Source organism: Agromyces sp. Marseille-P2726 (assembly GCF_902809835.1).
GTDB lineage: Bacteria > Actinomycetota > Actinomycetes > Actinomycetales > Microbacteriaceae > Agromyces.
In genome coordinates, this window is record NZ_CADDWM010000015.1 from 511,600 (window position 1) to 568,686 (window position 57,087).

The following is a 57,087-nucleotide window of genomic DNA, read 5'->3' on the forward strand; positions in this document are numbered from 1 at the left end:
GCCGTCGAATACCGTACGGAGGCACTCCGATGAGCACCATGACCCGGACCACCACACATTCCCACCGGCTCGGGCCCCAGCAGACCCGACTCGGCTTCGCCGGCGTGCTCCGCTCGGAGTGGATCAAGCTGCGAACGCTGCGCTCGACCGTCTGGTCGTACCTCTTCGTGATCGTGCTCACGCTCGGCATGGCCCTCGTCATGTCGCTCACCATCGCGAACGGCATGGGCGGCGAAATGGACGCCAGGGGAATGCCGGATGCCGCGCAGACCGAGCTGTTCGTGCAATCCTCGGTGTTCGGGGTCTACCTCGCCCAACTGGTCGTCGCCGTGCTCGGTGTCCTCGTCGTCACCGGCGAGTACAGCACGGGAATGATCCGCTCGACGCTGGCCGCCGTTCCGACCAGGTTGCCGGCCCTCGCGGCGAAGGCGGCGGTGCTGTTCGTCGCCACGTTCGTCGTGGGCGTCGTGTCCACCGTGGGCGCGTACTTCGTCTCGACGGCGGTCTACTCGGGGTACGGCCTCTCGGCGAGCATCACGGACTCCGACGTCTTCATGCCGCTGCTGGGCGCAGCTCTCTACCTCGCGCTCCTGGCGGTGTTCGCACTCGGCGTCGGCACCATGGTGCGCTCCAGTGCGGGCGGCATCGGCATCGTGCTCGCGCTCATCCTGGTCGTCCCGGTCGTGCTCCAGATGATCCCCGCGGACTGGGCGCAGTCCGTGGTCCCGTACCTGCTGTCGGACGCCGGTACGAGCATGTTCGCGCCCGAGAGCATGACGGGTGGCGACTCGATGGGCGCGTGGCAGAGCCTGCTCGTCGTGCTCGGCTGGGTCGCAGCCTCGGCCACCGGGGCGGCGGTGCTCCTCACGAAACGCGACGCGTAGAGTCCTGTCCATGACCCAGTCGCGGCTCGCCCCCGACCACCCGGACAGGGTGGCCGGGGGCGAACTGCGCCTGCCGAAGGCGCCCGGGGTCATCCGCCAGTTCTGGTCGCGCCACCCGCGGCTCACCGACGCGCTCATCGCCGCGATCTACGCGGTGCCGACCGTGATCGGCACGGTCGCGACGACCATCCAGCTCGGGCTCCCGGTGTGGCTGGCGGTGGCCAACGCGGCCGTGGCCCTCGGGGCGGGACTCGGACTGGCACTGTTCCGGCGAACGCACCCCTGGCTGGTGCTCGGGTTGGCGTGGCTCGCGTGCATCGTCTCGGCGCCCACCGGATCGATCGACACGCTGGCCATCCTCTTCAGCCTCTATGCGCTCGCGGTGTACTCGTCATCGCGGGCGGCATGGATCGGCTACGGCGTCTCCGTCGCTGTCGGGGCGGCGGCGAGTTTCCTCTCCGTGCGGCTGCGCAGCGCCGTCGTCGTCGAGCCGTTCGACTTCGATGCGACGGGGTCGTCGGTCACGTTCGCCGTGTTCATGCTCATCGCGACCCTCATCGGCGTGACTGTGGGCAACCGCCGCCGCTATCTCGATGCGCTCATCGCACGGGCACACGACCTGGCCCGAGAGCGCGACCAGCAGGCGGAGTTGGCCGCGGCGATGGAGCGGGCGCGCATCGCCCGCGAGATGCACGACATCGTCTCGCACGGGTTGACGGTGATGATCACCCTCGCCGAGGGCTCCGCCGCGACCGCCACGAGCGACCCGGAACGGGCCGCGGACGCGATGCGCAACGTCGCCGACGCGGGGCGCGACGCACTCGGCGAGATGCGACGAATGCTCGGGGTGCTGACCGCACCGGGGGATGCCGCAGCCGAACGTTCGCCGCAGCCCGATGTCGCGGCGATCCCGGCACTCGTCGACGGCTTCCGCGACGCGGGGCTGCCGGTGCGTCTCTCGACGACGGGTCCTCCGATCACCGAACCGACGCTGCAGCTCGCCGTCTATCGAGTGGTCCAGGAGGGCCTGACGAACGCGCTGCGTCATGCCGCAGGAGCGCAGCATGTCGACGTCCGCATCGAGCACGTCGACGAGGTCGTGACCATCGTGATCGAGGACGACGCGGTGCACCCCGCGACTCGGATGACGGGCGCAGGCCGAGGTCTCGCCGGGCTCCGCGAGCGCGTGGCACTGTACGGCGGAACGCTCGAAGCCGGGCCCCGGCCCGCCGGTGGCTGGCGGCTCGCCGCCGCCCTGAAGGGCACCCCCGATCGCAGGAGAGGAGACGCATGAACGACCGCGAACGCGGCATCCGAATCGCGATCGTCGACGACCAGGCGCTCGTCCGGACCGGCTTCCGCATGGTCCTGGAGGCGGAACCCGACTTCGAGGTGGTCGGGGAGGCCGGGGATGGCGCGTTCGCGATCGAGCTCGCGCGCGCCACCGCGATCGACGTGATGCTCATGGACGTGCGCATGCCCGGCGTCGACGGGATCGCCGCGACCGAGGCCGTCACGGCGGTGGAACGCGGTCCGCGCGTCATCGTGCTGACGACGTTCGACCTCGACGAGTACGCGTTCGCCGCCATCCGCTCTGGAGCCAGCGGCTTCCTCCTGAAGGACGTTCGCCCGCAGGAGCTCACCGCGGCCATCCGAACGGTGCACGCTGGTGAGGCGACCCTCGCGCCGCGCATCACCCGACGCATGATCGAACTCTTCGCCGACGACCTGCCGGCCCAGGAGGGCGCACCTTCGGCGCGGTCGACCCGCCTCAGCGTGCTGACCCCTCGCGAACGCGAGATCCTCGTCGCGATCGCCGAGGGATTGAACAACGCCGAGCTCGCAGCGCGCTTCCACCTCTCGGAGTCGACGGTGAAGACCCACGTCGGCCGCATCCTGCAGAAGCTCGACGCCCGCGACAGGGTGCACCTCGTCATCCTGGCGTACGAGCACGGGCTCCTCTCACCCGAGCGGCCCGCGCGGTGACGATCCGACACGAGCCGGCGGGCGACCGTCGTAGGCTTGCTGGGCACACCGACACGAAGGACCATGGATGCCAGCAGCGAACCTCACCCGACTCGAGGCCGAGGAACGCGCCGCCACGATCAGCGCACCCGAGTACGAGGTGAGGCTCGACCTCACCGGCGACGACGAGCGGTTCCGCAGCGACACGACCGTGCGGTTCCGCGCGACGCCGGGCGCCTCGACGTTCATCGAGGCCTGCAGTGAGCAGATCCACGAGCTGACCCTCAACGGGCGGTCGCTCGATCCCGCGGTGGTCGCCGACGGCACCCGCATCCGGCTCGACGGCCTCGAGGCTGAGAACGTGCTGCACGTGGTCGCCGATGCTCGCTACACCAACACCGGCGAGGGCCTGCACCGTTTCGTCGATCCCGTCGACGAGGCGGTGTACCTCTACACCGAGTTCGCCGTGGCGGAGGCCAATCGCGTGTATGCGGTGTTCGACCAGCCCGATCTCAAGGCCGCCGTGCGGTTCACCGTCACCGCCCCGGCGCACTGGCAGGTTCTCAGCAACGCCCCGACGCCCGATCCGATGCCCGTCGCGGCCGCGTCGACGACACGCACGCCGGTTGCGGCCACCTGGGCGTTCGAGACCGGACCGGTCATCTCCAGCTACATCGTCGCGCTCATCGCCGGGCCGTATGCGGCGTGGCACGGAACGGCGCGCAGCATCGACGGTCGCGATGTGCCACTCGGCCTGTTCACCCGGGCCTCGCTCGCGCAGTACGCCGAGCCCGAGGTGATGTTCGAGACCGTGCAGGCCGGACTCGCGTTCTACGAGCAGGCGTTCGGCGTGCCGTACCCGTATGGCAAGTACGACCAGATCTTCGTGCCCGAGTACAACTGGGGCGCGATGGAGAACGTCGGCGCGGTGACCTTCAACGAGTCGTACCTGTTCCGCTCGCGAGTCTCGGACGCCCGGCGCGAGCAACGGGCCATCGTCGTGCTGCACGAGCTCTCGCACATGTGGTTCGGCAACTCGGTCACCATGAAGTGGTGGAACGACCTGTGGCTCAACGAGTCGTTCGCCACGTGGGCGTCGACGCTCGCGACCTCCCGGGTGACCGAGTTCACGGGCGTCTGGGCGACCTTCGCGAGCGATGAGAAGACGCACGCCGCCGAACAGGACCAGCTGCCCTCGACGCATCCGATCGTCGCCGACATCGACGACCTCGCCGGCGTCGAGGTGAACTTCGACGCCATCACCTACGACAAGGGCGCCTCGGTGCTGAAGCAACTCGTCGCCTGGGTCGGTCTCGAGGCGTTCCAGCGCGGGGTGGGCGCCTACCTGACCGCCCATGCGGGTGGCAACGCCACCCTGCGCGACCTGCTCGACGAGCTCGAACGGGCGAGCGGGCGCGAGCTCACGCACTGGTCCGAACAGTGGCTCGAGACCGCCGGGGTCAACACGCTGCGCGCCGTCGTCGACACGGACGCCGCGGGCATGATCACCGCAGCCCGCGTCGAACAGACGGCGAGCCCGACGCATCCGACGCTGCGACCCCATCGCCTCGCCATCGGCTGCTATTCGACGGATCCGACCGGCGCGCTCGTGCGCACCCATCGGGTCGAGCTCGACGTCGACGGGCCCGTCACCGACGTTTCGGGTCTCATCGGCGTTCCGAGGCCCGACCTCCTGCTGGTGAACGACGACGACCTCACCTACGCCAAGGTGCGCCTCGACGACGAGTCGTTCGCCACTGCGGTGGCCCACATCGGCATGCTCCGCGATTCCGTGGCGCGTGCCGTCGTGCTCGGTTCGGCGTGGGATGCCGTGCGCGACGCCGAGCTTGCGGCAACCGACTACGTGCGGCTCGTGCTCGGCAGCATCGGCCACGAGACCAGTTCGGCGGCCCGAGGACTCGCGCTCGGCCGGCTCGAGCTCGCGATCAGTCGTTACCTCGCCGACGACCACCGCGAGCGGCTCGCCGTCGAGACGGGCGACGCAGTATGGGCGCTCACCGAGCTGGCGGAGCCCGGTTCCGACGCGCAGTTGCAGTTCATGAAGGCGTTCACGAGGATCGCCGCGTCGCAGGCGCACGCCGACGTGCTCGGCAGCATCCTCGACGGCTCGATCGGGCTCGACGGGCTCGAGGTCGATCTCGACCTCCGCTGGGAGATCGTCATCGCGAGAGCGACCCTCGGCGCGGCATCCGACGAGGAGATCGATGCGGCACTCGCCCTCGACGACACCGCGAAGGGTCGGCAGCTTGCCGAGACCGCGCGAGCGGCACGACCCGACCAGGCGGTGAAGGATGCCGCGTGGCGGCGCGTCGTCACCGAGGCGAGCCTCTCGAACGACATGGCCCGCGCGATCGCCGAGGGCTGGCGACGCACGACGGCACCCGAGCTGCTGGCCTCGACCGTCGCCGACTACTTCGAACGACTGCAATCGGTGTGGGAGGAGCGCAGCTTCACCATGGCCTCGCTGGTGGTCTCGCGACTCTTCCCGTCACCGCTCGTCTCCGAGGAGCTCGCCGCGGTGGCACGTGCGTGGCTGGCAGCGAATCCCGAGCCGGCACCGCTGCACCGGCTCGTGTCGGAGCAGGTCGACGAGCTCGAGCGCGCGCTCGCGGCGCGCGCCCGCGATGCCAGCGAGCTCTCGGCTGCGGCTCAGTAGACTCTCACAACATGTTCCCCGCAGAGGTACCCCCCGAGGCGCCGCTCGACCCCGACTTCTGGGCGCAGATCGCCCAGTTCTGGGCAGACAACTGGGGCATCATCGTCGGCAAGCTCGTCGCGATCGCCGTGATCATCGCGATCGCGTTCCTCATCCGCTGGATCCTGCACTTCGTCATCGAGCGCGTGGTCAACCGCGTCGTGACCGGAGTGAAGCGCAAGCAGGATGTGACCGACACGCAGGCGCTGCAGGCGTCGCCGCTGGCAGCGGTGCGCGTCGTGCAACGCACCCGCACGCTGGGCACCGTGCTGCGGAACGTGGTGAACGTCACCCTCTTCATCATCGTGACGCTCATGATCGTGAACGTCATCGATCCGACGATCCTCGGCTCGTTCGCGCTCCTCTCTGCGGCGATCGGCGCCGGCCTCGGCTTCGGTGCGCAGAACATCGTGAAGGACGTGCTGAACGGCCTCTTCATGGTGGTCGAAGACCAGCTCGGCGTGGGTGATGTCGTCGACCTCGGTCCGGCCACGGGGATTGTCGAGGAGGTGCAGATCCGCATCACCAAGGTGCGCGACGTGAACGGCACCCTCTGGTTCGTGCGCAACGGCGAGATCCTGCGCGTCGGCAACATGTCGCAGGGGTGGGCGCGCGTCATCCTCGACCTCGCGGTTCCGTACGAGGCCGATGTCGAGGCCGTCGAGGCCGAGATGCTGCGGACCGCCGTCGAGATGGCCCAGTCGGGCAAGTGGCGCTCGCGGGTGCTGGAGAAGCCCGAGGTCTGGGGCCTCGAGTCGATCGCCGATGGAGCCATGGTGGTCCGCATCGTCATGAAGGTGCGCACCTCCTCGAAGGACGACGTCGCCCGCGAGCTTCGTACCCGTCTCAAGCGGTCGCTGGACGCGATGGGCCTCAAGCTGCCGAGCCTGTCGAGTGTCATCCTGACGGGCTTCGACGGCGCCACCCGGGTGAAGGGCGCGAAACCGCCGAAGACCGCGCCCAGCGAGGTCGTCGACGATCACGGACGGGCACCCGGCCAGACGGCGAAGCCCGTGCGTCGCCTGCAACGGGCACCCAAGCCGCCGGCCGGTGGGGGCACCGCATGATCGAACCGTCGTTCTACGAGACCGTCGGCGGCCGTCCGACGTTCGAGCGGCTCGTGGCCGAGTTCTATCGCGGCGTGGCCGACGACCCCGTGCTGAAGCCCATGTATCCCGAGCAGGATCTGGGGCCGGCCGCCGAACGGCTCACGATGTTCCTCGAGCAGTACTGGGGCGGACCGACCACGTACAGCGAGCAGCGCGGCCACCCTCGGCTCCGGTTGCGCCACCAGCCGTTCAAGGTCAATCCCGACGCTCGCGATCGCTGGCTGGCGCACATGCGCGCGGCCCTCGATTCCCTGGACCTGCCGCCGCTCGCCGAGCAGACGCTGTGGGACTACCTGCAACGGGCGGCCTTCGCGATGGTCAACACGTTCGAAGACTGAGCAGACGGAACACCACCCCGAGACAAAGGAGTCCACGTGGCCGCCACCCCCGCATCCCGTCCTGTGCCCGACGCCATCGTCGTTGGCGCCGGCCTGTCCGGCCTCGTGGCTGCCGCAGAGCTCGTCGAGGCGGGCAAGCGGATCCTCATCGTCGAGCAGGAGCCCGAGGCCAGCCTCGGCGGACAGGCGCACTGGTCGTTCGGCGGCCTGTTCCTCATCGACTCGCCCGAGCAGCGACGCATGGGTGTGAAGGACTCCCTCGATCTCGCCCGCCAGGACTGGGCGGGAACCGCCGGGTTCGATCGCGACGAGGACGAATGGGGTCGTCGCTGGGCCGAGGCGTACCTCGCGTTCGCCGCCGGCGAGAAGCGCGCATGGCTCCGGGAGAAGGGGGTGCGGTTCTTCCCCATCGTGGGGTGGGCCGAGCGTGGCGGCTACAACGCCATCGGGCACGGCAACTCCGTCCCGCGCTTCCACATCACCTGGGGAACAGGGCCAGGCGTGCTCGCTCCCTTCATCGCGAAGGTCGAGGCAGGCGCCGCCGCTGGGCTGGTTGAGATCCTGCACCGCCACCGCGTCGATGAACTCGTGGTCGAATCGGGTGCGGTCGTCGGGGTGCGAGGCGCAGTCCTGGCCTCGGATACCGCACAGCGGGGCGAGCCGAGCAATCGCGACCCGGTCGGCGAGTTCGACCTGCGCGCGCCGGCGGTGGTCGTGGCATCCGGTGGCATCGGGGGAAACCACGAGCTGGTGCGTGAGTTCTGGCCGGTCCGCATGGGGGCGGCGCCCGAAGAGCTGCTCTCGGGCGTGCCCGCCCACGTCGACGGAAGGATGCTGCCCATCACCGAGCGCGCCGGCGCGCGGCTCGTCAACGGCGACCGGATGTGGCACTACACCGAGGGGATCACGAACTGGGATCCGGTCTGGCCGTCGCACGGCATCCGCATCCTACCCGGCCCCTCTTCGCTCTGGTTCGACGCCGAGGGTCGCCGGTTGCCCGTCCCCCTCTTCCCCGGGTTCGACACTCTCGGCACCCTGGAGCACATCGTGGCCACCGGTCACGCCCACTCGTGGTTCGTGTTGACGCAGCGGATCATCGAGAAGGAGTTCGCGCTCTCGGGCAGTGAGCAGAACCCCGACCTCACCGGCAAGGACCTGAAGCTCCTCGCCGACCGGCTCGGATCCGGCGCGCCCTCGCCGGTCGAGGCGTTCAAGCAGCACGGGGTCGACTTCGTCGTCGCGGACACGCTCCCCGAGCTCTTCGACGGCATGCGCGCGCTCTCCGCCGACGTGCCGATCGACACCGACAACATCGAGCGCGAGATCGTCGCTCGCGACCGGGAGCTCGACAACGAGTTCTCGAAGGACCTGCAGCTCACCGCCGTTCGCGGAGCCCGGAGGTACCGCGGCGACCGGCTCATCCGCGTCGCGACGCCGCACCGCATCCTGGACCCGAAGGCAGGGCCCCTCATCGCGGTGAAGCTGCACCTGCTCACGCGCAAGACCCTCGGCGGCATCCAGACCGACCTCGACTCGCGCGCTCTGGGCGCCGACGGATCGCCCGTGCCCGGGCTCTATGCGGTCGGTGAGGCGGCGGGGTTCGGCGGCGGGGGCATGCACGGCTACCGAGCGCTCGAGGGCACCTTCCTCGGTGGATGCCTCTTCACCGGCCGCGCGGCGGGTCGGGCGATCGCGCGCGGCTGACCGCGGCGGCTACGCCTTGAGCGTCCACGCCTTCCGGCGCACGAGGATGTGGCCCCGCCGAGACGAGAGCCGTGTCCACGGCCCGGTCTCGAAGATGCGCACCGGATCGTCGCCGAGGAAGCCGAGGCTGAATGCGCCGAAGGCCGCACCCGCCGGCACGTACTCGATGCCGTCGACGCCGCGTCCCCACACCTCTGATCGCACGCGCTGCACGAGTTGCTCGCCGGTGCCCTCGGGGATCGCCCGCGCGACCTCCTCGATGCCGGCACGGGCCGCCGACTCCAGGGTCGCGGCATCCGTCTCGCCGAGCGGTCGCCACCCGCTCCGTGGCGGGGAGATGCCGGCCCAGGTGACGGTGTTGACCTCGGGAGGCCGCGACATCGTCACCGGGCGTGACTCGTCGACCCCGAGCTCGTCGCGCGCCCGGACGATGCGCTCGACCAGCGACCGCATCGGCACGACCGCATCGAAGTCGTCGGTCTGGAAGAGTGCGAAGGTGCGGAGGCCGAGCACCGTCGGGCTCTCGTCGAGGATGCCGCGTGGATACAGGATGGCCGTGTAGACCGCGAGGATCCCGGAGCTCGCGACAAGGCGCACCGAACCGTCTTCGACGCGGCCGGCACGCTGGAGGTAGGTGTGGAGGTCGCCGAGCGAGAGGCTGTCCGCGAGCGTGAGTTGTCGAACCATCTGCTGTCTAAACTACCAAGGGAGCGCAGCCGCTCCGGCGGCCCGCGATTCCGCCGGTGTCCGGGCGATCGACGACCCAGCGACCTGCCGCCCGATCGACACGGAGGAACGATGAACGGTCCCATCGACGGCCTGCTGAGCACTCTCGACCTCACCGACACCGGCGCTCGCACGACGGAGGACATCTACACCGGGCCGTCGCAGTGGATGCCGCTCGGCCGTGTCTTCGGGGGTCAGGTGCTCGCGCAATCGCTCATCGCCGCGATGCACACCGTGCCCGACGAGCGGGTCATCCATTCGATGCACGGCTACTTCCTTCGGCCGGGCGATGTGCAGCATCCGATCACGTTCTCCGTCGACCGCCTGTACGACGGCCGCTCCTTCTCGACGCGCCGTACCCACGCGTACCAGAACGGCGAGCCGATCCTGTCGCTGATCGCCTCCTTCCAGAAGGGCGACGACGGCCTCGAGCACCAGGTCGCCATGCCGAGCGATCTGCCCGACCCCGAGAGCCTGCCGACGACGGCCGACATATTGGGCGAACTCGACCACGACGTGGCGAGGTACTGGTCGACCGAGCGCGCGTTCGACGTGCGCCACATCGACTCGCCCATCTACCTCGGCGTCGATGGTGCCCGGGTGCCCCATCAGGCCGTCTGGATGAAGGCATTCGGGCGGCTGCCCGACGCCCCCAAGCAGCACCGCGCAGCGCTCGCCTACGCGAGCGACTACTCCATCCTCGAGCCGGTGCTTCGTGCGCACGGCGTCGCCTGGTCCACGCCCGGCCTGAAGATCGCGAGCCTCGATCACGCCATGTGGTGGCATCGCGACGCGCGCGTCGACGACTGGTTGCTCTACGTGCAGGAGTCTCCGTCGGCGAGCGGCGGGCGCGGACTCTCGCTCGGCCGGATCTTCACCCGCGAGGGCGTGCTCGTGGCGAGCGTCGCCCAAGAGGGCATGGTGCGAGTTCCGCGTGCCGACGCATTCGACTGAATGAATCATGTGGGTTCCGTCGCGGAGGTCTGGCGTACGCCAGAATGACCCAACGGGCGCGTGCTCGCGTGCCCGGGAGCGAGAGTGAGGGACGCGATGACGGATGCCACGGAGCTGAGCCGGCGCACGGTGCTGACGCTCGGGTCGACAGGAGCCATCGGAAGTGCGCTCGTCCTGGCGGGATGCTCGCCGTCGTCGCCGTCGGAGTCGCCCACGGGCAATCCGCCCTCCTCTCCTCCCGTGGCGGAGTCGGACCCGCCATCGCCCGGGAGCGCCGCACCAGATGCGCCCGCCGTCGGTGAGGACGTCGCGGCCCTGGCCGACGTGGCGGTGGGCGGCAGCATCGACGCCAAGATCAACGGAGAGCCGGCGCTCATCGCACAGCCGACCGCTGGTCAGGTCGTGGCCTTCAGTGCGATCTGCACGCACCAGCAGTGCGTGGTGGCCGCCGCCGGAGACGAGTTCCACTGCCCGTGCCACGGCTCGGCGTTCGACGCTACCACGGGCGACGTGCTGAACGGGCCCGCGCTCGAGCCGTTGAGGCCCATCCGAGTCGCCGTCTCCGGCGACCGGATCGTCGCGGCGTCGTGACGTGAACCTCGACTACGAGTTCGCCGGGCTGCCGCTGCACGTGCTGCTGGTGCACGTCATCGTCGTGGCGGTTCCGGCGCTCGGCCTCGCCCTGATCGTGGCGGCAGCGTGGCCGGCGGCGCGCCGGGTGCTCTGGATTCCGCTGCTGATCGCCGCCGCGGCCTTGGTGCCTCTCGGCCTCGCGACGATCGAGGCCGGGAAGTGGCTGGAAGTCCGCGTTCCGCCGGCCCCGCTCATCCAGGAGCACACGGCCCAGGGCGAGGACATCGTGCCGTGGCTCTGGGGCCTGCTCGCCATCGCCGTGCTCATCGCCGTGTGGGCGGTCGGGGAGCGGGTGTTCCGCCGGCGGGCGACGTCGTCATCGGGCGACGGGGCCGCGGGCCGCCGGCTCGGGCGCGGGGCGGTGGTCTCGACGAGCATCGTGCTGAGCATCGTGGCGATCGGCGTCACCGCCGGCTCCACGGCAACGCTGGTGCGCGTCGCCGAGGCGGGCAGTCGTGCCGTCTGGGAGGGCTCGTTCAGCGACGAACCGCTGGAGAACTGAGGTCGGACCTCGGCGCGAGGGTCGCGTCAGCGGCGGCGGAAGGCGACCGGGTCGCCGACGTAGGGTTCCCAAGCTGCACGCTCCCGGTCGTCGATGCGTCGGGGTCGCTGGGTCGTGGTGTCGACGAGCACGATCGAGGTGACCGCGCGGGTGTAGAGCACCCGAGGATCGAGGCCCACCGGGGAGTAGACCTCGTAGCAGACGTCGAGACTCGCGCCGCCCATGCGCCCGATCCACAACTCGATGTCGAGCGGCTGCCGATGGTACGGGATCGGCGCGAGGTACTCGATCTCCTGCCGTGCGATCAGGGTGATCGTGTTCGTCTCGGGGGTCGCATCGATCACCGCCGTCGAGGCGCCGACCGCATGCTCGGGCGTGTCGTCGCTCACCCAGAAGGCCTGGATGCGGGCCTCTTCGAGGAGGCTCAGCATCCGGGCGTTGTTCACGTGCCCATAGGCGTCGAGGTCCGACCACCGAAGCGGCGTCGGCACATGCAGTCGCACGTCAGTCTCGAGTGAGCTTGCGGTAGGCGGACCGATGCGGCTTCGCCGCCTCGGGACCGAGCCGCTCGATCTTGTTCGCCTCGTAGCCCTCGAAGTTGCCCTCGAACCAGTGCCAGTACGCCGGGTTCTCGTCGCTGCCCTCGTAGGCGAGGATGTGGGTCGCGATGCGGTCGAGGAACCACCGATCGTGGGTGATGACGACGGCGCAGCCGGGGAACTCGAGCAGCGCGTTCTCGAGGCTCGACAGCGTCTCGACATCGAGGTCGTTGGTCGGCTCGTCGAGGAGCAGCAGGTTGCCGCCCTGCTTGAGGGTCAGCGCGAGGTTCAGCCGGTTGCGCTCGCCACCGGAGAGGACACCAGCCGGCTTCTGCTGGTCGGGTCCCTTGAAGCCGAATGTCGAGACGTAGGCGCGACTGGGAACCTCGGTCTTGCCGACCTGGATGTAGTCGAGTCCGTCGGAGACGACCTCCCAGAGCGACTTCTTGGGGTCGATACCGGCGCGCGACTGGTCGACGTACGAGATCTTCACCGTCTCGCCGATCTTGAGCTCGCCGCCATCGAGCGGCTCGAGCCCGACGATCGTCTTGAAGAGCGTCGTCTTGCCGACGCCGTTGGGACCGATGATGCCGACGATGCCGTTGCGCGGCAGTGAGAAGCTCAGACCGTCGATGAGCGTGCGGTCGCCGAACCCCTTCTTGAGATTCCTCGCCTCGATCACCAGGTCGCCGAGTCGAGGACCCGGCGGGATCTGGATCTCCTCGAAGTCGAGCTTGCGCGTGCGCTCGGCCTCGGCCGCCATCTCTTCGTAGCGCGCGAGGCGTGCCTTCGACTTCGCCTGACGGCCCTTGGCGTTCGAGCGCACCCACTCGAGTTCGTCGGCGAGGCGCTTCGCCAGCTTCGCGTCTTTCTTGCCCTGGACCTTGAGCCGCTCCTGCTTCTTCTCGAGGTAGGTCGAGTAGTTGCCCTCGTAGGGGTACAGGCGGCCCCGGTCGACCTCGCAGATCCACTCCGCGACGTGGTCGAGGAAGTACCGGTCGTGCGTCACGGCGAGCACGGCGCCCGGATACTTGGCCAGATGCTGCTCGAGCCAGAGCACGCTCTCGGCGTCGAGGTGGTTCGTGGGCTCGTCGAGCAGCAGCAGGTCGGGCTTCTGCAGCAGCAGCTTGCAGAGTGCGACCCGTCGCTTCTCACCGCCCGAGAGGACCGAGACCTTCTCGTCGCTCGGCGGGCACCGTAGCGCATCCATGGCCTGTTCCAGCTGCGAATCGAGGTCCCACGCGTCGGCCGCGTCGATCTCCTCCTGCAGGGTGCCCATCTCGGCGAGGAGGGCGTCGAAGTCGGCGTCGGGTTCGGCCATCGCCAGCGAGATCTCGTTGAACCGATCGATCTTCGCCTTGATCGGCCCGACGCCCTCCTGCACGTTCTCGAGCACGGTCTTCGTCTCGTCGAGCTCGGGCTCCTGCATGAGAATGCCGACCGAATAGCCGGGGGTCAGCCGGGCCTCGCCGTTCGACGGCTGGTCGAGACCGGCCATGATCTTCAGGATCGTCGACTTTCCGGCTCCGTTGGGCCCCACGACGCCGATCTTCGCGCCGGGGAGGAACGCCATCGTCACGTCATCGAGAATGACCTTGTCGCCGACCGCCTTGCGGGCGCGCACCATCGAGTAAATGTAATCCGCCATGTCGTCGACCAGTCTATCGGTCCGCCGTCAACGGCCTCCCCAGACCGAACGCCCATCGGCGACCCCTCGACCGAGTGCGCCCGATGCATCGGCGACGCACTCGGTCGGGTTCATCGCTGCGACGGCTCTCGCCCTCACACGAGTTCGTGCTGAACGGCTTCGTCGGGACGTGCTCCAGGGTCGTCGGGGAGGGCTCCGCCCGACTCGACTTCGGCGGCGTCATGCGACTCGTCGACGCCGGGCCACCCTCCGCTGTCGCCGGCGCCGCTGAGGCTCGAGGCCATATCCGCGCCCGCGGAACCGTCGCCGCTCGTCGACGGTTCGCGGGAGACGCGTACCTTCGTGAGGTTCGTCGTGCCCCAGGAGAGGTCGTGTCCGATCGCATCGGCCTCGATCTCGATCGCCGTTCCGCTCTTCTCGCCGTTGTCCCACGCCCGCACACGAAGCCGGCCGTGCACCACGACTCGTTGCCCCTTCGACACCGAGTCCATGGTGTTGTGCGCCAACTGGCGGAAACCCGAGACCGTGTACCAGTTCGTCTCGCCGTCCTCCCACGTGCCTTTCGTGCGATCGAAGTACCGTCTCGTCGAGGCGAGCCGGAACGAGGCGATCGCGAGTCCTTGCGGGGTGACATGCAGTCGGGGGTCGCTGCCCACGACGCCGGTCACGGTGATGCTGTCGGTCATATGGTGCTCCTCGCTCGTACGCCGCCGCGAGTCGGCGGCTCGCGGCATCCGGACCCGCTCGTGCCGTCTCAGGCCCGGATGCCGCGTCGCACCAGCATCGCTGCGCGAGCGCACCACGGCGCCGTCAGGGCGCACTCCAGTGGGACGAGAGGCCGTCGCGCGCCCTGTCGAGGAGGAGTCGAGGTCAGGCCGCCACGTACTCGGCGTACGATCGGCGGATCTTGTTGACCTTCGGCAGCGCGACCGCGAGGCAGTAGCCCTGACCGGGGTTCTTGGCGAAGAAGTCCTGGTGGTACTCCTCGGCCCGGTAGAACTCGGCGAGAGGTTCGATGGTCGTCACGATCTCGCCCGGCCACCACTCGGCCGCCCGGTCGCGGGCGGCCTCGAAGAGCTCGCGCTGCGCGGGGTCGGCGAAGAACATCGCCGAACGGTACTGCGTTCCGACGTCGGCGCCCTGCCGGTTCAGCTGCGTGGGGTCGTGCAGGGTGAAGAAGACGTCGAGGATCACCTCACGCGGGATGACGTCGGGATCGAACTCGACGCGCACGGCCTCGGCGTGACCGGTCGCGCCGGTGCACACCGCTTCGTAGCTCGGGTTCGGCAGGGTGCCGCCCGTGTACCCCGAGACGACGTCGTCGACACCGCGGAGGGTGCGGTACACCGCGTCGAGGCACCAGAAGCATCCGCCGGCGAGAACGTAGCTTTCCATCGTCCTAGAGTATCGAGGTGACCTACATCGCCGCCGCCGACCGTTACGACACCATGCGATACAACCGAGTGGGCAGGAGCGGAGTCCAGCTTCCCGCCCTGTCGCTCGGTCTCTGGCACAACTTCGGTCACGATCGACCCTTCGACACCCAGCGAGCGATCGTGCGGCGGGCCTTCGACCTCGGCATCACGCACTTCGACCTCGCCGACAACTACGGGCCGCCACCCGGCGCCGCCGAAGAGAACTTCGGTCGACTCCTCGCGACCGACCTGGCGTCCTACCGTGACGAGCTCATCATCTCGTCGAAGGCTGGGTTCCCCATGTGGGCCGGCCCCTACGGTGATCTCGGCTCCAGAAAGCACCTGCTCGCCGGGCTCGACCAGAGCCTGAGGCGGCTCGGGCTCGACTACGTCGACATCTTCTACTCGCACCGTGCCGACCCCGAGACGCCGGTGGAAGAGACCATGGGGGCGCTCGCGAGCGCCGTCCGCCAGGGCAAGGCCCTGTACGTCGGCATCTCGAACTACTCACCCGAGCAGACGAGGGATGCGGCAGCGGCGCTCGCGGCCGAGGGGGTGCCGCTGCTCATCCACCAGCCGAGGTACTCCATGTTCGACCGCACGATCGAGCACGGCCTCTTCCCCGTGCTCGACGAGATCGGCGCAGCGAGCATCGTCTATTCGCCGCTCGCGCAGGGCCTGCTCACCGACCGCTACCTGTCGGGCGACGTGCCTGCCGACTCCCGGGCGGCGACGAGCCGATTCCTCCCACCCGAACGGATCAACGCGGAGTACCTCGAGCGGGCCCGCTCGCTCGATGCCATCGCGAAGGAGCGCGGACAGACCCTCGCCCAGCTCGCGCTGACGTGGGTACTGCGTCAGCCACTCGTGGCCAGCGCCGTCATCGGCGCCTCGAGCGTCACGCAGCTCGAGCAGAACGTCGCCGCACTCGATGCCGAACCGCTCACCGACGCCGAGATCCAGCGGATCGACCCCATGGCGGTGCACGGGACCGCCCTCGACTGACGCCGGGCCCCTGCCCGGCAACGTCCACCGCGGGCACGCCGAGCCGGCTGGGCAGCACCGGGTCGAGACGACGCTAGCCTGCGGTCATGCAGTGGTGGAACGACCTCATTTCATGGCTCACCTCGAGCGCCGCCCGCCCGACGCTGTTCACGGCGATCGTGCTGTTCCTCGCCGTGCTGGCCGCCGGCCTCCTCTCGGCGTGGATCGCGAGCGTCGCGATCCGGCGGGTGATCGCCCAGCGCGACCGCGAGTCGAAGGCCGCCGCGATCGCCGTGCTCGTCGATGCCGCGACCGAGGCATCCGTGTGGAACTCGCTGACGCCGCAGGAGCAGGTGCTCGCCGACCGTGCAGTGGGTCAGGCCGACATCCAGGTACGGCTGCTTCCGATCAGGGGGTCGGATGTCGCGGCCGACTGGGCGGCGCACCAACTGCACGAACTCAAGCGCGCATCCGCGACGTTCGGCTACCAGCTCGACCCCGCCGTCGTCGAGTTCCGCGAGCGGCTGCTCGACTGGAAGCGACGTCCCGCACGAACGCGGAAGGAGTTCGAGAACGACCTGGCGCGCTGGCGGTCGCAGCCGCGCGAGCCCGAACACGCCATCATCGCGGCCCAGGACGAGTGGGTCGCGGCGCAGCACCACGAACGCTACTCGGACACGGCCCGGTTCGCCGCACCCGAGCGCGACACCGACACTGCACCCGCGCCGACGCTCGACGACGCGCGCCCCTGAACCGTCAGATCCACCAGTCGTCGAACATCGAGACCGGCGCCGTGCGCTTGTGTCGCGTCTGCAGGTATCGCTGCTCGATCAGCTCGGCGATCGCAGGATCGATCTCCTCGCCCTCGAGGTACGCGTCGATGTCGTGGTACTTCAGGCCGAGGTTGGCCTCATCGGACTGTCCGGGGTCGTGGTCGAGCAGATCGGCGGTCGGCACCTTGAGGTGCAACTGCTCGGGAGCCTCGAGGTGCTTCAGCAGCATCCGTCCCTGTCGCTTCGTGAGACCGGCGAGGGGCAGGATGTCGGCGCCGCCGTCGCCGTACTTCGTGAAGAACCCCGTGACCGCCTCGGCGGCATGATCGGTGCCGACCACGAGAAGCCGGCCCTCGCCGGCGATCGCGTACTGCGCGACCATGCGCATGCGCGCCTTCACGTTGCCCTTGCCGAAGTCACTGAGTGCGACACCGGCCGCCTCGGCGTACTCCTCGGCGAGCTCGTCGACGGGGTCCTTGATGTTGAACCCGACCATCTCCTGAGGACGGATGTAGGCGAGGGCGAGCTGTGCGTCGGCTTCGTCGTGCTGCACGCCGTAGGGAAGCCGCACCGCCACGAACCGGACCGGCTCCCCCTCGGCGCCGAGCTCCTCCACCGCGTGGCGGCACAGCATGCCGGCGAGCGTCGAGTCCTGACCACCGCTGATGCCGAGGACGAGCCCCGCCGCACCCGTCGTGCGGAGGTACGTCTTCAGGAAATCGACCCTCGTGCGCACCTGCTCCTCGGGATCGATGACCGGGCTGACGTTGAGGTCCGCGATGATTCTCGCCTGCAGGTCTCGCATGCCAAGACGATACCCCGCTCATGTTTCGCGGAGGAAACGCCCAGACGCGGCATCCGACCGGTCGGCGACGAGACGCTCCGATAGCATCGCGCACAGGAGCGTGGACGGGCACGCGGGCGGGGGTGCGACGTGGAGATCTCGACCGGCACGCTGGTGCTCATCCCGGCGATCGCGGTCGCGGCGCCGCTCCTCGTCAAGGCCGTCGGGCGCTGGTTCGCCACCCCCCTCGTGGTCTTCGAGATCCTGCTCGGGCTCGTGCTCGGGCCGGCCGTGCTCGGTTGGGTCGTGCCCGATGAGTTCGCGGCATTCCTGTCGGAGTTCGGCCTCGCGATGCTGTTCTTCCTCGCGGGGAACGAGGTCGACTTCCGCACGGTCCGAGGGCGCCCGATCCGTCGTGCGGCGATCGGATGGACGATCTCGCTCGTCGCCGGGTTCGGCATCGCCGCGCTCGTCTCCCCGCACCTCATCGAGGCGGCGTTCGTCGCCGTCTGCCTCACCTCGACGGCGCTCGGCACGATCATGCCGATTCTCCGCGATACGGGCGACCTCCGCACGCCGTTCGGGATCTCGGTGCTCGCCCTCGGGGCGATCGGCGAGTTCGCACCGCTCCTCGCCATCTCGCTGTTCCTGAGCGGTCGCTCGCCGCTCGTGTCGGCCCTCGTGCTGACCGGCTTCGCCGCGGTTGCGGGCCTCGCGATCTGGCTCGCCTCTCGGGGCGCCGGACACTACGCGCATCGGCTCATCAGCGCGACGCTGCACACCAGCGGGCAGTTCGGCGTCCGGCTCCTCGTGCTCGTGCTCGCGGCGCTCGTCGCGCTGAGCCTCGTCCTCGAACTCGACCTGCTGCTCGGTGCCTTCACCGCCGGAGTCCTCGCACGCCTCATCATGTCGGGGGCGCCGGACGATGACGTCGAGATCCTGGAGGGGAAGATCGAGGGACTCGGATACGGATTCTTCGTGCCGATCTTCTTCATCTACACGGGCGTCACCTTCGACCTCGAGTCGCTGGTCGAGCATCCGGCCACGGTCGCGATCGTCCCGGCATTCCTCCTGCTGCTGCTCGTCGTCCGCGGCATCCCCTCGATGCTCGCCGCCCCGCCCCGATCCAGCCGGCGCGACCGCGTCGCCATCGGGCTCTTCGGCGCGACCGGACTTCCGATCATCGTCGCCGTCACCGCGATCGGCGTCGAGCACGGCGACCTCTCGCCGGGCACTGCGGCGGCCCTCGTCGGCGCCGGGATGCTGTCGGTGCTCATCTTCCCGCTGGTCGCGTTGGCGGTTCGCGACCGGCCCGTGAACGTGACGACCCCGCGACGCGGCGAGGACGCGGAGCTGCCCACCGATGGCTGATTCGTGATGGGGATGGCGTGCGCACCTCGCATGCACTGTCCTCGGATGCTCGATCGATATGCTGATGCTGCGCGATCCGCCAACCCCCCGTAGCTCAGAGGACAGAGCACGTGGTTTCTACCCACTTGGTCGGGAGTTCGAATCTCTCCGGGGGGGCCGATGATGCGACCACGACCGCAGCCGTGTCGCAGCGCCCCGGTAGACTCCCCGCATGGCAACCCCGAGCGACCGGTTGGTCTGGATCGACTGCGAGATGACCGGACTCGACCTCGAGGTCGACGAGCTCGTCGAGATCGCCGTCGTCATCACCGATTACGACCTGAACCCCGTCGATGCCGGTCTCAGCATCGTCATCAAGCCCGACGCCAGCGCCCTCGAGTCGATGGGCGAATTCGTTCGAGCGATGCACACCGAGTCGGGGCTCATCGAAGAGATCCCCAATGGCGTCAGCGTCGCCGAGGCCGAGTACGAGGTGCTCGAATACGTGCTGAAGCACGTGCCCGAAGAGCAGCGCGCCCCGCTCGCCGGCAACTCCATCGGCACCGACCGTGCCTTCCTCACCAAGTTCATGCCCCGCCTCGACTCGCACCTGCACTACCGCAACGTCGACGTCTCCTCCATCAAAGAGCTCGCCAAGCGCTGGTACCCGCGCGCCTACTTCAATTCACCGGCGAAGAACGGCGGGCATCGCGCGCTGGCCGACATCTTGGAGTCCATCCGCGAGCTGAACTACTACCGCCGCGCCATCTTCGTGGCCGACCCCGGTCCGACGAGCCAAGAGCTCCAGACGCTCGCGGCGGCCGTCGTGGACGAGTTCGACAGCAAGGTGTAGTAGTCTCTTTGAGTTGTCGGATCGTCGCGACGATCGACACATGGTGGGTATAGCTCAGTTGGTAGAGCGCCTGGTTGTGGTCCAGGAGGTCGCGGGTTCAAGCCCCGTTACTCACCCCAAGAAGGCGCAGTGAGCGCTGGATTTCCCTGCTGTTCTCGTGCTGTTCTCGCCTCCGATCGGAGCTGGCCGTGCAACTCGATGCCGAAGCGTTCGAGGCCATCGTCGTGGACGAGCTCGACCAGCTTCCCGACGACATGGTCGACGGGCTCGAGAACGTCGTCTTCGTCGTCGAGGATCGACCCGAAGACGGATCGCTCGACCTGCTCGGGCTCTATGACGGGTACGCCCTGACCGAACGCGACCGCTACGGGCTCGGCGAGATGCCCGACCGGATCATCCTCTACCGCGAGCCGCTCCTCGCGATCTCCGACGACGAGCAGCAGCTGCGCGATGAGATCCACGTGACGCTCGTGCACGAGATCGCCCACTTCTACGGCATCGACGACGACCGGCTGCACGAGCTCGGCTGGGCGTGATCCGCGCCGGGTTACGCTGATCTGCATGTCCTCCCCCGGCCGTGTCATCGGCATTTTCGTCGGTGCGCTCGCGATCCTCGGCATCGGCGTCTACGGCCCCGCGATGCTCCTTGCGCCGCTCCCCCAGGTCGACGTGCGCCTCGAGCCGGCCGCGACGGCCGCATCCGAGGTTCCGGCGCTCGTGCTGCCCGACATCGGCGCCAGCGCGCTGGCGGTCGTCGACGGCGACGGCCGGGCCGAGACGATCGCCGTCGCAGGCGAGCCGGCCGCCGTGCCGATCGGCGGTGCCGCGAAGCTCGTGACACTCCTCGTCACCCTCGAGTCGCTGCCGCTCTCGGCCGGCGCGAACGGTCCGTCGATCCCCATCGGCCCCGACGACTACACCGACTACCTGCGGTACTCCGGCGAAGGATCGCGCACCCTGCCCGTCCTGCCGGGCCAGATCTGGAGTCAGCGCGACGTCGTTCGCGCCATCCTGGTCGGGTCCAGCAACAACCATGCCGACACGCTGGTCCGCTGGGCGTTCGGGGGCGTCGACCCCTACGTCGAGGCAGCGAACACGTGGCTCGCCGAGCAGGGGTTCGCGACCGTCCAGGTCGACGACGCGACCGGCCTCTCGGAAGAGAACGTGGGCACCGCCGACGAGCTCGCCCGGCTCGGGGCGCTCGTGCTCGCCGACGCCGAGCTCGCGGCCATCCTCGACGACCCGGGCAGGTCACCGCTCGGTTCGCGGAGCATTCCCGACGCCGTGGAACGCTCGACCGTCGACGGCGTTCGGGCGGTGTCGCGCAGCTTCACCGACCAGGGAGGCCTGAGCTACGTGTTCACCACCGAGCTTCCCGCCGCCGAAGGAACCGAAGGGCCGACGACCCTCACCGGCGCGATGCTCCTGATGCCCGACTACGAGACGCTCGACCCCGCCGTCGAAGCCGCCGTCGTCTCCGCGGTCGCCGCCTCCACGCCGATCGAGATCATCGTCGAGGGCACGCCGTACGGCTCGGTCGAGTCGGCATGGGGTGACCGCGCCGAGCTCGTGGCGGCGGTGAGCCGAACGGACGCCGCATGGGGATCGCCGCCCGGCGCGGCATCCGTCACCGTCGACCCATTCGCGACCGCACCCGACGGACGCGAGGTCGGCCGGGTGGCGGTGCCGACCGCCACCGGAGAGCTGGCGTCCCCGCTTCGGCTGCGCGGAGACATCCGAGATCCGGGTCCGATCTGGCGCCTGACCCATCCGGGGCCGGTGATCGACGCCTTCCTCTCAGCCCAGGAGGACTGATGGGGTGGGTCAGTCGTTGTCGTCCTCGTCGAACTCCACCGGGTCGGAATCGCCGGCGTCGAACCGGAACTTCACACGCAGCTGGCCGTTGACCTCGCGCTGGTCGACCGCGTCGTACCAGAACAACGACTCGAGCCCGTCGACCGCGGCCAGCATGCCGACCCGTTGCTCGGGCTTGCCCCCGACCAGGATTCGATGCTCGAACTCCCCCTCGAGCGGTCCGTCGATGAACTCGGCGACGTACTCCGCTCCAGCCCTGTCTGCGCTCATACGCCTACGTTAGTCCTTGGTCGCGCCGGGTGGGCAGGCGCCGGCCGGGCGGCGAGTCTCGGCTCGATCCAGCCGCGACCGGTGGTGCGCAGGCGCACGTCGGCGCGACGCGCAGGCGAGGCGCGCTGCACATACCGCCGCCACTGACGCTCCCACACGTCCCAGTACGGGTCGAATGCGCCGCCATCGCGGAGCAGGGCCCGGCGCTTGCGTTCACCATCCGAGGCCTCCACCCAGACGCGGACAGCTTGTCTGCTGCCCGGGCGGGTCGCGAACGCGCCGCAGCCCTCGATGATGAGCGCTCGACCGGGGCGTACGTGCTCGAGGGCACCGGCGCGGTCGAGATTCCAATCCCAGCGCCGCCAGGCGCCGACCGCGCCGCGTTCGATGGGCGGTACGAGACTGAGCGCCAGGTGCCGGCCGGCCCGCTCGAGGCCGTGCCAGCCCGGATACACGTCGTCGAGCCGAACGAGGAACGGAGCTCGTCCCGGCCATGCCGCGAACACCGCGTCGGCCAGCGTGCTCTTGCCCGAGCCGCTCGGGCCGTCGATCAGCACGATCGGGTCGTGGATGCCGCGGGTCGCCGCCACGACGGCCCGCGCCGCGACGACCGCCGCCGAATGGTCGGCTCCGGCCATGCCCGCATTCGCGCCCATCGCGTTGGCGTCAGGTCCAGACGACATTCCACGTCCCGGCGAGCACCGCGGCCGTGGCCGCGACCGCGGCGACGAGGCATCCGACACCGATCACCGCCCATTCGGCGCGGCCGAAGTGCGCGGTCCTCGCCCATGTGCGCTCGACGGGGGCGCCGAAGCCGCGCGCCTCCATGGCGGTGGCGAGCACGCTGCCGCGTCGGATGGCGAGCACCAGCAGGGCGAACGCCTGACCGAGGCCGCGACGGATGGCGCCATGGTCGGCGATGCCACGAGCTCGGCGCGCCAGGGTCAGCGTGCGCCAGTCGTCGATGCTCGAACCGACGAGACGCAAGGCCGCGAGCGCCCCGAGCACGAACCGGGCCGGAAGGCGCAGTGTCTGCGCGAGTCCGTCGGCCAGGTCGGTCGGATCGATCGAGAGGAACAGCACGACCGCCGGCAGGGCGATCGCGATGACGCGCGCCATCGTCGCGAGCCCGATCTGCACCGAGCCCTCGGTGACGTGGATGACGCCGAACTCCCAGAGCGTCGCGCCCGACGGGGCCCCGTACAGCACCATGCTGATCCCGGTGAGGGGGGCGGCGATCCAGACCACCAGCGTGCGACGCGACCACAGCAGCGACCCGAGCCCCGCCGCGGTGAACACGGCGACCTCGCAGAGGATCGCGACCGTGGCGGAGACCGCATCGAGCGTCAGGATCAGCACGATGCTCAGCGGCACGGTGGCCGCGATCTTGGCGACGGGATTGACATCGGCGAGCGGCAGTCCGGGCCGGACGGCGGCGATGCTCATCTGGCCGCTTCCGTCATGGTGCGGGAGATGTCGAGGCGGCGATCGGCGATGGCATCGACGAACGTCTCATCATGAGTGACGGCCACGACGCCGACGCCCTCGTCGCGCAGGGCGACGATGAGCCGCGCGAGCTCGCGCCAGGTGTTCGCGTCCTGCCCGAACGTCGGCTCGTCGAGCACCAGCATGCGAGGCCGGGTCGCGAGCACCGTCGCCACCGAGAGTCGGCGCTTCTCCCCGCCCGAGAGGGTGAACGGATTCGCCGCGGCGAGACGATCGAGCCGCAGCGCGCTCAGGAGCTCGTCGGTACGGGCGCGCCGCTCATCGGCCGGGAGCCGCAGCGCTCGTGGGCCGACCTCGAGCTCATCGCGAACCGACCCGGCGAGGAACTGGTGCTCGGGGCTCTGGAACACCGTGCCGATGCGGGACAGCAGGTCTCGCGAGCGCCACCTCCACGGTTCGCCGACAAGCCCGGCTGCCAGCGCTGCATGGGGAGCGAGGTGCCCGCGCTCGGGTCGGAGGAGGCCGGCCAGCGTCAGGCCGAGCGTCGACTTGCCGACGCCGTTCGGACCCGTGACGGCCAAGATGCTGCCGGCATCCACCTGCACATCGACCGACCGCAGCACCGGCATGCCGGGGACCCGGGCGACGTCGAGGCCGTCGGCGACGAGCAGCGGATGCCGCGACGCGACGTCGGGCTGCGGCGCGTGCCACGGCACGTCATCGGGGAGCCAGACGCCGGCTGCGCGCAGGTCGGTCGCCCGCTGCACGAGCACCTCGGCGGGCCGCCCGTCGGCGAGGAGGCCACCGCCCTGGCCGAGCACCACCACGCGGTCGACGACGGGCAGCCAGGCCGACACCCGATGTTCGATGACGATGAGTGTCGCCCCGGTCTCGTCGGCCACCCGAGCGACCGCGTCGCGGACCTCGAGCACGCCCGCCGGATCGAGGTTCGCCGTGGGCTCGTCGAGCAGGATGAGACCCGGACGCATCGCGATCACGCCCGCCAGGGCGAGTCGCTGGCGTTGCCCGCCCGAGAGCTGCGCGGTCGAGTGATCCAGCGGCAGGTCCAGTCCGACCGCGTCCAGCGCGTCCACGACCCTGGGCCAGATCCCGAAGCGGGGCACGCCGAGGTTCTCGAGCCCGAAGGCGACGTCGTCGCCGAGCCGCGCCATGATGAGCTGCGCGTCGGGGTCTTGGAGCACGAGACCCGAGCGGCCTCGTGACGCCGCCGCCGGCTGCCCGTCGACGATGAGCCGGCCGGTCGCCTCGCCGTCGTCGTCGCCCCCGAGCACGCCGGCGAGGCCGTGCAGCAGTGTCGACTTGCCGGACCCCGAGGCGCCGAGCAGCAGCACCCGCTCACCGGGGGCGATGCGCAGGTCGAGACCCTGCACGGCGGGATCTCGTCGCCCGCCGTGGCGCCAGCCCCACCCCTCTGCGGTGACGCTCGCCGGGCGGACGGGTGCCGCACCGGTGACGGTCACGTCAGACCTCTCTCCGCTCGCGTCCGGCCGCGAAGCGGTCGAGCGCGCCGGCTCTGGCGAGGCCCCGGACGGCGAGCCACGAGAGCCCACCGGCGATCACCGCGCCGCCGACGACACCCGACACGATGTACGTGGTGGCGAACAGGGGCGCCGCACCCGCGTAGTAGATGACCAGGTCGTTGATGGCCATGGCGAGTCCTGCGCCTGCTCCCGCGAGCATGGCGACCGGGAGCCGCCAGTTGCGGTACAGGAACACGGCGAACACGAGCTCTGCACCGAGCCCCTGCACGAGGCCCGCCTCGATGGTGAGCAGTCCTCCCCACTGGCTGCCGATGAGCGCGGAGACGACCGCCGCGACGAGCTCGGTGTAGATCGCGGCGCCTGGCTTGCGGATGACCAGGGCTCCGAGCACGCCTGCCACGACCCAGAGGGCGGCGGGAGCCGCCTGCAGGCCGGGGAGGAGCGCTTCGATGGGCCCCGAGATCGGCCCCCAGACGACACCCCAGGCCCAGAACACGACGCCGACGGCGACGCCGATGACGCTGGCGACCACGATGTCGACGACGCGCCACCGAAGGCGGTGCGAACCCGAGGTCGGAGAAGACGTGGAGGATGTGACGGGTGCGTGCACGATTCGTGCCCTTTCTCTTCGATGAAAGAGGCACGGGAACGAGATGTGATGCCTCCCTGCGCTGGCATGACCCAGATCAGGTTCGACGGTCGAAGGTTGAGGACCTTCCTCTCAGCCCGGCTCACCGGACTCCCGTGTTCGCAGACGAGTATACGCTGCCCGACCGAGCGACGGCGTCAGGTCGTCGCCTCAGTGCTTGAGCGCGCGGATCACCATCTTCAGGGCTCGGCCGGTGACCCACACGAGGGGCGTTGCGACGAGGACCAGGCCGATGAGGTTCGGCTCGAAGCGAACCTCGCGACCGGCTCGACCCACATATGCCCCGAGCGGAATGGCGGCTCCGCCGCCGCCACCGCCGGAGCCCTGGTCGCCCCGCTGGTCGCTGCCCGAGCCGCCGCCGAAGCCGTAGTAGCCGAGCGCGACGGGCACGATCTTCGTGCCCTCGATGTCGACGGGATCACCGTACGCGGTCTTGACGCCGACGCCGGCGACGGTCTCTCCGAGTTCCAGAACGAGTTCAGCCATGCGCGCAACGCTACTCGGCGATGCCGTGGGCTACCAGCCCCAGCCTGCGGCTGCCTCGACCGCGGCGGCGTCGTCATCGGCGTCGGGCGGGTGGTCTCGTTCGGTACGAGCGTCGCCGCCGGGCCGGAGGAGGGTCGCAGGGCGCACGGCCCCACGCCCGAACTTCGCCGTGACCTCATCGATCGTGCGTTCGGCGTCGCGCCAGTCTTCGTCTGGGTCCCACAGCAGGGCGCCGTCGTCTGACGGCCGCAGCTGCTCTGCTCGCACTCCGATGAGGCGCACGCGCTCGCCGTCGCCGATGAGTTCGGCGAGGGCGTCGGATGCCTCGTCGTAGATGCGGCGCGCGACATCCGTCGGCTCGCTCAGCGTTCGCGAACGCGTGATCGTGCGGAAGTCGCCGTAGCGCAGCTTCAGCGTCACCGTGCGCCCCACGAGCCCGGCCTTGCGCAGGCGAACGGCCACCCTGTCGGACAGCCGCAGCAACTCGCGCCGGATCTCGGCGGGGTCGGTGAGGTCGTGCCCGAACGTGTTCTCATGGCCGATGCTCTTCTCGGCGCGGGTGGTGTGCACGCTGCGGGCGTCGATGCCGTTCGCGAGACGAATCAGTCGCCCGGCGAGAGCGGGCCCGATGGCACGCTCGAGCGCGTCGTACGGCATGGTCGCGACGTCGCCGACGGTGCGGAGCCCGATGCGGGTGAGCGACTGCTCGGTGACCCGCCCCACACCCCACAGCGCGGACACCGGCAGCGGATGCAGGAACGCGGTCGTCTGGGCGGCGGGCACCACCAGCATGCCGTCTGGCTTCGCCACGCTCGAAGCGACCTTCGCAACGTACTTCGTCGCCGCGACGCCGATCGAGCAGGTGAGACCGGTCTCGGAGCGCACGCGCTCGCGGATCATCCACGCGATCTCGGCGGGACTGCCGTGGAGCCTGCGTGCTCCTGAGACATCGAGGAACGCCTCGTCGATCGACAGCGGCTCGACGAGCGGCGTGATGCTGCCGAAGATCTCCATGACCTGCCTCGAGTACTTCGCGTAGCTCGCGTAGTCGCCGCGCAGCACGATGGCGTTCGGACAGCGCTGCATGGCGAGGGACATCGGCATCGCCGAGTTCACCCCGAACCGGCGGGCCTCGTAGCTGGCCGCCGCCACGACGCCTCGCCCGGCGGTGCCGCCGACGAGCACCGGCTTGCCCCGCAGATCGGGACGCTTGAGGAGCTCGACCGAGACGAAGAACGCGTCCATGTCGACGTGCAGGATCGGCGTCGCCGAGTCGTCGACCGGACCCGTGGTGACCTGGCGCGACGAGCCGTCCTGCTTGCTCATGCTGCGACCATAGCGCGGTCCGCCGTCATCACCGGCGGTTCAGAAGCCGAAGTCGCCGCCGCCGAAGTCGCCTCCGCCGAAGCCACCCCAGTCGCCTCCGGCGTCGCCGCCCCAGCCGCCATCGCCACCGGATGCGTCGGCGCCCGACGCCTCCGCCGACTACGGCTGGTCGGCGCGCTCGAGCACCAGCTCGCGCACGCGCGCGGCATCCGCCTTGCCGTGCATGGCCTTCATGACCGCACCGATGATCGCGCCCGCCGCCTGCCCCTTGCCGTCGCGGATCTTGGCGAGCACGTCGGGCTGCGACGCCAGCGCCTCGTCGATCGCGGCGACCAGCGCCCCGTCGTCGGACACGACGGCGAGCCCGCGCGCGGCGACGATCTGCTGCGGCGAGCCTTCGCCGGCCGCCACACCCGCGAGCACCCGGCGGGCGAGTCGGTCGGTGAGGGTGCCGGCGTCGACGAGGGCCGCCAGCTCGGCGACCTGCTCGGGCGTCGCGAGCGACGCGGCATCCGTCTCGCGGGCGTTCGCGAGCCGAGTGAGCTCACCCGTCCACCACTTGCGGGCGGCGGCCGGTGACGCGCCTGCGGCCACCGTCTCGGCGACCTCCACGAGGAGTCCGCCGTTCACCACGTCCTGGAACTCGAGGTCGGTGAAGCCCCACTCCGCCTTCAGGCGGCGGCGGCGCGCGGCGGGTGGCTCGGGCAGCGCCGCTCGCAGCTCGTCGACGAGCTCCTTCGACGGAACCACGGGAAGCAGGTCGGGCTCGGGGAAGTACCGGTAGTCGTCGGCGTCGGACTTCACGCGGCCGGGGCTGGTCGTGCCGGAGTCTTCGTGCCAGTGCCGGGTCTCTTGAGTCACCGTGCCGCCGTCGGCGAGGATGGCCGCCTGACGCTGGATCTCATATCGCACCGCCCGCTCGATCGAGCGCATCGAGTTCACGTTCTTCGTCTCGGTGCGGGTGCCGAGCTTCTCCTGCCCGCGGGGGCGGAGGGAGACGTTGGCGTCGCAGCGGAGGTTCCCCCGCTCCATGCGGGCGTCGGAGATGCCGAGGGCGAGCGCGATGTCGCGGATCGTGGCGACGTACGCACGCGCCAGCGCCGGGGCATCCGCGTCAGCACCGATGATCGGCCGCGTGACGATCTCGACGAGCGGTACGCCGGCGCGGTTGTAGTCGACGAGCGAATACTCGGCACCGTGGATGCGACCGGTGGCGCCCCCGACGTGCGTGAGCTTGCCCGCGTCCTCCTCCATGTGCGCGCGCTCGATGGGCACTTGGAACACCCGGCCGTTCTCGAGCTCGACCTCGACCGATCCGTCGAAGGCGATCGGCTCGTCGTACTGCGAGATCTGGTAGTTCTTCGCCAGGTCGGGGTAGAAGTAGTTCTTGCGCGCGAACCGGCTCGACTCGGCGATGGAGCATCCGAGTGCGAGGCCGAGGCTGATCGAGTACCGCACCGCCTGTTCGTTCACCACCGGGAGCGAACCCGGCAGGCCGAGGCACACCGGCGTGACCAGGGTGTTCGGCTCGGCGCCATGGAAGGCGGAGTTCGCCGGGTTGGGGGCGCCCGAGAACATCTTCGTCGTCGTGTTGAGCTCGACGTGCACCTCGAGGCCGATGACCGGCTCGAAGATGGCGAGGGCCTTGTCGAAGTCCATCAGGGTTGCACGGGCCATCAGACGGCGCCCTCCTCGGTCGCCAGGAGCTCATGGGTCGAGAGATCGGGTGCCTGCGAGAGCAGCGGGGCTCCCCACTGCTCGAGCAACAGCTGTTCGAGGGCGCCACCCACGTTGTAGAGACGCGCGTCCTCGCGGGCGGGCGCGAGGAACTGGATTCCGACGGGCAGGCCGTCTTCGGGAGCGAGCCCGGTGGGGACCGAGATACCCGGCACCCCGGCGAGGTTGGCGGGGATCGTGGCGACGTCGTTGAGGTACATCGCCAGCGGATCGTCGAGCTTCTCGCCGAGCTTGAACGCGGTCGTCGGCGCCGTGGGAGTGGCGAGCACGTCGACCTCGGCGAACGCTGCGTCGAAGTCGCGCTGCACCAGCGTGCGGACCTTCTGCGCGCTGCCGTAGTACGCGTCGTAGTATCCGGCCGAGAGCGCGTAGGTGCCGAGGATGACCCGGCGCTTGACCTCGGGGCCGAACCCGGCCTCGCGGGTTGCGGCCATGACCTGCTCCACCGTTCCGCCGCCCTCGGGCATGACGCGCAGGCCGAATCGAACCGAGTCGAACTTCGCGAGGTTCGAGGATGCCTCGGCCGGCAGGATCAGGTAATACGCGGCGATCGAGTACTCGAAGTGCGGAGCGCTCACCTCCACGATGTCGGCGCCGTTCCGCTCGAGCAGCTCGAGCGCCTCGTGGAAACGGCTGCGCACGCCCGCCTGGAAGCCGTCGGAGTCGAGCTGCTTCACGACGCCGATGCGGAGTCCGGAGACATCCGCCTGACGCACCGCCTCGGCCATCGACGGCCAGGCGTCGGGGATCGACGTGGAGTCGAGCGGGTCGTGCCCCGCGATGACGTCCTGCAGCAGGGCCGCGTCGAGCACGGTGCGGCTGACCGGACCCACCTGGTCGAGCGAGGAGGCGAGCGCGATCGAGCCGTACCGGCTGACGGCACCATAGGTCGGCTTCACACCGACCGTGCCGGTGACGTGCGCCGGCTGGCGGATCGATCCGCCGGTGTCGCTGCCGAGTGCGAGCGGGGCCTCGAAGCTGGCGACGGATGCCGCGGAGCCGCCACCGGACCCGCCGGGGATGCGCTCGAGTTCCCAAGGGTTGTAGGTCGGGCCGTAGGCGGAATGCTCGGTCGACGAGCCCATCGCGAACTCGTCCATGTTCGTCTTGCCGAGGGGAATCAGACCCGCCTCGCGCACGCGGCGCACCGGGGTCGCGTCGTACGGCGGCACCCATCCCTCGAGGATGCGCGAACCAGCGGTCGACGGCATGCCCTCGGTGACGAGCACGTCTTTGATGGCGATCGGCACCCCCGCGAGCGGACCGAGTGCATCGCCGGCCGCACGGCGACGGTCGACCTCGGCGGCCGCGGCGAGTGCGCGCTCACCGTCGACGTGCAGGAACGCGTGCACGGCGCCGTCGACGGCCGCAATACGGTCGAGGTGCACCTGGGTGGCCTCGACCGAGGAGACCTCTCGTGCCGCCAGTCGGGCGGCCAGTTCGGCGGCGGAGATGCGGATGAGGTCGCTCACTGCTCCTCCCCCAGGATCGCCGACACCACGAACCGCGAGCCGTCGGCCTCGGGAGCACCCGAGAGCGCCTGCTCGACCGTCAGGGTCTGCGAGACGACATCGTCGCGGAACACGTTCTGCATGGGGATCGGGTGGCTCGTCGGCGGGACGTCGGGCGTGGCCACCTCGCTCACCTTCTCGACGGCCTGCATGATCTGGACGAGCTCGGCGGTGAGGTGCTCGATCTCGTCATCGGTGAGCGCGATGCGGGCGAGGTTCGCGAGATGCGCGACCTGCTCAGCACTGATTTCGGACATGCTGCTCCGTCGTGTCGGGAAGGGGATCACCCGATTCTAACGGGGCACGGATGCCGCGACGGGGCCCTGCTCACTGGGGACGGCCGAACAGCCCGATGCCGTAGCGGTGCAGCAGCTCGTACGCATCGGCGTACGTCTCGGGCTCCTCGTCGTCGGGTGCTCCGTACTTCGCGAGGAGGAGGCCCAGCAGGCCGCGGGCGGGAGGGCTCAGCGGCTTGTCCTTGTGCGCGTGCGCGGGTTGGGGCGCCTCGGCCTGCGGATTGGGCGGGATGTACTGCGGCATGGTCGACGGCCAGCTGATTGGTTGGCGCGGTTCGTCGAGGTTCACCGCATTGAAGAGGTTGTTCGCTCCGAGGTCGCGTCGTGTGAGCGGCTTCAGCCCATGCAGGCGCGAGAGGGTCGCGATCACGGCCGCGTGGTGCATCTCGTCGTGGATGATCGTGCCGGGGCGGGTGTAGGCCGAGACGGCGATGGCTGGCACGCGGCATCCGAGCCGGTCGAATCCGAAGCCCATCTCGCCCTCGGAGTCCTCGTGGGGAGGCGTCGCCGGCGGGGGCGGCACGTGGGCGTAGGGGCCCCCGTGCTCGTCGAACGTGATGAGCAGCATCGTGTTGAGCGCGTTCGAGCCGTCGGGTCGGGCGCTGTTCTTGATGGCCTCGTAGACCTCGTGCACCAGCGCCTCGCCGGCGCGCACGTCGGAGACCGCACTGTCGATGACGGGCCGGCCGTCGACGAGCTCCTCCCTGAGCCGTCCGACAGGCGGGTGGAAGTCGTTGTGGTTGTACGTCATGCGCGGCTCGATGAAGGCGTACGCGGGCAGGACGCCGAGCTCCACGTCTTCGTAGAACTGGCTCATGGTGGCGAAGTGCTCGGTGCGCCAGTATCGCTCGAGCACGGGCGCGTGGAGCACGCCGGTGAAGGAGACGAGTTGGAGTTCGTCGTAGTAGATGCGCCACGAGAGGCCGGCCTCCTCGAGGCGGTTGAAGATCGTCGCCGTCTCGGCTGCGTCGAGCCACTTCTGGTAGCCGCCGCCGGCCTTGTTCGTGACGAATCCGTGCGACGTCGAGGCGTGGAAGAACGAACGGTTGCAGAACGTCTGCGACGGCACGGCGCAGAACCAGTTGTCGTACACGGCGAAGTTCCTGGCGAGCGTCGAGAGCACCGGGAGCATCTGCGGTGAGAAGGAGCCCATGATCTGCCGCGCCTCGTCGGGGGTGGGAGCGGTGCCCTTGCGAAGGCGCATGAAGTTGATCCAGTAGTCGCGCAGGAACCCCGACATCGTGGCGTCGGCATCGCGAGGCGGCGCGTTGTACGGCGGATTCATCGACTCCACGAACAACTCGGCGTTCGAAACCGGGTTCACCGTGTCGAAGATCTGCGTGTTGACGTGCGGGAACTCCTCGCCCGGGTCGGGGTTCGGCCGGCCCATGATCTCGTCGGTCGGACCGTCGTAGACATGGACGGGCACCACCGTGCCGTCGGGCGCGGTGTTGCTGTAGTCGCCGAACGCGAGCCCCTCATAGGTCTCGCCGTCGGGGAGGTCGTCGGCGGTGTAGAGGTAGCCGAGCAGATTGTCGAAGGAACGGTTCTCACCCATCAGCACCACGAGGTGGTCGAATCCAGCCTGCTGACGAGCCGTGAGCGGGACGAAATCGTCGAGTCCCTCGGCCAACCCCGAAGCGTGGCCGATGGCTCCCCCGATCGCGGCCCCGGCCGCGCCGCCGGCCACCGCGCCGGCTGCCGCCGCCCCGCCGAGCTTCAGGAAGTCGCGGCGACTGGTGCCCCGCGCCTGCCCGTCGCGCTCATCGTCGTCTGCCACCGGTCTCCCCCACCTCCGCGTCAGCCGTCGAGTGCGGCGGGCCCTTCTGTGACGAGCTTCGCGAACTGCGCCGCATCGATGATGCGGAGCCCGAGCTCCTCGGCCTTCTGGAGTTTCGACCCCGCCCCCGGGCCGGCCGCAACGTAGTCGGTCTTCTTCGAGACACTCGAGGCCGCCCTGCCACCTGCCGCGATGATCGCCTCTTGCGCTCCCTCCCTGGAGAACCCCTCGAGGGAACCCGTGGCGACGACGGTGAGCCCCGCGAGCACGCCGCCCGCCGCCGCTGCGGCACCGGGCCCACGATGACCCGGCGTCGAGAACCGCACACCGCATGCCGCCCAGCGCTCGACGATCTCGCGGTGCCAGTCGACGTCGAACCACTCGAGCAGGGAATCGGCGATGATTCCGCCGACCCCGTCGACCTCGGCGAGCTCATCGCGCGACGCAGCGCGGATCGCGTCGAGGGAGCCGAAGTGGTCGGCGAGCGCTCGGGCGGCGACCGGCCCGACATGCCTGATGTTCAACGCGACGAGCAGCCGCCACAGGGGCTTGGTCTTCGCCCGCTCGAGTTCGTCGAGGAGCTTCGTCGCCGCACCCGAGGGACCGTACTCGGCCGGGCGCGACCTCGTCGCCGGGCGGATGATCTTCTGGAAGGGGGCGCGACGAACCGGTTCGCCGGACTTGTCGTCGACTTTCGGCTCACCCGTCTCGGGGTCGCGCACGATGACCACGATCGGCACGAGCTCGTCGAGGGTCAGGTCGAACAGTCGGGCCTCGGTGACGAGCGGCGGCTGCTCGGGAGCCTCGGGACGAGTCAGGGCGGCCGCCGTCACCTCGCCGAGGGCTTCGATGTCGAGCGCGCCCCGCGATCCGATGTGCTCGACGCGGCCCTGCACCTGGGCGGGACACGATCGCGCGTTCGGGCAGCGGAGATCGATGTCGCCTTCCTTCATCGGGCGGAGGGTCGTACCGCACACCGGACACGCGGAAGGCATCTGCCACTCGCGTTCGGTGCCGTCGCGGAGCTGCTCGACCGCGCCGAGGATCTCGGGGATCACGTCGCCCGCCTTGCGCAGCACGACGGTATCGCCGATGAGCACGCCCTTCGCCTTCACGACGTGCTGGTTGTGGAGCGTCGCCTGACGGACGGTGCTGCCCTGCACCTTCACGGGCGACATGACGGCATACGGCGTGGCGCGACCCGTGCGGCCGATGGCGACGCGGATGTCGAGGAGCTTCGTGTGCACCTCCTCGGGCGGGTACTTGTAGGCGATCGCCCATCGCGGCGCCCGACTCGTGGAGCCCAGTTCGCCGTGCAGCTCGAGTTCGTCGACCTTGACGACGATGCCGTCGAGCTCGTGCTCGACGTCGTGCCGGTGCTCACCGCGATCGGCGATGTACGCGGTGACCTCGTCGACCGTGTCGAAGACGCGCGAATGAGGTGAGACGGGGAGCCCCCAGCCCGAGAGGAGCCCGTAGATCTCGGACTGGCTCGAGACCGGCGGATTCTCCCACGCGCCGATGCCGTGCAGGTACAGCGCCAGACGTCCGAGGCGCTCACGCATGAGCTCCAGTTGCTGCGGCGACTTGTTCTCGCGGCGCTGCCGGAGGCTGCCGGCAGCGGTGTTGCGTGCATTCGCGAACTCGGGGAATCGAGTCGGGATCGCGTCATCCGACCTGCCCTTCGCACGCTGCTCGGCGGCGAACTGCGCCTGGAGGGCGTGTTGCCGCTCGTTCAGCGCCTCGAAGTCTTCGGTTCGGAGGAAGACCTCGCCGCGCACCTCGAAGAACGGCGGATAGCCCTGGCCGGTGAGCCGCCGTGGGATGGCCGGGATGAAGTCGACATTCTCGGTGATGTCTTCGCCGACGCGCCCGTCGCCTCGCGTCGTCGCCGTCTCGAGGACGCCGTCGCGGTAGGCGAGACTGATCGCCAGACCGTCGATCTTGAGCTCGCACAGCCAGCGCACCGGACGCCCTGCGGCGGCCTGCGTCTTGGTGGCCCAGTCGGTGAACTCGTCGAGCGTGAACACGTTGTCGAGGCTCAGCATGCGCTCGGCGTGCTCGTGCGGCGGGAAGCCGGCGGGTACCAGCGCCGCGCCGACCTGCTGGGGCGGGCTGTCTTGCCCTGCGAGTTCGGGGAACTCTCGCTCGAGCGCTTCGAGCCGGTGGAAGAGCACGTCGTACTCGGCGTCGCTGACGAGGCTGACACCCTCGGAGTAGTACGTGGTGCGGTACCGCTCGATGCGTTCGGCCAGTTGCTCCGCCTCGGCGCGGGCGGTTTCGAAGTCGGCTGGGATGTCGCTCACAGGCGCCATCCTATGGGCGACGTCCGACGTCGGCACGGGTGATTCCGGCGGGCGCTGCCGACACGGGAACCGGGTGCACTCGGTCGTCGCACCCGGTTCTCGCGTCAGCCGGGGCTGAGGCTACCGGTCGGCCGTGAGACCGGCGCGGTCCACCTTGCGGTGGTAGTGCGTGCCCGCCTTGCCGCCGAGGATCGCGCCCCCGAGGCTCGCCACGATGACGAGGATGGTGGTGATGATGCCGGCCACCGTGAGGTCACCCTCGCTCAGGGGGATCCGCGGGAAGACATTCAGGTTCGCGAAGATGTCGAACTGACTGCCGATCAGGACGCCGAGCAGCGCGACCACGATCGCGATGACGAGCGCCCACACCCAGACGGCGATGCCCTGCTTGACTCCGTTGAATCGTGCCATGCGCCCGGCCACGTATCCGCCGCAGTAGTACGCGACGAACAGGATCACGAGCAGCGCGATCGCCCCGATCCAGCCGATGGCGCCGGCGTCGAGCCCGACCTGGTCGGCGGCCGCATCGACGTCCTCGGTGCCGAGCCCCAGAGCTGCACCGGTGGCAGCGAGGAGGGCGGTGAGCAGGGTGGCGGTGCCGACCGCGGTGAGCCAGCCGAAGAACGCCGCACCGACCTTGATGCCCCCGAACGCCTCGCGCTCGCGAGCGATGACCTCGTCGCGGTCGACGAGCGTCCGGCGATCGGCCGCCTCGGTGCGGTCGTCGACGCCGTCGCGGTCGTGATCCACCCTGCGGCCGTGCACAGCGTCGCGGTCGACGGCCTCGCGGCGGTCGTCGACGCCATCACGGTCCCGGTCGACGGGCGGCACCGCCCTCGTGTCACCAGGCGCTGGCGCCGCACGGTCGGGGTAACGCTCGGCAGGGTCTCGTGGGGTACTCACTCTGGGAACCTCCTCGTCGTTGGAACGCCTCGCCGATGTGTCGGCGCAGCGCGAATCTACGGGACGGCGCACGGCTCCGCACAGGCCTTGACAGCTCGCCAACGAGGACCCGCGCGGCACCGATCGGTGGCGAGTGTCGGAAGCCTTCGGGTCGTTGAACTGGTGAGCCGGTGCTCTTCTCAGGGCGTCTGTCGCCCATGAAGGGGCGATCTCGACGCAACGTTACGCAGGGGCTTCGAGCGAAACACGGGACTTGACACTCCGAGAAGCGTCACCGATCATGCACGCGCTCCACGAACTACGCGTCCATCCCGGCGAGATCGACGCGACGGTGATAGCGGACTCCCGCCGACCCGCCGAGCATCGCCCCACCCAGGCTCACGACGACGGCGACGACCGCTGCGGCGACGAGCGCGATCGCGAGGAGGTCGTCGGAGACAGGCAGGGGCGGCAGCTCCGCGGCGTAGCGGGCGACCCGGTCCAACCCGCCCAGCAGCAGGGCGACGAGCGCCAGGACCGTAGCGCTGGCGAGCGCCCAGGCCCAGACGGCGAGGCCCTGCACCACACCGCTGAAACGGGCCATGCGACCGGCGACGTAGCCGCCGCAGTAGAAGGCCAGCAGCAGCAGCACGAACAGGCTGCCGATGCCGATCCAGACGACCAGGTCCGCGTCGAGCGGGATGTCGCGCACGAGCCCCGACGGACGCTGCACCACGTCGAACCCGAGCACGACGCCCGTGACCGCGACGATAGCGAGAAGGAGGACGGCAACCGCCACCGTGATGAGCCACCCGAAGAACGCCGAGCCGATCTTGACACCCCCGAAGCGCTCGTGCTGGCGTTCGACGACCTCGATGATGACCTGTTCGGCCGTGCGCGGGTGCGGGTCGTCGCGCCACGGGTCGGCAGCATCCACGAGCGGCACGGGCGAGGTGGTGGGCGACGATTCGAGCCTGCTGAAGGGATCGGCGGGGTCGGAGATCGGCATCGTCGCGGCGTCACGTGGGTAGGTCACGGAGTCTCCTCGTCATCGGGGGATGCCTCGGGTTGGCACCAGCGCGAATCTACGCGATAAACGGGCGGCGTGGGTGAGAACCCCCGCGTCTGCGACGTCGGCCGCGCCGGCTACCGACGTCAGACCCCCGCGGGTATCGCGCTGACGGTGCGGTCGATCGTGCACTGCCCGAGCACGCGGGTTCCGACGTACACGACGGCCGTCTGGCCGGGGGCGACGCCGTCGAGCGAGTGCTCGGGGATGATCACGAGCTCACCGCCGGTCACCACCGCCGTCGCCGGTACCGGGTCGGCGTGCGCACGGATCTGCACGTCGCACGCGAACGGCGTCGCGGCATCCGTCGGCGGAAGTCCGGCCCACGTGAACCGCGACCCGGCGATCTCAGCCGTCGCGAGCGCCTCCTTCGGACCCACGACCACCGTGTTCTGCTTCGGACGCACCTCGAGCACGAACCGCGGCTTGCCGTCGGGTGCGGGCGTGCCCAGGCGCAGCCCGCGTCGCTGGCCGACGGTATACGCGTGCGCGCCCTCATGCGAGCCGACCACGGCGCCCGAGCGGTCGACGATGTCGCCGGGCGCCTCGCCGACCCGGTCGGCGAGCCAGCCCTTCGTGTCGCCGTCGGGGATGAAGCAGATGTCGTAGGAGTCGGGCTTCTGCGCCACGCTCAGGCCGCGACGGGCCGCCTCGGCGCGCACCAGGTCTTTCGAGGGCGTTTCGCCGAGCGGGAAGTATGCGTGCGCGAGCTGCTCCGCCGTGAGCACGCCGAGCACGTAGCTCTGGTCCTTCGCCTCGGCGCTGGCGCGGTGCAGCTCGCGGTTGCCCGCGGCATCCGTCACGATCTTCGCGTAGTGTCCGGTGGCCACGGCGTCGAAGCCGAGCGCGAGCGCCTTCTCGAGCAGGGCGGCGAACTTGATGCGCTCGTTGCAGCGCATGCAAGGGTTCGGGGTGCGGCCGGCGGTGTACTCGGCGACGAAGCCGTCGACGACGTCGGCCTTGAAGCGCTCCGAGAAGTCCCACACGTAGTACGGGATGCCGAGCACGTTCGCGGCGCGCTGGGCGTCCATCGAGTCCTCGATGGTGCAGCATCCGCGACTGCCCGTGCGAAGGGTGCCCGGCATGCGGCTGAGGGCGAGGTGCACGCCGACGACGTCGTGACCGGCCTCGACGGCGCGGGCAGCCGCGACGGCGCTGTCGACCCCGCCGCTCATCGCTGCGAGAACTCTCATGCGTTCCAGTCTACGAACCGCCTCCTGAACGGATGCCGCGACCCGAGTCAGCGGTCGAACGAGGTCGCCCGGGCCGCCAGCCCGGCGCGAGCCGCCTGCTCGTACGCGCCGGGCAGCGCGGCGAGGAACGCGTCGACGTCGGCGTCCGTGGATGCGTGGCCGAGCGTGATGCGCAGCGCGCCGCGAGCATCCGACTCGGATCGCCCCATCGCCATGAGCACATGCGACGGCTCGGGCACGCCGGCCTGGCAGGCGGACCCCGTCGACACGGCGACGCCGGCCGCGTCGAGGAGGAACAGCAGCGAGTCGCCCTCGCAGCCCGGGAAGGAGAAGTGCACGTTGCCGGGCAGCCGTCCCGCGGGGTCGGGGTCGCCCGACAGCACGGCCGACGGCACCGCGGCGAGCGTCCCCGCGATGAGGCGGTCGCGGAGCGCCGACATCCGCTCCGCGTCCTCGGCCAACCGCTCATGCACGGCGACCGCCGCGGCCGCGAACGCCACCGCGGCAGCGACATCCTGGGTCCCCGAGCGCACCCTGCGCTGCTGGCCGCCCCCGTGGATGAGCGGCTCCACCGGCGCGGTGCGGTCGAGCACGAGCGCACCGATGCCCGCCGGGCCGCCGATCTTGTGGGCGGAGACGCTGACTGCGACGAGACCGGCGCCGGCCGGTGCGCGCGTCGCCTCCCGCATGCCGTGGAAGTCGACGGGCAGCTGCCCGTACGCCGAGATCGCGTCGATGTGCAACGGAACGGCCGCCCGCGCCGTCAGGCGAGCGACCTCCTCGACCGGCTGGATCGTGCCGACCTCGTTGTTCGCCCAGATCATCGTGACGAGCCCGATGGATGCCGCGTCGCGCGCGAGTGCGGCCTCGAGCGCCTCGAGGCGCAGCCGCCCGACCTCGTCGACGGGCAGCTCCTCGACGATCGCACCCTCGTGTCGGGCCAGCCACTCCAGGGTGTCGAGGGTGGCGTGGTGCTCCCCCGCGGGGACGAGGATCCGCGGGCGCGCGACATCCGACTGCCGGCTCCACCACAGCCCCTTGATCGCGAGGTTCACGGCCTCAGTGCCGTTGCCGGTGAAGACGACCTCGATCCCGTCGGCGCCGAGGGTCGCGGCGATCCGCTCGCGCGATTCCTCGAGCAGGCGCTTCGCGTGCTGGCCCGCGCTGTGGATCGACGATGGGTTGCCGACCACGGCGAGCGCGTCGTTCAGCGCAGCGATCGACTCGGGCCGCATCGGCGTGGTCGCGGCGTGGTCGAGGTAGACCATGGCGACCCTCCTTCCGTGATGCTGGCGTGCGGCGCCCTCGCGGGCTCGGGGCCCGTGCGGGCGCAGCGTGGGAGCGCTTGCACACGAACTACTGTAGATCGCATGCCTGAGCCCGGCCCCCTTCGCGACCTCGGCGTCCGGGTCGGTGCAGACGTCGGTCGCATCCGGGTCTGGTCGCGGCACGCGACCTCGATCGACCTCGAGGTCTTCGCCGAGGGCGACCTCGACTGGGCGGTCGAGCGAACGCCGTTGGAACGCGACGAGCATGGCGTGTGGGAGGCGACGTCAGCCGGTCTCGTGCCGGGCGCGCGCTACGGGCTGCGAGTCGACGGTCCGGCCGGCTTCGATCACGCGTTCAACGCGGCGCACACGCTGCTCGACCCGTACGCGCGCGGCCTGGCGCCCGCCGACGACGGGTCGTGGCGGGGCGTCGCACTGGAGTCGCTCGAGGCATCCGGGTTCGACTGGGGCGGCGTCCCGAAGCCGCGCGTGCCCCTCGACCGCACGGTCGTCTACGAGGCGCACGTGCGCGGGTTCTCGAAACTCAATCCGGCTATCCCGGAGCCGTTGCGCGGCACGTACGCCGGACTCGCCCATGACGCGTCGCTCGAGTACCTCACGGGTCTCGGCGTGACCACGATCGAGCTGCTGCCCGTGCACGCGTTCGTGTCGGAGCAGCGGCTCGTGCGGCAGGGCCGGGTCAACTACTGGGGCTACAACACGCTCGCCTTCTTGGCGGTGCACGCGCCCTACGCGTCGACCGCGGCGCAGGCCGAGGGCCCGCAAGCCGTGCGACAGGAGTTCGCGGGCATGGTGCGGCGCCTCCACGAGGCCGGGCTCGAGGTCGTGCTCGACGTCGTCTACAACCACACCGCCGAAGAGGGACGCAACGGGCCGACGTACAGCTTCCGCGGGATAGACAACGCCGCCTACTACCGCCACGACGCGCACGGCCGCTACGTCGACACGACGGGATGCGGCAACACCCTCGACCTCGGGCACGAGGCACCCCAGCGGCTGGTGCTCGACTCGATGCGCTACTTCGCCGAGGAACTGCAGGTCGACGGGTTCCGCCTCGACCTCGCAGCCACGCTGGGCCGCGACAGCCAAGGCTGGTACACGCCACGACACGAGCTGCTCCGCGGCATGCTCGACGACCCCGTGATCGGCGCGACGAAGCTCATCGCGGAGCCGTGGGACCTCGGACCGGACGGGTGGCAGACCGGCCACTTCCCGGCGGGCTTCTCGGAGTGGAACGACCGCTACCGCGACCGCATGCGCGACTTCTGGCTCGGCGACCTCCGCCGCGAACGTGCGACCGGTGTCGCCGGCAGCGGGATCGGCCGATTCGCGACCCGCCTGGCGGGCTCGGCGAACACCTTCGCTCACGAGCGCGGACCTCTCGCGAGCGTGAACTTCGTCACCGCTCACGACGGCTTCACCCTCGCGGACCTGACGGCGTACGACCAGAAGCACAACCTCGGCAACGGCGAGCACAATCGCGACGGCGCCGACCACAACAACTCCTACAACCACGGCGTCGAGGGCGAGACGGATGACGCGACGATCCTCGCGGCTCGGCGACGCAGCATCCGGAACCTCCTCGGGACCTTGCTGCTGTCGGGCGGGGTGCCGATGCTCGCCGCGGGCGATGAGTACGGGAGGACCCAGCGCGGCAACAACAACGCGTACTGCCACGACTCGGAGCTGACGTGGCTCTCGTGGGGCGATGGGGAGCGCGACCTCGACCTCGTCGCGACCACGCGTCGCCTGCTCGAGCTGCGCCGCGAGAACCCGGCCCTCCGCCCCGAGCACTACGGACGCCTCGGCGAGGCGACGCCCAACTCGACGCAGATGGAGTGGTTCAACGCCGAGGGCACGACCATGACGATCGACCACTGGAACAGCCCCGAGCAGCGGACGCTGCAGTACCTCGCGGCTTCGACGCCCGCGGGCGATCACGAGGAGTTCAATCGGATCCTGCTGGTCGTGCACGGCCACGAGTCGCCGACCGAGATCGTGCTGCCGCGGCATCCGGGCGTCACGGGCTACTCCCTGCTCTGGGACTCGTCGGGCGACCTCTCGCAGGTCACCCCGCTGGAGCGGGCCCCCGGTGATCGCGTGAAGATCCCGGCGCTGTCGATACAGCTGTTCCGGGTCGCGGGAGGCGAGTGATGGCCAGGCGATCGGATGCATCGGCCGGCACGCCCGCGACCGTGGCCCTCGTGCGCGCCGGCGTCCCGTTCACGGTGCACGCGTACGAGCACGATCCCCGGGCGGTCGCGTACGGGATGGAGGCCGCGGAGAAGCTCGGCCTCGACCCGGCCGCCGTGTTCAAGACGCTGCTCGCGAACGTCGACGGCGGTCTCGTCGTCGGCATCGTGCCGGTCGCGCTGCAACTCGACCTCAAGGCACTGGCGACCGCCGTCGGCGGCAAGCGCGCCGAGATGGCCGAGCCGGCGCTCGCCGAGCGGAAGACCGGCTACGTCGTCGGTGGCATCAGCCCCATCGGGCAGAAGACGGCGCTGCCGACGGTGCTGGATGAGTCGGCGATTCTTTGCGAGACGATCTTCGTCTCGGGCGGGCGCCGGGGACTCGACCTCGAGCTCGCGCCCGACGACCTGCTCGCCGTCACCGGCGGCCGCTACGCGCCGATCGCGCGCGCCCGCTGAGCCGCGCGCATCTGCGGGTTGAGGAGGCGCGCCTCTGCGGGTCGAGGAGACGCACCTCTGCGGGTCGAGGAGACGCACCTCTGCGGGTCGAGGAGACGCGAAGCGTCGTCTCGAGACCCCTGCGGATTGAGGAGCCCGCAATGCTGGCGTCTCGAAATCCCTTCACCCCGCAGATCCAATCAACTCGATCCGCCCTTCCTTCGTCGCGCACTCAGCGCTGGCAAGTCGTGCATCCGACCCTCGATGAGTGCGAGCCGCTTCGCGCGGCTCCATCCTTGTACCTGCTTCTCGCGAGCATAGGCATCGTGCATGTACTCGAACTCTTGGGCAAACACGAGCGTGACCGGCCTTCGCGTACTGGTGTACGAGTGCACGGTGCCCGCAGCATGCTGCTCGAGCCGATGGTCGAGGTTGCGAGTGCTCCCCACGTAGAGGGAGTCGTCGGCACAGCGAAGGATGTACATGTAAGGCATGGGGAGAGCATTCCTGACGCATCAACGGCGAGAACACCGCATCGCGGTCAGTGGTGGAACCCTACCGATGCCGGGTGCCGTAGAGGACGAGTCGTGCGGTGCAGACGCGCACGGTCTCGAGACGACGCTTCGCGTCTCCTCGACCCACACAGGACCGCCGGTCTCGAGACGACGCTTCGCGTCTCCTCGACCCACAGAGCCGCACGGTCTCGAGACGACGCTTCGCGTCTCCTCGACCCACACAGGACCGCCGGTCTCGAGACGACGCTGCGCGTCTCCTCGACCCGCAGACCCCGCCCGGTCTCGAGACGACGCCGCGCGTCTCCTCGACCCGCAGACAGCTCAACCGGCGACGGCCACGAGTCCCAGCTCGGCGGGCGACGTGAGCAGCGGATGCCGCGGCACCACGCGCACGGTGTAGCCGAACGAGCCCGCCCGGTCGAGCACGACCTCGCCGGTATACAGTTTCGGGCCCGCGGCGCCGGCCGAGGCATCCGAAGCACCACCTTCGGCGGGCCCGAGCAGGACTCGCCGCACGTCCTGGATCGTGGAGTCCGACCGGCTGCGGCCGTACACCACCTCGACCGCGACGTCGTCGGGAGAGAGCCCATCGACCTGGACGTAGGCGCGCAGCTGAAGCGCGTCGCCGACGTGCGGCGACTCGACGCCGCCCGACTCGACGTGCACGACCTGCACCTTCGGCCACGAGCGGCGCACGCGGGCGGCGAACGCCGCGAGCTCGCGCGCACCGCGCTCGCCCTCGGCACCCACCCGCGCGGCCTGCACGGCGGCCGGGCGGTAGAGCTCCTCGACGTACTGCTTCACCATGCGGTCGGCGCCGAGCTCGGGTACGAGCGTCGCGAGCGTCGTGCGCACCCGACGCACCCATTCCACGGGAACCCCGTCACCGTCGCGCTCGGTGTACAGCGGGGCGACGCGATGCTCGAGGAGGTCGTAGAGGGCCGCCGCCTCGAGCGCGTCGCGCTCGCCGGCGTCACCCGCGGCATCCGCCGACGGGATCACCCAGCCGTGGTCGTCGCCGGCGAACTCGGCCCACCAACCGTCGAGGATCGAGAGGTTCAGCGCGCCGTTCATCGCGGCCTTCATGCCGGACGTGCCGCACGCCTCGAGCGGCCGAAGCGGGTTGTTCAGCCACACGTCGCAGCCCGGGTAGAGCACCTCCGCCATGCCGATGTCGTAGTCGGGCAGGAACACGATGCGCTCGCGCAGCTCGGGCTGCTGGGCGAACTGCACGAGCTGCTGGATGAGCCGCTTGCCCTCGTCGTCGGCCGGGTGCGCCTTGCCGGCGATCACGAACTGCACGGGACGCTTCTTGCTCGTGAGGATCTTCTTCAGCCGCTCGGGGTCCTGCAGCATGAGCGTGAGCCGCTTGTAGGTGGGCACGCGCCTCGCGAACCCGATGGTGAGGGTGTCGGGGTCGAGCACCTCGCGCACCCATCGCGGTGCCGTGGCGCCCGGATGCTGCTGCTCCCACGCCGCGGTCAGTCGCCGCCGCGCCTCCTCGACGAGCTGCAGGCGCATCTGACGCTTCACCGCCCAGAACTCGCCGTCGGTGAGGGCATCGCTGGTCCACCCGGCGTGCTCGGAGTCGTCGGTGCCGAGCGCGGTCTCAGCGAGACCGAGGAGCGCCGGGTCGGTCCAGGTGGGCGCGTGCACGCCGTTGGTGATCGACGTGATCGGCACCTCGTCGGCGTCGAAACCGGGCCACAGGTCGCCGAACATGCGCCGGCTGACCTGGCCGTGCAGCTTCGAGACGCCGTTGGCCCGGCCGGCGAGCCGCAGCCCCATGACGGCCATGTTGAACGCGCTCGTGCCCGGGTCGGCGCCCGGCTCCGCGCCGAGCGCAAGCGCGTCGGCGGGCTCCACACCCGGCAGCAGCGCGCTCGTGAGGTAGCGCTCGACGAGCCCGCGGTCGAAGCGGTCGATGCCCGCGGGCACCGGCGTGTGCGTGGTGAACACCGTGCCGGCGCGCACGAGCTGCAGCGCCTCGGCGAACGAGAGCCCGGCGGCGATGTGCGTCGCGATGCGCTCGAGCCCGAGGAATCCGGCGTGTCCCTCGTTCATGTGGAAGACATCGGGTGACGGATGCCCCGCCAGCTCGCTGAACGCCCGAACCGCCCGTGCGCCGCCGATGCCGAGCAGCAGCTCCTGCAGCAGGCGGTGCTCGCCTCCGCCGCCGTAGAGCCGGTCGGTCACCGAGCGCAGATCGTCGGGATTCGCCGGGATGTCGGTGTCGAGCAGCAGCAGCGGGATGCGACCCACGGATGCCCGCCAGATGCGGGCCTGCAGCGAGCGGTCTTCGGGCAGCGCGAGCGTCACGTGCACCGGCGACCCGTCGGGGCGTCGCAGCACCGACAGGGGCAGGCCGTCGGGATCGAGCACGGGATAGCGCTCCTGCTGCCAGCCGTCGGCCGAGATCGACTGCGAGAAGTACCCGGCCTTGTAGAAGAGGCCGACGCCGATGAGCGGCACCCCGAGATCGGATGCCGCCTTCAGATGATCGCCCGCGAGGATCCCGAGCCCGCCGGAGTACTGCGGCAGCGCGGCGGCGATGCCGAACTCGGGCGAGAAGTACGCGATCGCCCGCGGAGCCTCGGCGCCGAGCGACTGGAACCAGCGCGGCTCGGACAGGTACTCGCGCAGGGCCGTGCGTTCGCGCTCGGCCCAGTCGACGTAGCCGCCGTCGGCGGCGAGCTCGTCGAGCCGCGCCGGGTCGACCTCGCCGAGCAGTGCCACCGGGTCGCGCCCGGTGCTCCGCCAGAGGGCCGGGTCGAGGTGCTCGAACAAGCGCTTCGTCGGCTCGTGCCACGACCACCGGAGGTTGCCGGCGAGCTCTTCGAGCGCGCCGAGCGAGGGCGGGAGGACGGGTCGAACGGTGAACTTGCGGATCGGTTGCACCCGCCAAGCCTAAGTGGGTCGGGTGTCCAACATGTGAACGGCTGGTCCATCCGCGCTACGGTCGGAACGTGACGTCCAGCTCCGCGCTCGCCGGCCGAATTCCCGTGACGCGACTCACGCCTGCCCTGCCCGACGATCGATGGCGTCCCAAGGCCTACGAGGGCGAGGTCGTGCCGTTCCGGGCGACGGTGTTCCGCGAGGGGCACGACGCCGTCGGCGCAATGCTCGTCCTCAGTTCGCCGTCGGGCCGGAGGCATCGCGAGCGGATGGCGCCGATGGCGCCGGGCACCGATCGCTGGGAGGCGAAGGTGCTCCTCGACGAGACCGGCGTCTGGCGCTGGTATGTGACCGGATTCGACGACGAGATTGCGACGTGGCGGCACGATGCCGCCGTCAAGGTCGACGCGGGCGTCGACGTCGACGTGATGTTCGAGATCGGTGCGCGGCTGCTCGACCGGGCGGTCGCCGAGAAGGCCCGCCCGGCGGCGGCACGGAAGCGCCTGAGCGCGCTCGCGTCCGCACTGCGCGACCGCGAGGCATCGGTCACCGAACGCCGCGCCCTCATCGACGACGACGCCCTCGACGAATTCACCACGCGGCCACTGGCGCGCCTCACGACCGCCTCACCAGAGCGCGAGATCCTCGTCGAGCGCCGGCGTGCCGGGGTCGGCTCCTGGTACGAGTTCTTCCCTCGCTCCGAGGGCGCCCGGAAGCTCAAGGACGGCAGCTGGAAGAGCGGCACCTTCCGCACGGCCGCGAAGCGCCTCGACGGCGTCGCCGCGATGGGCTTCGACGTCGTGTACCTGCCGCCGATCCACCCCATCGGCGTCACCAATCGCAAGGGACGCAACAACACGCTCGACGCGGGCCCGAACGATCCCGGCTCGCCCTGGGCGATCGGCGGACCGATGCGCGACGGCACCGCGGGCGGCCACGATGCCATCCACCCCGACCTCGGCACACTGGCGGACTTCCGGGCGTTCGTGCGCCGGGCCCAGGCGCTCGGCATCGAGGTCGCGCTCGACCTCGCGCTGCAGGCCTCCCCCGACCACCCATGGGTGACTGAGCATCCCGACTGGTTCACGCAGCTGCCCGACGGCACGATCCGCTACGCCGAGAACCCGCCGAAGAAGTACCAGGACATCTACCCGGTGAACTTCGACGACGACCCCGAGGGTATCTACGACGAGGTGCTGCGCATCGTGCGGCACTGGATGAAGCAGGGCGTGAAGATCTTCCGCGTCGACAACCCGCACACCAAGCCGCTCGCGTTCTGGGAGCGGCTCATCGCGGCGGTCAACGCCGACGACCCCGACGTCATCTTCCTCGCCGAGGCGTTCACCCGACCGGCCATGATGCAGGCGCTCGCGATGGTGGGCTTCCAGCAGTCGTACTCGTACTTCACGTGGCGCAACACGAAGGAGGAGCTCGAGGAGTTCCTGACGAGCGTGTCGCAGGAGACCGCCGACTTCATGCGGCCGAACCTGTTCGTGAACACCCCTGACATCCTCACCGAGTACCTGCAGTTCGGCGGGCCCGCGGCCTTCACCGTGCGTGCGACGATCGCCGCCACCGCGGCGCCGACCTGGGGTGTGTACTCGGGCTTCGAGCTGTTCGAGTCGGTTGCGAGGCCCGGCGCCGAGGAGGCCATCGACAACGAGAAGTACGAGTACAAGCCGCGCGACTTCACCGCCGCCGAGCGGGAGGGACGCTCGCTCGCGCTCTACCTCGGCATCCTCAACGGCATCCGCAGGGACCACCCCGCCCTCGGGCAGTTGCGCAACATCCGGTTCCACGCCAGTGAAGACGACTCCGTGCTCGTCTACTCGAAGCACCTCGAGGGGCGGTTCACCCCCACCGGCGTCGACGACACCGTCATCGTGATCGCCAACGTCGACCCCCACTCCGTGCGCGAGACGACAGTGCACCTCGACCTCGCCGAAATCGGGCTCACGCCCGGCATCCGCTTCGAGGTCGAGGACCTCGTGACCGGTGACCGCTGGGACTGGGGCGACGCCAACTACGTGCGGCTCGACGCCTTCACGAGACCAGCGCACATCCTGCACGTGGTGCGAGGCTCCGATGACTGAGACCGAGCGGATGCCGCCGAGCGGGCCGGTCGTCGCCGATCACGTGCTCGCCGCCGTCGGCGAGGGTCGCCACTCCGACCCGCACTCCGTGCTGGGCCAGCACGGGTTCTCGGTGCTCGGCGAACGAGGGTCGCACACGGTGATCCGCGCCCGGCGCCCCCTTGCCGACGTCGTGCACGCGCTGCTCGACGACGGCACCGAGCTGCCGCTCGAGCACATCGGACACGGTGTCTGGGCGGGCTCCGGAGACTTCGGTCCCAACGCGTACCGCATCCGAGCCCGCTACGGCGACGACGAGTGGACCAGCGACGATCCGTACCGCTTCGCTCCCACCATCGGAGAGCTCGACCTGCACCTCATCGGCGAAGGCCGTCACGAGGAACTGTGGAAGGTGCTCGGGGCGCACCACCGCGAGCACTGGGGCGTCGATGGCGCCGTACGAGGCACGGCCTTCACGGTGTGGGCGCCGCGTGCACGGGCGGTGCGGGTCGTGGGCGACTTCAACCAGTGGGACGGCGCCGGGCATGCGATGCGCAGCATGGGCGGGGCGGGGGTCTGGGAGCTGTTCGTGCCCGACCTCGGTCCGGGCGCGGTCTACAAGTTCGAGCTGCTCACGCCCTCGGGCGCCTGGGTGATGAAGGCCGACCCGATGGCACGCCAGGCCGAACTCGCGCCCGCGACCGCCTCGGTGGTCAGCACGAGCACGCACGAGTGGGGCGATGCCGAGTGGATGTCGCGGCGCGCGCACTCGAATCCTCACGAACTGCCGATGAGCGTCTACGAGCTGCACCTGGGATCGTGGCGGCCCGGACGCGGGTACCGGGAGGTCGCCGACGAGCTCATCGAGTACCTCGACTGGCTGGGCTACACCCACGTGGAGTTCATGCCCCTGGCGGAGCATCCGTTCGGCGGATCGTGGGGGTACCAGGTGACCGGCTACTTCGCCGTGACCTCGCGCTTCGGCAGCCCCGACGACCTGAAGTACCTCATCGACCGCCTGCACCAGGCCGGCATCGGGGTGATCATGGACTGGGTACCCGGGCACTTCCCGAAAGACGACTGGGCGCTCGCCCGCTTCGACGGTGAGCCGCTGTACGAGCACGCCGACCCCAGGCGGGGCGAGCAGAAGGACTGGGGCACCTACGTCTTCGACTACGGCAACCCGCGGGTGCGCAACTTCCTGGTCGCGAACGCCCTGTTCTGGCTCGAGGAGATGCACGTCGACGGGCTCAGGGTCGACGCCGTGGCATCCATGCTCTACCTCGACTACTCGCGGCAGGACGGCGAGTGGGCGCCGAACCAGTACGGCGGGCGCGAGCACCTCGAGGCGATCGGCTTCCTGCAGGAGGCGACGGCGACGGCCTACAAGCGCAACCCCGGCGTCGTCATGATCGCCGAGGAGTCGACCTCGTGGCCCGGCGTGACCGCGCCGACCTCGTCGGGCGGGCTCGGGTTCGGGTTCAAGTGGAACATGGGCTGGATGCACGACACGCTGCAGTACATCTCGAAGGACCCGATGTACCGTTCGCACCACCACGGCGACCTCACGTTCTCGTTCCTCTACGCGTTCAGCGAGCACTTCGTGCTGCCGATCAGCCACGACGAGGTCGTGCACGGCAAGGGGTCGCTCATCCGCAAGATGCCCGGCGACCACTGGCAGCAACTCGCGAACGTGCGCGCCTACCTCGCGTACATGTGGGCGCACCCCGGCAAGCAGCTGCTGTTCATGGGTCAGGAGTTCGGGCAGCTCTCGGAGTGGAGCGAGGAGCGCGGACTCGACTGGTGGATCCTCGACCAGCCCACCCACCGGCAGCTCGCCGAGTTCGTCGGCGCCCTGAACCGCACCTACCGGTCGGCACCGCAGCTGTGGCAACTCGACGACGACGCCGCCGGCTTCGAGTGGGTCGAGGGAGGCGCCGCCGCCGAGAACGTCATCGCCTTCCTGCGATACGACCGGTCGCGGCATCCGCTGCTCTGCGTCGTGAACTTCGCGGGTCGCCCCCATGAGGGATTCCGGCTCGGTCTGCCGTTCGCAGGGCGCTGGCGTGAGGTGCTGAACTCGGATGCCGCGGAGTTCGGCGGGTCGGGCGTCGGCAACGCGGGTGGGGTCGACGCGACCGATGACCCGTGGGCAGGCCGGCCCGCGTCGGGCGTGTTCACGCTGCCGCCGCTGGGCGCCGTCTGGTTCACCCTCGATGACGCGGCCCCGGCGGTCGAGTAGCGCCGGCGAAGCCGACGCGTCTCGAGACCCGGCTCAGTAGAGCAGGTTCGTGAGGCGCCGCCGAGCGGTGGCGACACGCGGATCGTCGGTTCCGACGACCTCGAACAGCTCGACGAGCCGCTCGCGCACGCGCGACTTGCCGTCGACGTCGAGCTTCGGGAAGAGCGTCAGCAGCCGGTCGAACGCGTCGTCGATGTGGCCCCCCGACAGGTCGAGGTCGGCGACGTCGAGCTGCGCTTCGAGGTCGTCGGGTGCGGATGCCGCGGCACTGCGGATCTCGTCGAGCGTCTTGCCCTGCAGGCGCGCCAGGAGGTTGACCTGCGCGAGGCCGGCGACGGCGAGCGAGTCGCGGGGGTCCTGCGCGATGGCCGTGCGGTAGGCGGACGCCGCGGCCGCGAAGTCCCCGCGTTCGATCGCGTCGTACGCCTCCTGGTGCAGCGGGGGCAGCGGCGCCTCGGCCGGCTCCGCAGATTCATTTCCCTCGGCGGGTGCACCCTCAATGCGTCCTGACACCCCGTGCTGGGCGCCCAGTTCGAGCAGCTGGTCGAGGACCTGGTCGATGACGTCATCGGGCTGCACGCCCGCGAACAGCGGCACGGGCTGGCCGGCGACGACCGCAACGACGGTCGGGATCGCCTGCGCCTGGAACGCCTGCACGACCTGCGGGCTGCGGTCGGCCTCGACCTTGGCGAGCGCGACGCGTCCGTCGCGCGCACGAACGAGCCGCTCGAGCGTCGTCGCGAGGGCCGACGACTGCTCGCTCCACGGCGCCCAGAGCACGACGACGACCGGAACGGTGCGCGAGAGTTCCAGCGCGGCGTTGAAGCCCGCGTCGTCCGTGTCGAAGCCGAGCCGGTCGCCGCCCCTGGCGCCCTGGGACGGCTCGGAACGGTGCACGAGCGCCGACAGGTCGACGGCTCCACGAAGGCCGTTGGCTGGCGTCGGGTCGGTCACGGTACCTCCGAAGCTCCGATGAGGCTCTCGGACCAGCCGAGAAGCCGGATCTGCTCGTCCGAGCCGACGCTCGGGACGTAGAACAACAGCTGGACGCCGATGACGCGCTGCACGCCCTTCGCGCTCTTCTCGGTGAACCCCGACAGAGCGGCGCCCGGCGCACCGGCCTCGAATCCGATCGTACCGCCGTCGTTCGGCGTCACCTTCTCGGTCTGCTCGAGCGAGACCGTGACGAGCGCCCCCGAGTCGTTGGTCGCGAGGGCGACCGTGGGGCTGTCGCCAACCACGTTCGAGAACGCGATATCGGCGGTCGCGGGCAGCGAGTCGTCGATGGCCTGCTGGCCGGTCACGCCCAGCTGCTCGCGCAGCACGTCGCCCTCGGGATCGAACAGCGTCGCGAACTCGGACGCATCCCCCTTCAGCAGCACGTCGGCGTAGGCCGCGCCGACCTCGCCGGGGGGCATGACGAGGCCCTTGTACTCGGGTGAGATGAGCGGGGAGCCGATCGACGCCGGGGCGACCTCGGGCACGTCGGCATCGGGTGCGAGCGACATCGCGTAGACGATCTTGTAGTTCTCGCGCGGGCTCGCCTGCTGGAGCACGAGGGCCGTGGGCGCCACCGTCGGGTCCTGGGAGTTCTTCGCGATGGTGAGCACGGTGCGGCCCGACGCAGGCCAACCGTCGACCTGCTGCGGGAGCGTCAGGGTGAGCGGCGACGCGGGGATCGCGATGGGCGGCGGCTGGTCGGGGAGCGTCGCACGAATCGTGTAATTGGCGACGCGGGCATCGAGAGCCGGCCCAGCGAAGCGTTCGGTGATCGCCGTGGCATCCATCGCGGTGTCGGCCTCGGTCGTGAACACGGCGATCCGGCGCATGATCCGCTCCATCTGCGGCACGCTGACTGCGGGTTCCATCTCGTTCGCGTCGCCCTCGCCATCGCCGTCGCCTTCTTCTGCGGCGACCTCGGCGTCTTCCGAGGCCTCGGGAGTGTCGGTGGCCGGGGCGGATGACGCGGGCGGCTGGTCGAAGTCGGGCCAATAGTCGGCGGAACAGGCGCTGAGCGCCATCGCGGGGATGACGACGAGCGGGACGACGACCACGCGCTTGACGCGTCCGATGGCTCGACGACCTCCGCTCGTCACTTGGCCCCTGCGCATCGACCGGGGCTTGGGTGCACTCGGCAGCTTGCCCTTGGGCACGTTGCGCCGCGGGCCGCGTGATCGACGGTGATGCACGAATCCCGACACGAGCAGCGCGATACCGACGAGGAACACCAGCGCTCCGCCGGCGATCAGCGGGCCGGCCCACGGCGTCGAGTTGTCGATCGGCCACGCGATCTCGACGTCGGACGGCGCGGGCGCCGTGCCGTCGCTGGCCACCAGCACGGAGATGCCCTCGGGGACATCGATCGTGGTGGTGATCGGGCCGTCGTCGCTGAACTCGTCGAGCCAGAGGTCGGAGCCGGCCGGCGAGTCGGCCGGGTCGGGCGTCGCCGGAGTGGTGGTCGAGGCATCGGGCGTCGCGGGTGGCGTGGTGGCGGGCGGCGTCGTGGCAGGGGGCGTGGGCGCGGGCGTGTCCGGCGACGAGCCGTCGGAACCGTTCCGGACGAGCTCGCTCGTGAGCTGCTGCGTCTCGCTGTCGTAGCCCACGGAGACGTACTCGGCGTCGCCGATCCATGCGGCGACATCGGAGCTGCGCCCGTACGACGCGAACACGGTGTCGGAGCCCGAGATGCTGAGCGTCTGCTTACCTGGCTGGGCGGCGAGGGCCTCGGGTTCGATGACGGTGTACGGCGCCTCCTGCTCCACCTCGATCGAGAGTGCGACCCGATCGGGGTCGAGGAACACGGTGCGCTGGGCGATACCGAACCCGATCAACACGGCCGCGGCGACGAATGCCACGATGGCGAGGGCGAATCGCACGAACAATACCTCCGGTGCCGCCGAGGAGCGGCGTCGAACAAAGACAATCCACACTACTGGCGGTGTCTGGGAGTCTCCTAACCTTCCGCTGTGGACGAGCGGACATCGCGAGCTGGCCGTGCCCCTAGAATCGACACATCCCGCAGCGCCCCCACGAACGCGGGTCAGAGCCCGGAGGAAGAATGGCCGTCGAAGAGACCGAGTTCACGCAGGTGTTCCGCGGATACGACAAGGACGAGGTCGACAAGAGCATCAACGCGCTCCGCCGTGACATCATCACGGCGAACACCAAGATCGCTGAGCAGAACAAGGAGCAGAAGCGGCTGCTGGCCCGCATCGAAGAGCTCACCGCTGAGCTCGAGGAGGTCGGCAGCCCGACGTTCTCCGGCCTCGGCACGAAGCTCGAGAACACCCTCCGGGTCGCAGAAGAGCAGTCGACGCGGCTCATCGCACAGGCCGACATCGATGCAGAGAAGCTGCGACGCGCCGCCGAAGACGAGGCGCATCTCATGCGCTCCGACGCCCACGAACTCGCCGAGCGCACGCTCACCGAAGCCCGTGCGCAGGCCAACCGCATGCTCGAGAACGCCCGTGCCGAGGTCGACGACATGGTGTCCCGCGCCCACGAGACGAGCGAGCAGCTCCGGCAGGAGGCGGCACGCGACGCGGCTGCCATTCGAGGGGCGGTCACCACCGAGGCGGCCGAGCTCCGCTCGAGCGCCAAGCGCGAGTCGGCCGCCCTGATCGCGGCCGCAGAACGCAAGTCGTCCGAGATCCTCGTAGCCGCGAACACCGAGGCCACCGAGGCCAGAGCCACGGCCGCGGGCCTGGCGCAGGAGACCGAGCAGACTCGGGCCGAGGTCGCCATCGAGCTCGATCGTGCTCGAGCCGACCTTGCGAAGGAGACGGAGCAGGCCCGAATCGACCTCGCGGCCGAGACCGAGCAGGCCCGGCTCGACCTCGAACGCGAGACCGCCGAAGCGCGTGCCGCGATCGAGGCCGAGATCACCGAGCGCCGCGCCGCCCTCGTCCACGAGCTCGAACAGGCTCGCACCGATCTCGACCGCGAACTCGAACTGGGTCGCGCCGAACTCGCCGAACAGAAGAAGCAGGCGAAGGTCGACCTCGATCGCGAGGCCGAGGCGTCGCGCCTCAAGCTGCAGCACGAACTCGACCGCATCCGCGCCAAGCACGCGGCCGACCTCGACCAGATGCGGGCCGACCTCGCGCTCGAGCAGGAGCAGGCTCGTGCCGACTTCGATGCGGAGTCCGAGCAGAGCCGCATCGACCTCGACAACCAGCTGACCGCGATGCGCAAGAAGACGACCCACGAGGTGAACCGCATGCGGCGCGAGATCGAGAAGGCGCACCTCGACCTCGAAGCCGAGCTCGCGGTCAAGCGTGACGAGGCCGAGCAGGAGCTGCTCGCGGCGCACCAGGAGGCGGTCGCCCAGACGCAGAAGCTCCTCGACGACGCGAACGCCGAGCTCGCCGAAGTGGTTGCCCGCACGGCCGAGAGTCGCGCAGAGGCCGAGCGACTCGAGACCCAGGTCCGCTCCGAGATCTCCGAGATCCGCGACAAGGCCGACGAGGAGGCGCGCGAGCGTGTCGCCGCGGCACACGATCAGGCGCGCAAGCTCATCGCCGACGCCGAGGAGCGCACGCGTGCGCTGGTCGCCGACGCCGAAGACCGGCTCTCCCAGATCCAGATCGAACGCGACGCGGTGGCGGGGTACTTCGAGAGTCTCCGAGGCGTGCTCACGCAGGCGGAGCAGATGGCCGCGGACTCCCGCCGTCGCTGAGGCGGTGACGCGAGCAGGTCGATGAAGATCCAGAACGCGTTCCGTATCGGACTGGTCGGAACACTCGGGGTCGGCCTCGGCCTGCTCATCCTCACGTCGATCTCCACGCTGTCGACGATCATCACGTACATCGGCGCGGCACTCTTCCTGGCCCTCGGCCTCGACCCGGCGATCAGCTGGCTCGAGCGCCGAGGGCTGCCGCGTTGGGCCGCGATCATCATCGTCATGACGGGTGTCGGGCTGCTCGTCGCGGGGCTGGTGCTCGCGGTCGCCCCGATCATCGTCGACCAGGTCAGCCAGCTGGTCGAGGAGATTCCGCTCGTCGTCGCGCGCGTGAGCTCCCAGGAGTGGATCGAGTCGCTCGAGGAGCAGTTCCCGCAGTTCCAGGTCCAAGAGATCAGCAATCAGATCCAGACCGGTCTGACCGACTTCCTCACCAATCCCGAGCGGCTCTCCGAGCTCGCCGGTGGAGTCCTCCAGGTGGCCGTCGCCATCGGCGCGGGACTGTTCGCGGTGCTGATCGTCTTCATCCTCACGCTGTACTTCGCAGCGTCGCTGAACAGCATGAAGCGAGCGACCTACCAGCTCGTCGCGGCGTCCAAGCGGGCTCGATTCGCCGACCTCACCGAGCAGATCACCCAGTCCATCGGGCGCTTCGTGCTCGGACAGGCGGGCCTGGCGGCCATCAACGGCATCGCCAGCTTCGTCTTCCTGTCGATCATCAAGGCACCGTTCCCTGCCGTGCTCGCGTTCCTCGCCTTCCTCTTCTCGCTCGTTCCCCTGGTCGGCACGTTGACGGGCTCGATCATCATCGTGCTGGTGTGTCTCATCCCGGGCCTCGGTTCGCCGCTCACGGCGCTCGTGGCCGCCATCTACTACCTCATCTACATGCAGGTCGAGGCGTACATCCTCAGCCCCCGCATCATGAACCGAGCGGTGAAGGTGCCGGGCGCACTGGTCGTGATCGCGGCGCTGGCGGGCGGGTCACTCCTCGGCATCCTCGGCGCGCTCGTCGCGATCCCCGTCGCGGCGTCGATCCTGCTCATCATCAAGCAGGTCGTGATCCCGCGTCAGAACGAGCGCTGACACCCGGTTCAGGACGCCGCTGGCGGCCAGGTCGTCGGGAGCGGCAGGGCCGCGGGGTTCACCGCGGCGACGATCTCCTCGAGCACTCGGCGCGTCTGCGCCTCGCCCACCCACAGGTGCTTGCCGCCGGCGACGTCGATTCGACGGAGCCGAGGCAGCACGGCGAACCGCTCCGCTGCAGCATCGGGCTTGAGGAAGTCGTCATGCTCCGGGATGAGCGCGACGATCGGGGCGTGCGACGCGTTCCACCGCCGCAGCTCCTCCTCACTCGTACGGTGCAGCGGAGGTGACAACAGGATGGCGCCCGCGATGCCGTGCTCGAGTCCGTACTTCAGCGCGAGCTCGGTGCCGAACGACCAACCCACCAACCACGGGTTCGGAAGCCCGCGCCGCTCCACGAAGTCCATCGCCGCCGCGACATCCGCTCGCTCCGCGATCCCCTCACCGAACGTGCCGTCGCTTGTGCCGCGCGGCGACGTGGTGCCGCGGGTGTTGAACCTGAGGACGGCGAGGTCGGCGAGCGCCGGCAGGCGGGCGGCTGCTTTGCGCAGGATGTGCGAGTCCATGAATCCGCCTGCGGTCGGCAGCGGATGCAGCGTGACGAGCGTTGCGACGGGCTCCCGGTCGACCGGCGTCGCGAGTTCGCCCACGAGCGTCAGGCCATCGGCCGTGTGCAACTCGATCTCTTCGCGCACCGCGGGCAGCTCGATGCCGGCGCGTATCTCGACTGGCGTGATCTCGTTCACCGGGCTCCGATCCTCCAGCAGTGCGTGTGCCAGTGTCGCCGGGCGGCGAGGTCGGCGGCATCGCCGAGCACCCCATCGGCGCGCCATGTGACGAGGTGCGCGACGCCGGACGGCACGTCGAGCCCGCAGCCCGGGCAGACGTACGCCTTCAGCGCCTGCGTCTCGGAAACGGGTTGAACATTCCACTCGCGACCGTCGCGCAGCTCGGTGCGGCGCCATCCGGCGGTGAGGCGATCGACGTCGAGTTCGGGATGCGGCTCACGAGCACGGGCTGCGCGTCCGCGTGATCGGTTCGAGCGCGCCATGCCGTCAATTCTAGGCGGCGATGCGGCATCCGCTGCCGCCCCGCCCGCCCACGAGGGCGCAGCGGTCTCGCGATCACTCAATACCAGCCGTGCGCCTGGGAGTGCGCCCACGCGCCGCAGGGAGCGTCGTAGCGGCCCTGGATGTAGCCGAGGCCCCACTCGATCTGCGTGGCCGGGTTCGTCTCCCAGTCGGCGCCTGCGCTGGCCATCTTCGAGCCGGGGAGGGCCTGCGGGATGCCGTACGCGCCGCTCGAGGCGTTGTAGGCGTTGACGCGCCAGCCCGACTCCTTGTTCCAGAGCGCGACGAGGCAGTCGAATTCGCTCGACGACCAACCCCGTGCCGCGATGGCGTCGGCCGCGTAGGCCTGCGCCGAGCCCGGGTCGGGAGTGACCGCGGGTGGCGCCCATCCCGTCTCCTGCGATGTCGATGCGGGGACCAGTATCGGCTCGGGCTTCTTCTCGACCACGTAGTTCTCGCGGCGTA

52 protein-coding genes, 2 tRNA genes and 1 riboswitch (2 of these 55 cut by a window edge) are annotated in these 57,087 nt (G+C 70.0%); of the genes, 25 read left to right on the top strand and 29 right to left on the bottom strand.

Going from position 1 to position 57,087, the window contains the following annotated elements:
- From HUS56_RS15045 to HUS56_RS15080, 8 genes are all read left to right on the top strand, one after another.
- Positions 1-33, top strand: partial view of an ABC transporter ATP-binding protein gene (locus HUS56_RS15045; protein ID WP_173924220.1) — the end only. Its footprint begins 879 nt before the window's first position; the window shows 33 of its 912 coding nt (coding positions 880-912); the start codon falls outside the window, past its left edge; it ends in the stop codon at positions 31-33.
- Between the two features lie 5 nt (positions 34-38).
- Positions 39-884: an ABC transporter permease gene (locus HUS56_RS15050; protein ID WP_173924221.1), complete on the top strand. Its 846-nt coding sequence runs from the start codon at positions 39-41 to the stop codon at positions 882-884.
- Between the two features lie 10 nt (positions 885-894).
- Complete coding sequence (locus tag HUS56_RS15055) at positions 895-2,178, top strand: sensor histidine kinase (RefSeq protein WP_173924222.1); 1,284 nt, start codon at positions 895-897, stop codon at positions 2,176-2,178.
- Positions 2,175-2,870, top strand: a complete 696-nt coding sequence (locus HUS56_RS15060) for a response regulator transcription factor (RefSeq protein WP_173924223.1) — start codon at positions 2,175-2,177, stop codon at positions 2,868-2,870. Before HUS56_RS15055 ends, HUS56_RS15060 begins: the two co-directional genes overlap by 4 nt.
- A gap of 67 nt (positions 2,871-2,937) precedes the next feature.
- On the top strand, positions 2,938-5,526 hold the full coding sequence (gene pepN, locus HUS56_RS15065; protein WP_173924224.1) for an aminopeptidase N: 2,589 nt from the start codon (positions 2,938-2,940) through the stop codon (positions 5,524-5,526).
- Between the two features lie 11 nt (positions 5,527-5,537).
- Positions 5,538-6,632 (top strand): mechanosensitive ion channel family protein, encoded by a 1,095-nt coding sequence (locus HUS56_RS15070; RefSeq protein WP_173924225.1) that lies wholly within the window; start codon positions 5,538-5,540, stop codon positions 6,630-6,632.
- A complete protein-coding gene (locus tag HUS56_RS15075; RefSeq protein WP_305792494.1) occupies positions 6,629-7,012 on the top strand; it encodes a globin in 384 nt (127 codons plus the stop codon). The genes HUS56_RS15070 and HUS56_RS15075 overlap by 4 nt, the downstream gene beginning before the upstream one ends.
- 36 nt (positions 7,013-7,048) lie before the next feature.
- Positions 7,049-8,716, top strand: a complete 1,668-nt coding sequence (locus tag HUS56_RS15080; protein ID WP_254431480.1) for an FAD-binding dehydrogenase — start codon at positions 7,049-7,051, stop codon at positions 8,714-8,716.
- A 9-nt stretch (positions 8,717-8,725) separates the two neighbouring features.
- On the opposite strand, the gene HUS56_RS15085 is transcribed toward HUS56_RS15080, so the two are convergent.
- Positions 8,726-9,403 carry a hypothetical protein gene (locus HUS56_RS15085; RefSeq protein ID WP_173924226.1) on the bottom strand — a complete coding sequence of 226 codons (678 nt, stop codon included), beginning with the start codon at positions 9,401-9,403 and terminating at the stop codon, positions 8,726-8,728.
- 111 nt (positions 9,404-9,514) lie between these two features.
- On the opposite strand from HUS56_RS15085, the gene HUS56_RS15090 reads away from it, so the two are divergent.
- From HUS56_RS15090 to HUS56_RS15100, 3 genes are all read left to right on the top strand, one after another.
- On the top strand, positions 9,515-10,396 hold the full coding sequence (locus tag HUS56_RS15090) for an acyl-CoA thioesterase II (RefSeq protein WP_173924227.1): 882 nt from the start codon (positions 9,515-9,517) through the stop codon (positions 10,394-10,396).
- A gap of 96 nt (positions 10,397-10,492) precedes the next feature.
- Complete coding sequence (locus tag HUS56_RS15095; RefSeq protein WP_173924228.1) at positions 10,493-10,987, top strand: ubiquinol-cytochrome c reductase iron-sulfur subunit; 495 nt, start codon at positions 10,493-10,495, stop codon at positions 10,985-10,987.
- A 1-nt stretch (position 10,988) separates the two neighbouring features.
- On the top strand, positions 10,989-11,531 hold the full coding sequence (locus HUS56_RS15100) for a hypothetical protein (RefSeq protein WP_173924229.1): 543 nt from the start codon (positions 10,989-10,991) through the stop codon (positions 11,529-11,531).
- Between the two features lie 26 nt (positions 11,532-11,557).
- Here the strand turns inward: HUS56_RS15100 and HUS56_RS15105 are convergent, their stop codons facing one another.
- The 4 genes from HUS56_RS15105 to msrA all read right to left on the bottom strand — a co-directional run bounded on the left by HUS56_RS15105 (position 11,558) and on the right by msrA (position 15,113).
- Entirely contained in the window at positions 11,558-12,034 is a 477-nt protein-coding gene (locus tag HUS56_RS15105; RefSeq protein ID WP_173924230.1) for a thioesterase family protein, read from the bottom strand.
- A gap of 1 nt (position 12,035) precedes the next feature.
- Positions 12,036-13,718, bottom strand: a complete 1,683-nt coding sequence (ettA, locus tag HUS56_RS15110; RefSeq protein ID WP_173924231.1) for an energy-dependent translational throttle protein EttA — start codon at positions 13,716-13,718, stop codon at positions 12,036-12,038.
- Between the two features lie 134 nt (positions 13,719-13,852).
- The gene (gene ssb / locus HUS56_RS15115; protein ID WP_173924232.1) at positions 13,853-14,404 is read right to left on the bottom strand and encodes a single-stranded DNA-binding protein; all 552 of its coding nucleotides are present in this window, start codon (positions 14,402-14,404) and stop codon (positions 13,853-13,855) included.
- 184 nt (positions 14,405-14,588) lie between these two features.
- Positions 14,589-15,113, bottom strand: coding sequence for a peptide-methionine (S)-S-oxide reductase MsrA (gene msrA / locus HUS56_RS15120; RefSeq protein WP_173924233.1), 525 nt, complete (start codon positions 15,111-15,113; stop codon positions 14,589-14,591).
- A gap of 17 nt (positions 15,114-15,130) precedes the next feature.
- Here msrA and HUS56_RS15125 point away from each other — a divergent pair, with 17 nt between their 5' ends.
- Together HUS56_RS15125 and HUS56_RS15130 are read left to right on the top strand one after the other, a co-directional pair.
- Positions 15,131-16,138 (top strand): aldo/keto reductase, encoded by a 1,008-nt coding sequence (locus tag HUS56_RS15125; protein WP_173924234.1) that lies wholly within the window; start codon positions 15,131-15,133, stop codon positions 16,136-16,138.
- Positions 16,139-16,224: 86 nt separating this feature from the next.
- Complete coding sequence (locus HUS56_RS15130) at positions 16,225-16,869, top strand: hypothetical protein (protein ID WP_173924235.1); 645 nt, start codon at positions 16,225-16,227, stop codon at positions 16,867-16,869.
- Positions 16,870-16,873: 4 nt separating this feature from the next.
- On the opposite strand, the gene nadE is transcribed toward HUS56_RS15130, so the two are convergent.
- A complete protein-coding gene (nadE, locus tag HUS56_RS15135; RefSeq protein ID WP_173924236.1) occupies positions 16,874-17,695 on the bottom strand; it encodes an ammonia-dependent NAD(+) synthetase in 822 nt (273 codons plus the stop codon).
- Between the two features lie 129 nt (positions 17,696-17,824).
- On the opposite strand from nadE, the gene HUS56_RS15140 reads away from it, so the two are divergent.
- The 6 genes from HUS56_RS15140 (at position 17,825) to HUS56_RS15165 (ending at position 21,692) form a co-directional block, all read left to right on the top strand.
- Positions 17,825-19,045, top strand: a complete 1,221-nt coding sequence (locus HUS56_RS15140) for a cation:proton antiporter (protein ID WP_173924237.1) — start codon at positions 17,825-17,827, stop codon at positions 19,043-19,045.
- A gap of 83 nt (positions 19,046-19,128) precedes the next feature.
- A tRNA-Arg gene (locus HUS56_RS15145) sits at positions 19,129-19,201 on the top strand.
- Between the two features lie 55 nt (positions 19,202-19,256).
- Complete coding sequence (orn, locus tag HUS56_RS15150) at positions 19,257-19,877, top strand: oligoribonuclease (RefSeq protein ID WP_173924238.1); 621 nt, start codon at positions 19,257-19,259, stop codon at positions 19,875-19,877.
- 43 nt (positions 19,878-19,920) lie between these two features.
- Positions 19,921-19,996 (top strand) — tRNA-His (locus tag HUS56_RS15155).
- 135 nt (positions 19,997-20,131) lie between these two features.
- Positions 20,132-20,413, top strand: a complete 282-nt coding sequence (locus tag HUS56_RS15160; RefSeq protein ID WP_371808326.1) for a metallopeptidase family protein — start codon at positions 20,132-20,134, stop codon at positions 20,411-20,413.
- A gap of 25 nt (positions 20,414-20,438) precedes the next feature.
- Complete coding sequence (locus HUS56_RS15165) at positions 20,439-21,692, top strand: hypothetical protein (RefSeq protein ID WP_173924240.1); 1,254 nt, start codon at positions 20,439-20,441, stop codon at positions 21,690-21,692.
- Between the two features lie 9 nt (positions 21,693-21,701).
- On the opposite strand, the gene HUS56_RS15170 is transcribed toward HUS56_RS15165, so the two are convergent.
- The 16 genes from HUS56_RS15170 to HUS56_RS15245 all read right to left on the bottom strand — a co-directional run bounded on the left by HUS56_RS15170 (position 21,702) and on the right by HUS56_RS15245 (position 39,413).
- The gene (locus HUS56_RS15170; protein ID WP_173924241.1) at positions 21,702-21,962 is read right to left on the bottom strand and encodes a hypothetical protein; all 261 of its coding nucleotides are present in this window, start codon (positions 21,960-21,962) and stop codon (positions 21,702-21,704) included.
- On the bottom strand, positions 21,959-22,600 hold the full coding sequence (locus tag HUS56_RS15175) for an ATP-binding protein (RefSeq protein WP_173924242.1): 642 nt from the start codon (positions 22,598-22,600) through the stop codon (positions 21,959-21,961). The genes HUS56_RS15170 and HUS56_RS15175 overlap by 4 nt, the downstream gene beginning before the upstream one ends.
- Before the next feature lie 28 nt (positions 22,601-22,628).
- Positions 22,629-23,408, bottom strand: coding sequence for an energy-coupling factor transporter transmembrane protein EcfT (locus tag HUS56_RS15180; protein ID WP_173924243.1), 780 nt, complete (start codon positions 23,406-23,408; stop codon positions 22,629-22,631).
- Positions 23,405-24,889: an ABC transporter ATP-binding protein gene (locus HUS56_RS15185; RefSeq protein ID WP_254431481.1), complete on the bottom strand. Its 1,485-nt coding sequence runs from the start codon at positions 24,887-24,889 to the stop codon at positions 23,405-23,407. The genes HUS56_RS15180 and HUS56_RS15185 overlap by 4 nt, the downstream gene beginning before the upstream one ends.
- 1 nt (position 24,890) lies before the next feature.
- A complete protein-coding gene (locus HUS56_RS15190) occupies positions 24,891-25,520 on the bottom strand; it encodes an ECF transporter S component (protein ID WP_173924244.1) in 630 nt (209 codons plus the stop codon).
- 35 nt (positions 25,521-25,555) lie between these two features.
- Positions 25,556-25,666: riboswitch (TPP riboswitch) on the bottom strand.
- A 43-nt stretch (positions 25,667-25,709) separates the two neighbouring features.
- Positions 25,710-26,045 (bottom strand): hypothetical protein, encoded by a 336-nt coding sequence (locus HUS56_RS15195; protein WP_173924245.1) that lies wholly within the window; start codon positions 26,043-26,045, stop codon positions 25,710-25,712.
- Positions 26,046-26,075: 30 nt separating this feature from the next.
- Positions 26,076-27,371 (bottom strand): DNA polymerase IV, encoded by a 1,296-nt coding sequence (locus HUS56_RS15200; protein ID WP_173924246.1) that lies wholly within the window; start codon positions 27,369-27,371, stop codon positions 26,076-26,078.
- 159 nt (positions 27,372-27,530) lie between these two features.
- Positions 27,531-29,048, bottom strand: coding sequence for an Asp-tRNA(Asn)/Glu-tRNA(Gln) amidotransferase subunit GatB (gatB, locus tag HUS56_RS15205; RefSeq protein WP_173924247.1), 1,518 nt, complete (start codon positions 29,046-29,048; stop codon positions 27,531-27,533).
- Complete coding sequence (gene gatA, locus HUS56_RS15210; RefSeq protein ID WP_173924248.1) at positions 29,048-30,580, bottom strand: Asp-tRNA(Asn)/Glu-tRNA(Gln) amidotransferase subunit GatA; 1,533 nt, start codon at positions 30,578-30,580, stop codon at positions 29,048-29,050. The genes gatB and gatA overlap by 1 nt, the downstream gene beginning before the upstream one ends.
- Complete coding sequence (gene gatC / locus HUS56_RS15215; protein WP_173924249.1) at positions 30,577-30,876, bottom strand: Asp-tRNA(Asn)/Glu-tRNA(Gln) amidotransferase subunit GatC; 300 nt, start codon at positions 30,874-30,876, stop codon at positions 30,577-30,579. Before gatC ends, gatA begins: the two co-directional genes overlap by 4 nt.
- Positions 30,877-30,946: 70 nt before the next feature.
- Entirely contained in the window at positions 30,947-32,695 is a 1,749-nt protein-coding gene (locus HUS56_RS15220) for an alkaline phosphatase family protein (RefSeq protein ID WP_173924250.1), read from the bottom strand.
- A gap of 20 nt (positions 32,696-32,715) precedes the next feature.
- On the bottom strand, positions 32,716-35,010 hold the full coding sequence (gene ligA / locus HUS56_RS15225; RefSeq protein ID WP_173924251.1) for an NAD-dependent DNA ligase LigA: 2,295 nt from the start codon (positions 35,008-35,010) through the stop codon (positions 32,716-32,718).
- 111 nt (positions 35,011-35,121) lie between these two features.
- Positions 35,122-35,904: a YrzE family protein gene (locus HUS56_RS15230; RefSeq protein ID WP_173924252.1), complete on the bottom strand. Its 783-nt coding sequence runs from the start codon at positions 35,902-35,904 to the stop codon at positions 35,122-35,124.
- Between the two features lie 298 nt (positions 35,905-36,202).
- Positions 36,203-36,919: a hypothetical protein gene (locus HUS56_RS15235; protein WP_173924253.1), complete on the bottom strand. Its 717-nt coding sequence runs from the start codon at positions 36,917-36,919 to the stop codon at positions 36,203-36,205.
- Positions 36,920-37,038: 119 nt separating this feature from the next.
- Positions 37,039-38,145 carry a tRNA 2-thiouridine(34) synthase MnmA gene (mnmA, locus tag HUS56_RS15240; RefSeq protein ID WP_173924254.1) on the bottom strand — a complete coding sequence of 369 codons (1,107 nt, stop codon included), beginning with the start codon at positions 38,143-38,145 and terminating at the stop codon, positions 37,039-37,041.
- Positions 38,146-38,192: 47 nt separating this feature from the next.
- On the bottom strand, positions 38,193-39,413 hold the full coding sequence (locus HUS56_RS15245; protein WP_173924255.1) for a cysteine desulfurase family protein: 1,221 nt from the start codon (positions 39,411-39,413) through the stop codon (positions 38,193-38,195).
- Positions 39,414-39,515: 102 nt separating this feature from the next.
- Between HUS56_RS15245 and glgX the strand changes: the two genes are divergently transcribed.
- Both glgX and ybaK read left to right on the top strand, forming a co-directional pair.
- Positions 39,516-41,588: a glycogen debranching protein GlgX gene (gene glgX / locus HUS56_RS15250; RefSeq protein WP_173924256.1), complete on the top strand. Its 2,073-nt coding sequence runs from the start codon at positions 39,516-39,518 to the stop codon at positions 41,586-41,588.
- Positions 41,588-42,085: a Cys-tRNA(Pro) deacylase gene (gene ybaK / locus HUS56_RS15255; protein ID WP_173924257.1), complete on the top strand. Its 498-nt coding sequence runs from the start codon at positions 41,588-41,590 to the stop codon at positions 42,083-42,085. Before glgX ends, ybaK begins: the two co-directional genes overlap by 1 nt.
- Positions 42,086-42,264: 179 nt before the next feature.
- Here ybaK and HUS56_RS15260 read toward each other — a convergent pair whose 3' ends face one another.
- Both HUS56_RS15260 and glgP read right to left on the bottom strand, forming a co-directional pair.
- Positions 42,265-42,558, bottom strand: coding sequence for a GIY-YIG nuclease family protein (locus tag HUS56_RS15260; protein WP_173924258.1), 294 nt, complete (start codon positions 42,556-42,558; stop codon positions 42,265-42,267).
- Positions 42,559-42,900: 342 nt separating this feature from the next.
- On the bottom strand, positions 42,901-45,477 hold the full coding sequence (gene glgP / locus HUS56_RS15265) for an alpha-glucan family phosphorylase (protein ID WP_173924259.1): 2,577 nt from the start codon (positions 45,475-45,477) through the stop codon (positions 42,901-42,903).
- A gap of 68 nt (positions 45,478-45,545) precedes the next feature.
- Here glgP and HUS56_RS15270 point away from each other — a divergent pair, with 68 nt between their 5' ends.
- A complete protein-coding gene (locus HUS56_RS15270) occupies positions 45,546-47,567 on the top strand; it encodes an alpha-1,4-glucan--maltose-1-phosphate maltosyltransferase (RefSeq protein WP_173924260.1) in 2,022 nt (673 codons plus the stop codon).
- The gene (glgB, locus tag HUS56_RS15275; protein WP_173924261.1) at positions 47,560-49,788 is read left to right on the top strand and encodes a 1,4-alpha-glucan branching protein GlgB; all 2,229 of its coding nucleotides are present in this window, start codon (positions 47,560-47,562) and stop codon (positions 49,786-49,788) included. The genes HUS56_RS15270 and glgB overlap by 8 nt, the downstream gene beginning before the upstream one ends.
- A 33-nt stretch (positions 49,789-49,821) precedes the next feature.
- On the opposite strand, the gene HUS56_RS17385 is transcribed toward glgB, so the two are convergent.
- Both HUS56_RS17385 and HUS56_RS17390 read right to left on the bottom strand, forming a co-directional pair.
- Positions 49,822-50,742, bottom strand: coding sequence for a tetratricopeptide repeat protein (locus tag HUS56_RS17385; RefSeq protein ID WP_173924262.1), 921 nt, complete (start codon positions 50,740-50,742; stop codon positions 49,822-49,824).
- On the bottom strand, positions 50,739-52,664 hold the full coding sequence (locus tag HUS56_RS17390; protein ID WP_173924263.1) for a hypothetical protein: 1,926 nt from the start codon (positions 52,662-52,664) through the stop codon (positions 50,739-50,741). The genes HUS56_RS17385 and HUS56_RS17390 overlap by 4 nt, the downstream gene beginning before the upstream one ends.
- A gap of 182 nt (positions 52,665-52,846) precedes the next feature.
- Between HUS56_RS17390 and HUS56_RS15290 the strand changes: the two genes are divergently transcribed.
- The gene (locus tag HUS56_RS15290; protein ID WP_173924264.1) at positions 52,847-54,466 is read left to right on the top strand and encodes a DivIVA domain-containing protein; all 1,620 of its coding nucleotides are present in this window, start codon (positions 52,847-52,849) and stop codon (positions 54,464-54,466) included.
- 21 nt (positions 54,467-54,487) lie between these two features.
- On the top strand, positions 54,488-55,552 hold the full coding sequence (locus tag HUS56_RS15295; protein WP_173924265.1) for an AI-2E family transporter: 1,065 nt from the start codon (positions 54,488-54,490) through the stop codon (positions 55,550-55,552).
- A gap of 8 nt (positions 55,553-55,560) precedes the next feature.
- Here the strand turns inward: HUS56_RS15295 and HUS56_RS15300 are convergent, their stop codons facing one another.
- The 3 genes from HUS56_RS15300 to HUS56_RS17395 all read right to left on the bottom strand — a co-directional run.
- Entirely contained in the window at positions 55,561-56,298 is a 738-nt protein-coding gene (locus tag HUS56_RS15300; RefSeq protein WP_254431482.1) for an alpha/beta hydrolase, read from the bottom strand.
- Positions 56,295-56,603, bottom strand: a complete 309-nt coding sequence (locus HUS56_RS15305; RefSeq protein WP_173924266.1) for a hypothetical protein — start codon at positions 56,601-56,603, stop codon at positions 56,295-56,297. The genes HUS56_RS15300 and HUS56_RS15305 overlap by 4 nt, the downstream gene beginning before the upstream one ends.
- A gap of 77 nt (positions 56,604-56,680) precedes the next feature.
- Positions 56,681-57,087: the 3' portion of a lytic transglycosylase domain-containing protein gene (locus HUS56_RS17395; protein WP_254431483.1), read on the bottom strand. 136 nt of this gene lie beyond the right edge of the window; 407 of the gene's 543 nt are visible here — the last part of the coding sequence; its start codon lies beyond the right edge, outside the window — the gene reads right to left on this strand; it ends in the stop codon at positions 56,681-56,683.

What these genes read in the sequence shown, in the direction of transcription:
- HUS56_RS15245 (WP_173924255.1), bottom strand. Translation starts at nt 39,413, where the DNA reads ATGGTCTACCTCGACCACGCCGCGACCACGCCGATGCGGCCCGAGTCG.
- HUS56_RS15290 (WP_173924264.1), top strand. Translation starts at nt 52,847, where the DNA reads ATGGCCGTCGAAGAGACCGAGTTCACGCAGGTGTTCCGCGGATACGAC.
- HUS56_RS15175 (WP_173924242.1), bottom strand. Translation starts at nt 22,600, where the DNA reads ATGGCCGGAGCCGACCATTCGGCGGCGGTCGTCGCGGCGCGGGCCGTC.
- HUS56_RS15055 (WP_173924222.1), top strand. Translation starts at nt 895, where the DNA reads ATGACCCAGTCGCGGCTCGCCCCCGACCACCCGGACAGGGTGGCCGGG.
- HUS56_RS15260 (WP_173924258.1), bottom strand. Translation starts at nt 42,558, where the DNA reads ATGCCTTACATGTACATCCTTCGCTGTGCCGACGACTCCCTCTACGTG.
- HUS56_RS15085 (WP_173924226.1), bottom strand. Translation starts at nt 9,403, where the DNA reads ATGGTTCGACAACTCACGCTCGCGGACAGCCTCTCGCTCGGCGACCTC.
- ligA (WP_173924251.1), bottom strand. Translation starts at nt 35,010, where the DNA reads ATGGCGCCTGTGAGCGACATCCCAGCCGACTTCGAAACCGCCCGCGCC.
- HUS56_RS15095 (WP_173924228.1), top strand. Translation starts at nt 10,493, where the DNA reads ATGACGGATGCCACGGAGCTGAGCCGGCGCACGGTGCTGACGCTCGGG.
- HUS56_RS15050 (WP_173924221.1), top strand. Translation starts at nt 39, where the DNA reads ATGACCCGGACCACCACACATTCCCACCGGCTCGGGCCCCAGCAGACC.
- HUS56_RS15305 (WP_173924266.1), bottom strand. Translation starts at nt 56,603, where the DNA reads ATGGCGCGCTCGAACCGATCACGCGGACGCGCAGCCCGTGCTCGTGAG.
- msrA (WP_173924233.1), bottom strand. Translation starts at nt 15,113, where the DNA reads ATGGAAAGCTACGTTCTCGCCGGCGGATGCTTCTGGTGCCTCGACGCG.
- HUS56_RS15170 (WP_173924241.1), bottom strand. Translation starts at nt 21,962, where the DNA reads ATGAGCGCAGACAGGGCTGGAGCGGAGTACGTCGCCGAGTTCATCGAC.
- HUS56_RS15060 (WP_173924223.1), top strand. Translation starts at nt 2,175, where the DNA reads ATGAACGACCGCGAACGCGGCATCCGAATCGCGATCGTCGACGACCAG.
- mnmA (WP_173924254.1), bottom strand. Translation starts at nt 38,145, where the DNA reads ATGAGAGTTCTCGCAGCGATGAGCGGCGGGGTCGACAGCGCCGTCGCG.
- HUS56_RS15075 (WP_305792494.1), top strand. Translation starts at nt 6,629, where the DNA reads ATGATCGAACCGTCGTTCTACGAGACCGTCGGCGGCCGTCCGACGTTC.
- HUS56_RS15160 (WP_371808326.1), top strand. Translation starts at nt 20,132, where the DNA reads ATGGTCGACGGGCTCGAGAACGTCGTCTTCGTCGTCGAGGATCGACCC.
- ssb (WP_173924232.1), bottom strand. Translation starts at nt 14,404, where the DNA reads ATGACCGACAGCATCACCGTGACCGGCGTCGTGGGCAGCGACCCCCGA.
- glgB (WP_173924261.1), top strand. Translation starts at nt 47,560, where the DNA reads ATGACTGAGACCGAGCGGATGCCGCCGAGCGGGCCGGTCGTCGCCGAT.
- ybaK (WP_173924257.1), top strand. Translation starts at nt 41,588, where the DNA reads ATGGCCAGGCGATCGGATGCATCGGCCGGCACGCCCGCGACCGTGGCC.
- ettA (WP_173924231.1), bottom strand. Translation starts at nt 13,718, where the DNA reads ATGGCGGATTACATTTACTCGATGGTGCGCGCCCGCAAGGCGGTCGGC.
- HUS56_RS15070 (WP_173924225.1), top strand. Translation starts at nt 5,538, where the DNA reads ATGTTCCCCGCAGAGGTACCCCCCGAGGCGCCGCTCGACCCCGACTTC.
- orn (WP_173924238.1), top strand. Translation starts at nt 19,257, where the DNA reads ATGGCAACCCCGAGCGACCGGTTGGTCTGGATCGACTGCGAGATGACC.
- HUS56_RS15130 (WP_173924235.1), top strand. Translation starts at nt 16,225, where the DNA reads ATGCAGTGGTGGAACGACCTCATTTCATGGCTCACCTCGAGCGCCGCC.
- gatB (WP_173924247.1), bottom strand. Translation starts at nt 29,048, where the DNA reads ATGGCCCGTGCAACCCTGATGGACTTCGACAAGGCCCTCGCCATCTTC.
- gatC (WP_173924249.1), bottom strand. Translation starts at nt 30,876, where the DNA reads ATGTCCGAAATCAGTGCTGAGCAGGTCGCGCATCTCGCGAACCTCGCC.
- HUS56_RS15090 (WP_173924227.1), top strand. Translation starts at nt 9,515, where the DNA reads ATGAACGGTCCCATCGACGGCCTGCTGAGCACTCTCGACCTCACCGAC.
- HUS56_RS15295 (WP_173924265.1), top strand. Translation starts at nt 54,488, where the DNA reads ATGAAGATCCAGAACGCGTTCCGTATCGGACTGGTCGGAACACTCGGG.
- HUS56_RS15195 (WP_173924245.1), bottom strand. Translation starts at nt 26,045, where the DNA reads ATGGCTGAACTCGTTCTGGAACTCGGAGAGACCGTCGCCGGCGTCGGC.
- nadE (WP_173924236.1), bottom strand. Translation starts at nt 17,695, where the DNA reads ATGCGAGACCTGCAGGCGAGAATCATCGCGGACCTCAACGTCAGCCCG.
- HUS56_RS15180 (WP_173924243.1), bottom strand. Translation starts at nt 23,408, where the DNA reads ATGAGCATCGCCGCCGTCCGGCCCGGACTGCCGCTCGCCGATGTCAAT.
- glgX (WP_173924256.1), top strand. Translation starts at nt 39,516, where the DNA reads ATGCCTGAGCCCGGCCCCCTTCGCGACCTCGGCGTCCGGGTCGGTGCA.
- HUS56_RS15200 (WP_173924246.1), bottom strand. Translation starts at nt 27,371, where the DNA reads ATGAGCAAGCAGGACGGCTCGTCGCGCCAGGTCACCACGGGTCCGGTC.
- pepN (WP_173924224.1), top strand. Translation starts at nt 2,938, where the DNA reads ATGCCAGCAGCGAACCTCACCCGACTCGAGGCCGAGGAACGCGCCGCC.
- HUS56_RS15165 (WP_173924240.1), top strand. Translation starts at nt 20,439, where the DNA reads ATGTCCTCCCCCGGCCGTGTCATCGGCATTTTCGTCGGTGCGCTCGCG.